Annotated in this window: 61 protein-coding genes and 1 pseudogene (2 of these 62 cut by a window edge); 6 read left to right on the forward strand and 56 right to left on the reverse strand. The window is 41.2% G+C overall.

What is annotated here, in order from left to right; translation table 11 throughout:
* From hflC to FZC88_RS18210, 13 genes are all read right to left on the reverse strand, one after another.
* Window positions 1-778, reverse strand: the 5' portion of a protein-coding gene (gene hflC / locus FZC88_RS18150) for a protease modulator HflC (protein ID WP_148995916.1). Its footprint begins 158 nt before the window's first position; only the first 778 of its 936 coding nucleotides appear in the window; its start codon is at window positions 776-778; the stop codon falls past the left edge of the window.
* A complete protein-coding gene (gene hflK / locus FZC88_RS18155) occupies window positions 771-1,733 on the reverse strand; it encodes an FtsH protease activity modulator HflK (protein WP_148995917.1) in 963 nt (320 codons plus the stop codon). The genes hflC and hflK overlap by 8 nt, the downstream gene beginning before the upstream one ends.
* Window positions 1,734-2,084: 351 nt before the next feature.
* A complete protein-coding gene (pnpS, locus tag FZC88_RS18160) occupies window positions 2,085-3,884 on the reverse strand; it encodes a two-component system histidine kinase PnpS (protein ID WP_148995918.1) in 1,800 nt (599 codons plus the stop codon).
* Window positions 3,881-4,600 (reverse strand): response regulator transcription factor, encoded by a 720-nt coding sequence (locus FZC88_RS18165; protein ID WP_148969899.1) that lies wholly within the window; start codon window positions 4,598-4,600, stop codon window positions 3,881-3,883. The genes pnpS and FZC88_RS18165 overlap by 4 nt, the downstream gene beginning before the upstream one ends.
* 252 nt (window positions 4,601-4,852) lie before the next feature.
* Window positions 4,853-5,329, reverse strand: coding sequence for a MaoC family dehydratase (locus tag FZC88_RS18170; protein ID WP_148995919.1), 477 nt, complete (start codon window positions 5,327-5,329; stop codon window positions 4,853-4,855).
* Between the two features lie 362 nt (window positions 5,330-5,691).
* On the reverse strand, window positions 5,692-5,892 hold the full coding sequence (locus FZC88_RS18175; RefSeq protein WP_148996188.1) for a DUF6440 family protein: 201 nt from the start codon (window positions 5,890-5,892) through the stop codon (window positions 5,692-5,694).
* 99 nt (window positions 5,893-5,991) lie between these two features.
* The gene (locus tag FZC88_RS18180) at window positions 5,992-6,738 is read right to left on the reverse strand and encodes an ABC transporter permease (RefSeq protein WP_148995920.1); all 747 of its coding nucleotides are present in this window, start codon (window positions 6,736-6,738) and stop codon (window positions 5,992-5,994) included.
* Window positions 6,735-7,589 (reverse strand): ABC transporter ATP-binding protein, encoded by an 855-nt coding sequence (locus tag FZC88_RS18185; RefSeq protein ID WP_148995921.1) that lies wholly within the window; start codon window positions 7,587-7,589, stop codon window positions 6,735-6,737. Before FZC88_RS18185 ends, FZC88_RS18180 begins: the two co-directional genes overlap by 4 nt.
* A 211-nt stretch (window positions 7,590-7,800) precedes the next feature.
* Entirely contained in the window at window positions 7,801-8,799 is a 999-nt protein-coding gene (locus FZC88_RS18190; protein ID WP_148995922.1) for a LytTR family transcriptional regulator DNA-binding domain-containing protein, read from the reverse strand.
* 261 nt (window positions 8,800-9,060) lie between these two features.
* Window positions 9,061-9,999, reverse strand: coding sequence for a malate dehydrogenase (gene mdh / locus FZC88_RS18195; protein ID WP_148995923.1), 939 nt, complete (start codon window positions 9,997-9,999; stop codon window positions 9,061-9,063).
* A gap of 81 nt (window positions 10,000-10,080) precedes the next feature.
* Window positions 10,081-11,352 carry an NADP-dependent isocitrate dehydrogenase gene (gene icd, locus FZC88_RS18200; protein ID WP_148969904.1) on the reverse strand — a complete coding sequence of 424 codons (1,272 nt, stop codon included), beginning with the start codon at window positions 11,350-11,352 and terminating at the stop codon, window positions 10,081-10,083.
* 122 nt (window positions 11,353-11,474) lie between these two features.
* Window positions 11,475-12,593, reverse strand: coding sequence for a citrate synthase (gene citZ / locus FZC88_RS18205; RefSeq protein ID WP_148969905.1), 1,119 nt, complete (start codon window positions 12,591-12,593; stop codon window positions 11,475-11,477).
* Window positions 12,594-13,028: 435 nt separating this feature from the next.
* A complete protein-coding gene (locus FZC88_RS18210) occupies window positions 13,029-13,487 on the reverse strand; it encodes a DUF441 domain-containing protein (RefSeq protein ID WP_148995924.1) in 459 nt (152 codons plus the stop codon).
* A gap of 147 nt (window positions 13,488-13,634) precedes the next feature.
* Between FZC88_RS18210 and ytvI the strand changes: the two genes are divergently transcribed.
* Entirely contained in the window at window positions 13,635-14,741 is a 1,107-nt protein-coding gene (gene ytvI / locus FZC88_RS18215) for a sporulation integral membrane protein YtvI (protein ID WP_148995925.1), read from the forward strand.
* Between the two features lie 37 nt (window positions 14,742-14,778).
* Here the strand turns inward: ytvI and FZC88_RS18220 are convergent, their stop codons facing one another.
* From FZC88_RS18220 to dnaE, 8 genes are all read right to left on the reverse strand, one after another.
* The gene (locus tag FZC88_RS18220; protein WP_148995926.1) at window positions 14,779-15,165 is read right to left on the reverse strand and encodes an FxsA family protein; all 387 of its coding nucleotides are present in this window, start codon (window positions 15,163-15,165) and stop codon (window positions 14,779-14,781) included.
* Window positions 15,166-15,304: 139 nt separating this feature from the next.
* The gene (gene pyk, locus FZC88_RS18225; protein ID WP_148969909.1) at window positions 15,305-17,065 is read right to left on the reverse strand and encodes a pyruvate kinase; all 1,761 of its coding nucleotides are present in this window, start codon (window positions 17,063-17,065) and stop codon (window positions 15,305-15,307) included.
* Between the two features lie 30 nt (window positions 17,066-17,095).
* A complete protein-coding gene (gene pfkA / locus FZC88_RS18230) occupies window positions 17,096-18,055 on the reverse strand; it encodes a 6-phosphofructokinase (RefSeq protein WP_148969910.1) in 960 nt (319 codons plus the stop codon).
* A gap of 342 nt (window positions 18,056-18,397) precedes the next feature.
* Window positions 18,398-19,378 (reverse strand): acetyl-CoA carboxylase carboxyl transferase subunit alpha, encoded by a 981-nt coding sequence (accA, locus tag FZC88_RS18235; RefSeq protein WP_148995927.1) that lies wholly within the window; start codon window positions 19,376-19,378, stop codon window positions 18,398-18,400.
* Window positions 19,372-20,241: an acetyl-CoA carboxylase, carboxyltransferase subunit beta gene (accD, locus tag FZC88_RS18240; RefSeq protein ID WP_148995928.1), complete on the reverse strand. Its 870-nt coding sequence runs from the start codon at window positions 20,239-20,241 to the stop codon at window positions 19,372-19,374. The genes accA and accD overlap by 7 nt, the downstream gene beginning before the upstream one ends.
* A gap of 163 nt (window positions 20,242-20,404) precedes the next feature.
* Window positions 20,405-21,061, reverse strand: a complete 657-nt coding sequence (locus FZC88_RS18245; RefSeq protein ID WP_262371963.1) for a FadR/GntR family transcriptional regulator — start codon at window positions 21,059-21,061, stop codon at window positions 20,405-20,407.
* A complete protein-coding gene (gene ystJ, locus FZC88_RS18250; protein ID WP_148969914.1) occupies window positions 21,061-22,299 on the reverse strand; it encodes an NADP-dependent malic enzyme in 1,239 nt (412 codons plus the stop codon). Before ystJ ends, FZC88_RS18245 begins: the two co-directional genes overlap by 1 nt.
* Window positions 22,300-22,463: 164 nt before the next feature.
* Window positions 22,464-25,814: a DNA polymerase III subunit alpha gene (gene dnaE, locus FZC88_RS18255; RefSeq protein WP_148995930.1), complete on the reverse strand. Its 3,351-nt coding sequence runs from the start codon at window positions 25,812-25,814 to the stop codon at window positions 22,464-22,466.
* A 137-nt stretch (window positions 25,815-25,951) separates the two neighbouring features.
* Between dnaE and ytrH the strand changes: the two genes are divergently transcribed.
* Both ytrH and ytrI read left to right on the forward strand, forming a co-directional pair.
* Window positions 25,952-26,287 carry a sporulation membrane protein YtrH gene (ytrH, locus tag FZC88_RS18260; RefSeq protein WP_044339284.1) on the forward strand — a complete coding sequence of 112 codons (336 nt, stop codon included), beginning with the start codon at window positions 25,952-25,954 and terminating at the stop codon, window positions 26,285-26,287.
* Complete coding sequence (ytrI, locus tag FZC88_RS18265) at window positions 26,284-26,787, forward strand: sporulation membrane protein YtrI (RefSeq protein WP_148995931.1); 504 nt, start codon at window positions 26,284-26,286, stop codon at window positions 26,785-26,787. The genes ytrH and ytrI overlap by 4 nt, the downstream gene beginning before the upstream one ends.
* Window positions 26,788-26,980: 193 nt before the next feature.
* On the opposite strand, the gene FZC88_RS24140 is transcribed toward ytrI, so the two are convergent.
* The 10 genes from FZC88_RS24140 to FZC88_RS18310 form a co-directional block, all read right to left on the reverse strand.
* Window positions 26,981-27,148 carry a hypothetical protein gene (locus FZC88_RS24140; RefSeq protein WP_187443692.1) on the reverse strand — a complete coding sequence of 56 codons (168 nt, stop codon included), beginning with the start codon at window positions 27,146-27,148 and terminating at the stop codon, window positions 26,981-26,983.
* A 103-nt stretch (window positions 27,149-27,251) separates the two neighbouring features.
* Window positions 27,252-28,124 (reverse strand): alpha/beta fold hydrolase, encoded by an 873-nt coding sequence (locus FZC88_RS18270; RefSeq protein WP_148996189.1) that lies wholly within the window; start codon window positions 28,122-28,124, stop codon window positions 27,252-27,254.
* A gap of 385 nt (window positions 28,125-28,509) precedes the next feature.
* Window positions 28,510-29,796 (reverse strand): MFS transporter, encoded by a 1,287-nt coding sequence (locus tag FZC88_RS18275; protein WP_187443693.1) that lies wholly within the window; start codon window positions 29,794-29,796, stop codon window positions 28,510-28,512.
* A 59-nt stretch (window positions 29,797-29,855) separates the two neighbouring features.
* Window positions 29,856-30,998, reverse strand: coding sequence for a winged helix-turn-helix domain-containing protein (locus FZC88_RS18280; protein ID WP_148995933.1), 1,143 nt, complete (start codon window positions 30,996-30,998; stop codon window positions 29,856-29,858).
* 8 nt (window positions 30,999-31,006) lie between these two features.
* Entirely contained in the window at window positions 31,007-31,480 is a 474-nt protein-coding gene (locus FZC88_RS18285; RefSeq protein WP_262371964.1) for an HIT family protein, read from the reverse strand.
* A 39-nt stretch (window positions 31,481-31,519) separates the two neighbouring features.
* Window positions 31,520-31,942 (reverse strand): hypothetical protein, encoded by a 423-nt coding sequence (locus tag FZC88_RS18290; RefSeq protein ID WP_148995934.1) that lies wholly within the window; start codon window positions 31,940-31,942, stop codon window positions 31,520-31,522.
* 19 nt (window positions 31,943-31,961) lie between these two features.
* Window positions 31,962-32,780 (reverse strand): lipid II flippase Amj family protein, encoded by an 819-nt coding sequence (locus tag FZC88_RS18295; RefSeq protein ID WP_262371965.1) that lies wholly within the window; start codon window positions 32,778-32,780, stop codon window positions 31,962-31,964.
* A 93-nt stretch (window positions 32,781-32,873) separates the two neighbouring features.
* Window positions 32,874-33,275, reverse strand: coding sequence for a cytidine deaminase (locus tag FZC88_RS18300; protein ID WP_148995936.1), 402 nt, complete (start codon window positions 33,273-33,275; stop codon window positions 32,874-32,876).
* 415 nt (window positions 33,276-33,690) lie between these two features.
* Window positions 33,691-34,650 carry an LLM class oxidoreductase gene (locus tag FZC88_RS18305; protein ID WP_148995937.1) on the reverse strand — a complete coding sequence of 320 codons (960 nt, stop codon included), beginning with the start codon at window positions 34,648-34,650 and terminating at the stop codon, window positions 33,691-33,693.
* A 146-nt stretch (window positions 34,651-34,796) separates the two neighbouring features.
* Window positions 34,797-36,002 carry an MFS transporter gene (locus FZC88_RS18310; RefSeq protein ID WP_148995938.1) on the reverse strand — a complete coding sequence of 402 codons (1,206 nt, stop codon included), beginning with the start codon at window positions 36,000-36,002 and terminating at the stop codon, window positions 34,797-34,799.
* A gap of 379 nt (window positions 36,003-36,381) precedes the next feature.
* Between FZC88_RS18310 and FZC88_RS18315 the strand changes: the two genes are divergently transcribed.
* Window positions 36,382-37,347: a quinone oxidoreductase family protein gene (locus FZC88_RS18315; RefSeq protein WP_148995939.1), complete on the forward strand. Its 966-nt coding sequence runs from the start codon at window positions 36,382-36,384 to the stop codon at window positions 37,345-37,347.
* A gap of 174 nt (window positions 37,348-37,521) precedes the next feature.
* On the opposite strand, the gene FZC88_RS18320 is transcribed toward FZC88_RS18315, so the two are convergent.
* The 17 genes and pseudogenes from FZC88_RS18320 to FZC88_RS18400 all read right to left on the reverse strand — a co-directional run bounded on the left by FZC88_RS18320 (window position 37,522) and on the right by FZC88_RS18400 (window position 49,727).
* Complete coding sequence (locus tag FZC88_RS18320) at window positions 37,522-37,710, reverse strand: hypothetical protein (protein ID WP_148969922.1); 189 nt, start codon at window positions 37,708-37,710, stop codon at window positions 37,522-37,524.
* Between the two features lie 231 nt (window positions 37,711-37,941).
* Window positions 37,942-38,394: a GNAT family N-acetyltransferase gene (locus FZC88_RS18325; RefSeq protein ID WP_148995940.1), complete on the reverse strand. Its 453-nt coding sequence runs from the start codon at window positions 38,392-38,394 to the stop codon at window positions 37,942-37,944.
* 183 nt (window positions 38,395-38,577) lie between these two features.
* Entirely contained in the window at window positions 38,578-39,132 is a 555-nt protein-coding gene (locus tag FZC88_RS18330; RefSeq protein WP_148995941.1) for a nitroreductase family protein, read from the reverse strand.
* A gap of 157 nt (window positions 39,133-39,289) precedes the next feature.
* The gene (locus FZC88_RS18335) at window positions 39,290-40,891 is read right to left on the reverse strand and encodes an ABC transporter permease (protein WP_148995942.1); all 1,602 of its coding nucleotides are present in this window, start codon (window positions 40,889-40,891) and stop codon (window positions 39,290-39,292) included.
* The gene (locus FZC88_RS18340; protein ID WP_148995943.1) at window positions 40,891-41,799 is read right to left on the reverse strand and encodes an ABC transporter ATP-binding protein; all 909 of its coding nucleotides are present in this window, start codon (window positions 41,797-41,799) and stop codon (window positions 40,891-40,893) included. Before FZC88_RS18340 ends, FZC88_RS18335 begins: the two co-directional genes overlap by 1 nt.
* Before the next feature lie 4 nt (window positions 41,800-41,803).
* On the reverse strand, window positions 41,804-42,445 hold the full coding sequence (locus FZC88_RS18345; RefSeq protein ID WP_262371966.1) for a TetR/AcrR family transcriptional regulator: 642 nt from the start codon (window positions 42,443-42,445) through the stop codon (window positions 41,804-41,806).
* A gap of 246 nt (window positions 42,446-42,691) precedes the next feature.
* Window positions 42,692-43,225 (reverse strand): phosphotransferase-like protein, encoded by a 534-nt coding sequence (locus FZC88_RS18350; RefSeq protein WP_148995944.1) that lies wholly within the window; start codon window positions 43,223-43,225, stop codon window positions 42,692-42,694.
* A gap of 30 nt (window positions 43,226-43,255) precedes the next feature.
* Window positions 43,256-43,921, reverse strand: a complete 666-nt coding sequence (locus tag FZC88_RS18355) for an HAD family hydrolase (RefSeq protein ID WP_148995945.1) — start codon at window positions 43,919-43,921, stop codon at window positions 43,256-43,258.
* An 86-nt stretch (window positions 43,922-44,007) separates the two neighbouring features.
* A complete protein-coding gene (locus tag FZC88_RS18360; protein WP_262371967.1) occupies window positions 44,008-44,304 on the reverse strand; it encodes a hypothetical protein in 297 nt (98 codons plus the stop codon).
* A gap of 171 nt (window positions 44,305-44,475) precedes the next feature.
* Window positions 44,476-44,982: a phosphoribosylanthranilate isomerase gene (locus FZC88_RS18365; protein ID WP_148995946.1), complete on the reverse strand. Its 507-nt coding sequence runs from the start codon at window positions 44,980-44,982 to the stop codon at window positions 44,476-44,478.
* Window positions 44,957-45,520 (reverse strand): annotated as a pseudogene (locus FZC88_RS18370) (GNAT family N-acetyltransferase). Before FZC88_RS18370 ends, FZC88_RS18365 begins: the two are co-directional and overlap by 26 nt.
* Before the next feature lie 14 nt (window positions 45,521-45,534).
* Window positions 45,535-46,296: a hypothetical protein gene (locus FZC88_RS18375; protein WP_148995947.1), complete on the reverse strand. Its 762-nt coding sequence runs from the start codon at window positions 46,294-46,296 to the stop codon at window positions 45,535-45,537.
* Entirely contained in the window at window positions 46,293-46,763 is a 471-nt protein-coding gene (locus FZC88_RS18380; protein ID WP_148996193.1) for an NUDIX hydrolase, read from the reverse strand. Before FZC88_RS18380 ends, FZC88_RS18375 begins: the two co-directional genes overlap by 4 nt.
* Before the next feature lie 502 nt (window positions 46,764-47,265).
* Window positions 47,266-47,985 (reverse strand): HAD family hydrolase, encoded by a 720-nt coding sequence (locus tag FZC88_RS18385; protein ID WP_148995948.1) that lies wholly within the window; start codon window positions 47,983-47,985, stop codon window positions 47,266-47,268.
* Window positions 47,986-48,097: 112 nt separating this feature from the next.
* On the reverse strand, window positions 48,098-48,535 hold the full coding sequence (locus FZC88_RS18390) for a GNAT family N-acetyltransferase (RefSeq protein WP_148995949.1): 438 nt from the start codon (window positions 48,533-48,535) through the stop codon (window positions 48,098-48,100).
* A 12-nt stretch (window positions 48,536-48,547) separates the two neighbouring features.
* On the reverse strand, window positions 48,548-49,093 hold the full coding sequence (locus tag FZC88_RS18395) for a GNAT family N-acetyltransferase (RefSeq protein ID WP_148995950.1): 546 nt from the start codon (window positions 49,091-49,093) through the stop codon (window positions 48,548-48,550).
* A gap of 163 nt (window positions 49,094-49,256) precedes the next feature.
* Window positions 49,257-49,727 carry a DinB family protein gene (locus FZC88_RS18400; RefSeq protein WP_148995951.1) on the reverse strand — a complete coding sequence of 157 codons (471 nt, stop codon included), beginning with the start codon at window positions 49,725-49,727 and terminating at the stop codon, window positions 49,257-49,259.
* 188 nt (window positions 49,728-49,915) lie between these two features.
* On the opposite strand from FZC88_RS18400, the gene FZC88_RS18405 reads away from it, so the two are divergent.
* Window positions 49,916-51,157, forward strand: coding sequence for a TolB-like translocation protein (locus FZC88_RS18405; RefSeq protein WP_148995952.1), 1,242 nt, complete (start codon window positions 49,916-49,918; stop codon window positions 51,155-51,157).
* Between the two features lie 320 nt (window positions 51,158-51,477).
* On the opposite strand, the gene FZC88_RS18410 is transcribed toward FZC88_RS18405, so the two are convergent.
* A complete protein-coding gene (locus tag FZC88_RS18410) occupies window positions 51,478-52,491 on the reverse strand; it encodes a helix-turn-helix domain-containing protein (RefSeq protein ID WP_148996194.1) in 1,014 nt (337 codons plus the stop codon).
* On the reverse strand, window positions 52,475-53,029 hold the full coding sequence (locus tag FZC88_RS18415) for a sigma-70 family RNA polymerase sigma factor (RefSeq protein WP_148995953.1): 555 nt from the start codon (window positions 53,027-53,029) through the stop codon (window positions 52,475-52,477). Before FZC88_RS18415 ends, FZC88_RS18410 begins: the two co-directional genes overlap by 17 nt.
* Before the next feature lie 180 nt (window positions 53,030-53,209).
* Here FZC88_RS18415 and FZC88_RS18420 point away from each other — a divergent pair, with 180 nt between their 5' ends.
* Complete coding sequence (locus FZC88_RS18420; protein WP_148995954.1) at window positions 53,210-54,013, forward strand: alpha/beta fold hydrolase; 804 nt, start codon at window positions 53,210-53,212, stop codon at window positions 54,011-54,013.
* 88 nt (window positions 54,014-54,101) lie between these two features.
* Here FZC88_RS18420 and FZC88_RS18425 read toward each other — a convergent pair whose 3' ends face one another.
* The 6 genes from FZC88_RS18425 to FZC88_RS18450 all read right to left on the reverse strand — a co-directional run.
* Window positions 54,102-54,536, reverse strand: a complete 435-nt coding sequence (locus tag FZC88_RS18425) for an SRPBCC family protein (protein WP_148995955.1) — start codon at window positions 54,534-54,536, stop codon at window positions 54,102-54,104.
* A gap of 97 nt (window positions 54,537-54,633) precedes the next feature.
* Window positions 54,634-55,320, reverse strand: a complete 687-nt coding sequence (locus tag FZC88_RS18430; RefSeq protein WP_148995956.1) for a response regulator transcription factor — start codon at window positions 55,318-55,320, stop codon at window positions 54,634-54,636.
* Between the two features lies 1 nt (window position 55,321).
* Entirely contained in the window at window positions 55,322-56,407 is a 1,086-nt protein-coding gene (locus FZC88_RS18435; protein WP_148995957.1) for a sensor histidine kinase, read from the reverse strand.
* Between the two features lie 188 nt (window positions 56,408-56,595).
* Window positions 56,596-56,793 (reverse strand): DUF5957 family protein, encoded by a 198-nt coding sequence (locus FZC88_RS18440; RefSeq protein ID WP_148969948.1) that lies wholly within the window; start codon window positions 56,791-56,793, stop codon window positions 56,596-56,598.
* Window positions 56,790-57,194 (reverse strand): DUF6220 domain-containing protein, encoded by a 405-nt coding sequence (locus tag FZC88_RS18445; protein ID WP_148995958.1) that lies wholly within the window; start codon window positions 57,192-57,194, stop codon window positions 56,790-56,792. The genes FZC88_RS18440 and FZC88_RS18445 overlap by 4 nt, the downstream gene beginning before the upstream one ends.
* A 163-nt stretch (window positions 57,195-57,357) precedes the next feature.
* A protein-coding gene (locus tag FZC88_RS18450; protein WP_148995959.1) for a glycerophosphodiester phosphodiesterase family protein crosses the window boundary here: on the reverse strand, window positions 57,358-57,671 show its 3' portion. It continues 664 nt past the right edge of the window; 314 of the gene's 978 nt are visible here — the last part of the coding sequence; its start codon lies off the right edge, out of view; the stop codon is at window positions 57,358-57,360.

Raw genomic sequence — 57,671 nt, forward strand, 5'->3', positions numbered from 1 at the left:
CTTCGGATTCTCCTTCCGCCCTGATGACATTGGCGTCAGCCCCTGCTTTTGCCAGAAGCTCCTTTACTTCACGATCTGTTTCAGCAGTGATTCGTTGTTTCTCGGCATCTCCCATTGAGAGGTATTCCTGAGCCTTTGATTCACGTTCTGAAATCATACGCGTATAGACAGAGTTTTCATTTGCTTCCGGTAAATCCGTACGCTTCATGCGGACATCCTGAACGACAATTCCGTATCCATCCCGTTCAAGAAGCTCGTTCACTTTGTCCGTCACCCGATCGTTCAAACTTCCCCGGGAAGACTTTTCATCATTGATGATTTCATCATACTCTAATTGTCCGAGCTCCGACCTGACGACTGAGTAGATGAACTCTTCCATTTTTGTCTCTGCGTTAATGACCGTTCTTGCATTTTTGATCATTTTAAGAGGATCTTCGATACGCCACACGGCATAGTTGTCGATGAGCATCCGCTTTTTATCTTTTGTATTGATTTCAGCTTCCGTTACATCATACGTCATTTGATGCTTAGGCAGGGTAGTAACAGACTGAATGAACGGGACCTTATATTTCAAACCGGGTTCTTTGTCTATTCTTACGACTTCCCCGAATTGACGGACGACTTTATACTCTCCTTCTTTGACAATGAAGAGACTGGTAAACAGCAGAAGAATGACGGCAGCGAGAATGACAAGGAAGATTCCTAATTTTGTATAACGCTTCCACTCGATAGGGTCTTTCTTCTTTTGATTGATGTCAAAGACGTTTTGATCACTCATTCTCTTCACTCCCTTCCTGCTTCACCGGGCCGCTTTGATTTTCAAGCTGTCGAATCGGGAAGTATTTCAACGTTTCTCCACTATCCTTCATAATGTAGATTTCCGCATTTGGAAGAACATTTTCCAAGGTTTCTAATACAAGTCGTTTTCTCGTAATCTCAGGATTCGATTTGTATTCGTTGTACAGCTTATCAAATACGGCTACATCTCCACGGGCCTGCTCCACACGCGCAATTTTATCCCCTTTTGCCCTGGACATGATCGCATCTTTTTCACCTTTTGCTTCATTTGATCGCTGGTTCCGATATTTCTTTGCTTCATTGATTTTCGTGTTCATCGTTTCCCTTGCATCCGTTACGGCTGTAAAAGCTGATCGGACCTCTGCATTCGGCAGCTCGACATCCTGCAGTTTCACTGCAAGAATGGAAATACCAATATCATAATCATCAATCAGGGTCGTTAGTAAATCTCTTACTTCCGCCTCGATTTCCGCTTTTCCAGATGTTAACGCATCATCTATCAAGGAGCTCCCTATAATGCTTCTTAAAGAAGATGAAGTTGCATCGTAAAGGATTTCCTTCGGGTTGTCTGAGTTAAATAAGTACGTTTCAGGATCCGTGATCTTCCATTGAACCACAAGATCAGCGAGAACGATGTACTCATCTCCCGTGATCATTTTCGTTTCTTTCGGAAAGTCCTTGATCTTCCCGTCTTTTTCTTCATATCCAAATTGGAGACTGAAGGTTTCTTTAGACAGAACTTCCACTGATTGCATCGGCCATGGCATCTTGAAGTGCAGCCCAGGCTCAACGACCGGCTCTCCCGCTTCTCCAAATGTCAATACAAGCGCTTGTTCTGATTCATCAACGGTATACCAGGAAGTCAATAACACAACAATTAAAATAATGGCCGCTACAACCATCCCTGTCACCATGTAAATTCGTTTTAAACTCATATGCGCCCTCCCTTTTCTATCTCTATATCTTATTAATCACCTACTAAGATATACGGACTTACTACAAAAAGGTTTCAATAATATTAAGAGAAGATGACAAAAGAGGAAGTTGATATTGTGTGCTCGAGATGAATGGGTTCCTACCTGTATGCATGCGCCAGCGGGGAAGTAAAGTGTTGTTCATCAGACTGATAACGCTTTCAAAATAAAAAAGCGAAAAGACGAGAACGGGGTTAGCTCTCGCCTTTTCTTAACACCTTGGATGAAGGGGTTTCACTTAGTATCGTAACACCCTTTTATTAACAGGATTTAAACCTATTGTAAATGCAATGTAAAATAATTGTAAACTTACTAAGATTTGCTCTTCCCTTCACCCAGCGTATAGCTTGAAGACTGCTTGTATAAGGAAACTGTGAACGTCGTACCTTCATTCACTTCACTGTCTACTTCAATTTTTCCTTCATGGGCTTCGATGATATGCTTCACAATGGCTAAACCTAAGCCCGTTCCGCCTGAATTACGGCTTCTTGCTTTGTCCACGCGATAAAACCGTTCAAAAATGCGGGGAAGTTCTTCTTTACTGATTCCCATCCCGTTATCCTTGACGCTCACATGAACCATTTCTTTATCTTCCGTCACTGAAATCAAGACATACCCGCCCTTTGGAGTGTACACGATTGCATTACTGACCAGATTAATGAAAACCTGTTTTAGTCTGTAGGAGTCTACTTCCGCATGGCCCCTTGACTCAAATGACGTTTGAAGGGAAATATCTTTTGATTTCGCTTTTTCTTTCAAAATCGGAATCACATCTTCAATTAAACCGGCAATCTCTACTTCATGCAGGGAAAGCTCGAACCCCTGTTTTTCAATCTTGGACAATTCCAATAAGTCTTGTATAAGGGATTGCAGGCGGTCGCTTTCCATCAGAATGATATCCAGGAAAGACTTTAACGTATCGGGATCATTCATCGCCCCATCCAATAATGTCTCCGAGAAACCTTTAATGGATGTGATCGGTGTTTTCAATTCGTGAGAGACATTCGCTACGAAGTCTTTTCTCATTTGCTCGAGCTTTTTAAGCTCCGTGATGTCATGGAATACTACGACAATCCCTTTCCACTCATCGTTATGACCGATGATAGGCGCCCCATATACTTCATAATGCTTTCTTTCTATTTTGTGAGGAAGAAGGATTTGCTTTCTTAACCGTTCTTCTGTCATGAAGATTTCTTCCACAAGCTTATTCACTTCCTGATAGTGAATGACCTCATGGTATCTGACTTTTTTCAGCTGGCTTTCTTTCAGATTAAAGAAGTCCCTGAACGTCCGGTTCGTCAATACAACAAAACCGCGATGATCAATTAAGAGAAGGGCACTCCCCATGTTTTCAATCAGCGTCGTTAAACGATCCTGCTGCATTTCCTGTGAATTCACCATTTCCTGCAGATTACGGGCGAGAATGTTAATGGAGGTACTTAACATAGTCGTTTCATCCAGGCGGTCTTCGTATGTCCGCGCCCGATAATTCCCCTTGGCGAGCTCCATTGCCACATTCGTTGCCGATTCAATGGGCTTTGTATACCTCACCGTGATTCTCGATCCCAGAATGATAATGAGGATTAATGCAAGACCTAAGGAAATGGATAGCACAAACCAAATTTGCTGTATTCCTTTCTCAAAGGCTTCTACCTCGGTACTCATGATAAGCAATCCATTTAACTGGTTATCACCGCCCTTTAGCGGGTACCAATAATACCTGTACTCCACACCTGATGTCACCAGTTTTCTATGCTTTTGCTTTACATCCCAGTTCTCCTGGATTTCATTTATGATCCTCTTTTGCTGAGGACCAACCAGTGATTCCGAGGTTTCCGTATCATGGACTACACTTCCTGAGTTATCAAGAATCGTAATCCTGACATCCAATATGTCACTCAATTCTTTGATCATCTCGGGATCGATTTCTTTCGGTGTCCCGTTTTCTTCAATGGAATTTGCCAGTAACCTCGCCTCTTTTTGAATCCGGGAATTAAATGTATCCAGATAGAAATTCTTGAAAATTTGACCCAGAAGCAACCCAAGTCCTATCAATACAGCGATGATCAGGGTGATTAGAGCAAAAAGAAGTTTTGTTCTAAACTTGGTCATCGATTTTTAGGCTCCTCCAATTTATATCCAAGCCCTCGGATGGTTTTTATATAAGTTGGTTTTTTCGTGTTGGATTCTATTTTTTCCCGTAAATGACTGATATGAACATCCACTATTCTTGTGTCCCCGGCAAAATCATAATTCCATACCGCACTTAATAGCTGATCTCTCGTTAAGACCCTGCCTTTATTTTCTGTTAGATATAAAAGAAGTTCGAATTCCTTAGGTGTCAACTCCATTAGATCACCTTGGAAATAAGCTTCATACTGTTCCGGATAAACCTTTAATTCTCCCACTTCCTTGTAATCTGTCGGCTCGATGGAAGATGGTTCGGCCGCTTCCTGTATGGCTTGACTGCGTCTTAGAATAGCCTTGACCCTAGCAACCACTTCACGAGGACTGAAGGGCTTTGTCATATAGTCGTCTGCCCCAAGCTCCAGTCCAAGAACTTTATCAAATTCGTCATCCTTAGCCGTTAACATAAGAATGGGGATATTAATCTTCCTTTGTCGCAGTTCTTTACACACTTCGATTCCATCCATGGAAGGAAGCATCAGGTCAAGAATAATTAAGTCCGGGTATTGCTCAATCGCTTTATCCCTTCCTTCTTCACCATCATGTGCCGTAGTAACGGAATAACCGGATTGCTCAAGATTGTACTTTAAGAGTGTTGCAATAGACTGTTCATCATCGACTACCAAGATTTTTTTGCTCATTTGTTGTGCCTCCATACAAAAGAAAATTAACCCCAACATCCAACGTAATTATGTAATTGTACTTTCATTATAATATAAATCTTGAGGGTTACCATCATTTAGAGAGATTTAATACTTTTTAGTTTTCTTGCCGTACGTTACTAAACCGACCCAAACCTTATACTCTTCTTTTATATGATGCACTTCTCCCGCTTTCTTTATCATTTTTTGCATAATAAAAAGAGCTATGGATATCATAGCTCTTTCAGGTGTTTAGAAGTTTTCTAATGCATGGCTATTCATTTTCTCTAATCGGTGTGGGGGGCATACTTTGATGGTACCGTTGATGACCTTCTCCTCTTCTTCATTGGTAGCTGTTACTTCGATAGTTACCAAATGAGTGTGGGGATCCACTTCCATCACTTCAAACAGGAATTGTACTGTTGCATAATGATAGACCGGTTTAGGGAATTCAATGTTTTGCTCTACTATATGAGAACCCGGACCCGGTAAGTATTTAGAAACGGCAGATGTGATGATGCCCGTTAACATGATTGAAGGCACAATCGGTTTTTTGAATGGCGTTTGAGAAGCATAATCATGCTGAATGTATAATGGATTGGCATCATTTGTGAGCCCTAAGTAAAGAAGCAGTTCGTTATCTTCTATTTTTTCTGTAAGGGTCAGCTTTTCACCTATCGTCATTTCTTCAATTTTTCTTCCCAGTTTTCTCTTTTTCCCTAATAACATAAGAAGCACCTCCGCGTATGTAAACGATTACAATTTTAAATAATAAAAATTGTTTTTATTATCTGTCTATTACTATTTTATCATTTATAGGGTTTCCATACAAAGAGTTTTTACGCGTAGGTCAGTGATTTTTAATAGCAAACTATTTGTACGTTATTTCGCAGCTAACTTAGCTGTTACGCCATGTTCAATGAGTTTGATGATTGATAGTAAGAAACGGCTTAACTTCTCTGGAGAGAGCTAAAATCTAAATGAACATTGAATAAAAAAACCAAACTAATTTGCCTCCTGGCATGCAAATTAGTTTGGTTTAACTTAGACAAAACACTTTTGACCCAGCCTCTGTATACGTATAATTATTGTTAATTAGTTTCTTCTACCTGTGACACTACTACTTCACCATTCTTATCTAATAAAGGGGTAAGAGCGCATCCTTGCGCACTCCATGTGTATAAATAATTTACACCTGTTTGACGATCAACCCATATAGATATTAAACTGCCCTGCTGAGAATTTTGCACCAACTTTTCATCAAAACGTTTATCACCTTTTTTTTTGAACATCATTTACCTCTCCTTATAAATAATTTTTGATTCTTAGTCTAAATATTCCTGGGATGATAAAAAAATACTGAATGTCATACAGTAAATTTTCCCCAGCAGTTAACTATCTAATCCATTTTTCTTGTACGCATAAACAAAGATAACTAAACAAATAATGAACCAACCGAAGAGAACGCTAATATCAGTAAGGTTCCACTGATATCCAGTCTCAGAAAATATGCTGTTTGCAAAGTTTGTTAACACACCTGTATAAGTGTAGTCCAGAATTTCCGACAAATCTTCTTTGAAGAGTTTTACTGCAGGCACAGATGTTAAAAGTAATGTAATAGGCATTGTATATAATGAAGTTTGTGTTTGGTTTTTTGTAAGAATTCCAATAATGTATCCAATTAAAAGGCTGATCAAGCTAGCTACTGTTGTCATTAACAAGTAACTTCCAAACTGAACCTCTTCAAAAGAGGATCCACTTACAGGAATCATTAGAATATTCACTAGAATCAGGATAAATAATGGTGGCAGAAGAGTCCCAATCAAGTACTCTAAGCCGTTTACGGAAGATGTCATTAGAACTCTTAAAGTGTTTTTTTCCTTTTCTTCTGCTAAAGGGCTACTGCTCATTGAAATACCAGCTATTGCAATATTAAAGATAATCCCGAAGCTAAGCACAAAAGCATTAGTAGAAAAGCTAATTCCTTCCTTATTTACATCTAAATCTGGCATTATATTTTTTATAGCAAATACAAACCCTAAGGCAAGAATGGGTCCTAACATAACACTGGTATTACTTAGCAATGTCTGAAATTTCATTCCTATGATTGCTTTTATTTTTCTTATTGAAATTCTCACAGTAATTCCCTCCCGGTCAATTCTATGAAGACTCTTTCTAATGTCGGTTCAGTTGAATGAATGGTTACAAGTTCATTATTAGCTATCCACTGATTAATTTTCTTTGCCGTATCATCAGAGTGAGGGAGTGTGAACTCCTTTTCACCCTTTAACACGATCTGATAGCTTTTATCCTTATTGTACTTTAGGCTTAAAGCTTTAGGGGTTCCATGCTCTACAATGATTCCATCATTCAGAAGGGCAACATTATCGCAAAGTTTCGTCGCCTCGTCCATATTATGGGTCGTAAGGAATATTGCTGTCCCATTCCCTTTTAATTCAGAAAGTAGTTCATGAACTGCTAAAGCTGTACTGGGATCTAACCCGCTGGTAGGCTCATCTAAGAAAAGTACCTTCGGCTGATGTAAAAGAGCTCTTGCAAGGACTAATCGTTGGGCCATTCCCTTGGATAATTTACTGGCAATTTTATCTTTGTGTTCAAATAAACCAACTCTGGTTAGAAGGAAATCAATACGTTCTTTCTCAACCTCTAAAATGTTGGCGAAAAATTTCATATTACTGTAAACGGTCATTCTTTCGTATATTCCGCTATTGTCTGTGACAATTCCCACTTGTTCATAAATGCTTTCATTAATTTGTTCAACGGGTTTTCCTAAAACCATTGCCTTTCCCGAAGTTTGCACTAATTGTCCAGTTAATATTTTGATAGTTGTTGTTTTTCCTGAACCAGAAGGTCCAAGAAAACCAAATATTTCTCCCGAATGAACTGAAAAGTTGAGATTTTTTAAAGCAGATTCGTTATTGAACTTTTTTGATAAATGTTCAACACGAATCACTGTGTGTTTTTCCATTTGCTTTTCTCTCCTTTTTTAATAATGAAGAATGTTTAGATAGACTAGAAAAATTTGTATAAATACCGAAGCCCATTTAATATTGCCCAACTGCTTTTAGTTTAGAAAAAAACAATAGAAAAGTCGTAAATATCCGGTGAATAGTACTATAAAATTGCTCGAATGTAACAAAATGAGGTTGAAATGGACTCATTTCAACCTCAAATGTACCTTAAAACTCTATTAATTTTTTCATATCTTCCAACCGATTTCGAGAAAGGGGCAGTTTCACATTGGATTTACCTCTCAAAATTAAGGTATAACTATTCTTTGAATAACTAATCAATTCAGACACTCGCTGCAAATTAACTAAATAAGAACGGTGACACCTGAAGAATCCAAATTTCAACAATCTCTTTTCTAGTTCATTCATCGTTAAGTCTGTTGGGAAATATTCATCATCTATCCGTATATTACTTACGCTGTTAACACTTTCAATAAAATCAATTTCATCAGGACTGAAAAAAATCGTTTTATTCGCCAACTTACAAGCCACTTTGAAGACGTTGTTTGGAATGAATTTTTCGCTATCATTTTTTTCCCCAGAGATTGAATCAGGTTCGTTAGTAAGATCCGTTTTTTCAAGTCCACTTAGTCGGTTATAGCGATAGATATCGTTGCTTAACAGCAATAAATCTTCTATAGAATTGGAAGTGAATAATGTGGCAGTATTAGTTGAACGAAGATGCTCCAATGCTTTTAAATAAAGTTCAATTCCTTCGCCTGTTAGATTATTAAGTGGATTTTCAATTAATAGAACTTCTGGGGAAAATAGAGACATTCGGAGTAAACTCACCCTTTTCTTCTGGTCGTCTGTCAGTTTCTTAATTTTAGTTCGCCAAACATCTAAAAGCGAAAATGTTGCAATGTAGTTTTGTAAAGGGTGAGGAAAACCTGCGATTTTTTTAAAAAAATTCAAGTAGCTTTGAACAGTTAAATTATCGTATAAGCCATCATCTTTATATTCTGATACTATAGATTTTGTTTCTCTCTCAATATTACCACTGGAAGGGGGAATTTCCCCTGATATCAGATCAAATAGCACTGCACTTTCTTCACTGGCCATTTTTATCCCAATCTGTGAAGTCTTTTCAATAACTAAATCTATATTCTTCAATACAATGCGATTCTCTTCTTGTTTCATCACTTTTTCTAATGTAATTAATCTCAATCTATACACACTCTCTTTTACTTATTTATATAAATTATACACTGTCAGATTCAGCAAATGAATTTATAGAGCAGTTCCTCCTTCTGTTAGGTAGTTTTTAAAAAATCACTCTGAGTTACTACCTCCCTTAAATAAATAAGTTTACTGCCCGTTTGTTGAATAAAAAAACTGTTGTGAAGCATACACCAAGATTTATTACGGTCACTTGGAATACAAAAAAACTGGCCCCAATAAAAGAGCCAGTTTTGGATGGAATGTGTATTAAGCCAAAGAAGACATCACGTTTTTTACGGCGTCTGCTGAGTTAGCGAGTGCAGCTTTCTCTTCTTCGGTTAGTTCGAGTTCAATGATTTTTTCCAGTCCATTACCACCAAGGATGGTCGGAACACCCAAGTAGATACCTTCGAAACCGTATTCACCTTCTAAGTATGCAATGGCTGGGATGACGCGGCGTTGGTCCTTAAGGATGGCTTCTACCATTTGAACAAGTGAAGCAGCAGGAGCATAATAAGCACTTCCGTTGCCGAGAAGACCTACAATCTCGCCTCCGCCTTTACGGGTACGTTCGACGATCGCGTCTAAACGGTCTTTAGGAATTAATGTTTCCAGAGGGATGCCTCCAGCGTACGAGTAACGAATAAGAGGAACCATGTCATCCCCATGGCCGCCAAGAACGAATCCTGTAATATCTTTCACAGAGAGGTTTAATTCCTGTGCGACAAATGTGCGGAAACGGGCTGTATCCAGAACGCCTGATTGTCCGATTACGCGCTCTTTAGGGAACCCTGATTCTTTGAATACTGTATAGGTCATAGCATCCACTGGGTTTGTCAGAACGATGATGTAGCAATTTGGCGAATACTTAACGATTTGCTGCGTGACCGATTTCATGACCTTTTGATTGGTTTGAACCAGATCATCACGGCTCATTCCAGGTTTACGGGCAATCCCTGCAGTGATGACAACAATATCGGAATCCTTTGTATCTTCATAATTGGAAGTACCGATAATGTTTGAATCAAATCCTTGTACCGGGCTCGCTTCAAGCATATCCAGCGCTTTCCCTTTCGTCGGGTCTTCATTTTGAGGAATATCAACCAGTACAACATCTCCAAGCTCTTTCTGAGCAAGCATCAGTGCTGTAGTCGCCCCTGTAAAACCTCCACCGATAACAGATACTTTTCTACGTTTAATAGCCATCATAATTCCTCCTATTCGTGTCATTATGTAAAGGAAGGAGTGCTCCAGTTCGAAGCACCCCATCCCTATTTCAAATTAAGATTATCCCATGTTTTCGATTAAAGCAGAACCGAACTCAGAACATTTCACTTCTGTTGCTCCATCCATTAGACGGGCGAAGTCATATGTTACGACTTTAGAAGCGATTGTTTTCTCCATGGATTTTGTGATTAAGTTAGCAGCTTCTGTCCAACCAAGGTGCTCAAGCATAAGCACTCCTGAAAGGATGACAGATGAAGGATTCACTTTATCCATACCTGCATATTTAGGAGCCGTTCCGTGAGTTGCCTCAAAGATCGCATGTCCTGATTCGTAGTTGATGTTTGCTCCAGGAGCAATACCGATTCCACCAACTTGAGCGGCTAATGCATCAGAGATATAATCTCCGTTTAGGTTCATTGTTGCCACTACATCAAACTCAGCCGGACGAGTAAGGATTTGCTGTAGGAAGATATCAGCGATTGAATCCTTCACGATGATCTTACCAGCTGCTTCAGCATCGGATTGTGCTTTATTAGCAGCTTCCAATCCGTCAGCATCTTTGATCTTGTCATATTGAGCCCAAGTGAATACTTTATCCCCGAATTCTTTTTCAGCAAGCTCGTAACCCCAGTTTTTGAAAGCTCCTTCAGTGAACTTCATGATGTTCCCTTTGTGAACCAACGTTACTGATTTACGGCCTTCTGTGATCGCGTAATTGATTGCTGCACGAACAAGACGGTTTGTCCCTTCTTCAGAAACAGGCTTGATCCCGATACCGGATGTTTCTGGGAAACGGATTTTGTTAGCACCCATTTCATCTTGAAGGAAAGTGATTAATTTTTTAACTTCATCAGAACCTTTTGCGTATTCGATACCTGCATAGATATCTTCAGTATTTTCACGGAAGATGACCATGTCAGTGTCTTCAGGACGCTTAACCGGTGATGGAACACCTTCGAAGTAGCGTACAGGACGCAGGCAAGTGAACAGGTCTAATTCCTGACGAAGCGCAACGTTCAATGAACGGATTCCGCCGCCGACAGGAGTTGTAAGTGGACCTTTGATCGCGATGAAGTATTCACGGATTGCTTCAAGTGTATCATTTGGAAGCCATTCGCCCGTTTTGTTGAATGCCTTTTCCCCTGCATATACTTCTTTCCATGAAATCTTGCGCTCACCTTTGTATGCTTTTTCAACAGAAGCATCTAGGACGCGTTGAGCTGCTGCCCAAATATCAGGACCCGTTCCGTCACCTTCAATGAATGGGACGATTGGATTGTTTGGCACATTAAGTTGGCCGTTCTGGTTTGTAATTTTTTCACCTTGTGTCATTATGTAACCTCCATTTATTCATTATCAAAGGGGATGACCCATAATTGCCTTATGCATTTAGAGTCAGTCCCCTTCCCTTATTCATTACACCAATATTTTCACCATTTGTAAATATTGATGTTTTAACCTCTTTGTTCTACAGGCACATATTCCTGTTTGCCAGGACCTACGTAATCAGCACGTGGACGGATCAGGCGGTTGTTTGAATACTGCTCAAGAATATGGGCTAACCAACCGGATACACGGCTTACAGCGAAGATCGGAGTGAATAGGTCATGATCGATGCCTAAGCTGTGGTAAACGGATGCTGAGTAGAAATCAACATTAGGCGGTAAGCCTTTATTAGATGTAAATACATCTTCTACCTTAACGGACATTTCGTAGTATTCACTTTGTCCTGTTAATTCAGTTAATTTTTTAGACATTTCTTTAAGGTGCTTGGCACGAGGGTCTCCTTGACGGTATACACGGTGACCGAAGCCCATGATTTTTTCTTTCTTCTCTAGTTTGTCCAGGATATATGATTCTGCTTTATCTACCGAACCGATTTCAGTAAGCATCTTCATGACCTGCTCGTTTGCTCCACCGTGCAGCGGTCCTTTTAAAGCACCGATCGCAGCAGTGACACCTGAATACACATCAGAAAGAGTAGCGACACATACACGTGCAGTGAATGTAGAAGCGTTTAACTCGTGATCCGCATGAAGAACAAGCGCTTTATTGAACGCCTCGATTTCAACCGGCTCAGGATCTTTCCCGGTTAACATATATAAGAAATTAGCAGCGAATCCTAAATCTTTACGAGGAGCAATCGGCTCTTGTCCATTACGAATTCGTGAAAAGCTCGTAACGATTGTAGGAATTTTCGCTTGAAGTCGAACAGCTTTTAAATAGTTTTCCTTTTCGTCCATTACATCTGCTTTATCATCATATAATCCAAGTAAAGACACGGCAGAACGTAAAGCTGCCATAGGATGGACTTCCTTGATGTTGTACATCTTGAAGTGCTCGATGACCTCTTTAGGCAATTCAGCGTTATCTGCTAATAGTTCTGTAAATTCCTGAAGCTCTGATGAAGTAGGTAATTTCAGATGCCATAATAAGTAGATAACCTCTTCAAAACTGGCATTGTTTGCTAAATCATCAATGTTGTAGCCAACATATGTAAGAGTATCATCAATGATCGAACTAATGGATGATGTTGTTGCTACAACCCCTTCTAACCCGCGAGTTGCTGTCATAATAACCTCTCCTTTTGTTAAGTATTTCTCTTTACCCATTTTCATATGAGCATAAAACCCTACATGACTATCAAATAAGTCAGTAGGCTTGTTTAAAAAGAACATAAATAAAGGTTGAGCGATTGCTCAATTCCTATACAAAAAATGATTCCCGGCTCTTCCTGTGATATGACGAGAGCTTGGGATGCGCTTACATTTCCTATTATAAACAATTATCTGACTTTTGTGAATGAAAACGCATCAATTTCTATAAAAATTATTTTTCTAGAAAAATAAACCATAGCATTGAGGCGTATAAACGGAGTGATTACAGGGGTTTCTCATCCTGTTATAAAATCACTAAATATGTCGAAGATGTATAATCAAAGTCAAATGATATCAGTTACACACTCTCATCAGAAAGATTCCTTAACCAACAAGAACTCCATTGGCATTCTATAATAACAACTCATATAATTTCATCACGAGGTACGCAATACCTGCTCCAATAAGTGGTCCGACAGCTACTGCTTTGAAGAATGCCACAGCTAAGACTGTGCCGAGGACTAAAGCAGTCGTAATATGAGGGTCATCTTCCAACAGAGTTAACCCGCTCTTCGCAATTAACGCCACCGCCATACCAGAAGCCAGGGCAATCCACGCATAAGGTGACTTTAATGAGTCATACAGGTCTTTAAGTCCGATCTCACCTGTAGCGATTGGTACCAATACAGCAATCGTGATGATTGTAACACCCCAGTTAATCCCTTTGGACTGAATGGCCGCAAACACTTTTTCATCGATGCCTGCCAGCTTAAGAATGATTAGAAATGTTACGGCTATAATAATCGACTGGTTTTTTGCAGCGAACCCAATTCCCAATAGGAGCAACAAAAACAGGAATGCCTGTGACATAAGTTACCTCATCCTTTCGTAATCATTATCCTGCCATATCAACTTTTATCATTTGTTGTAAAATTGAGCAACCTCGTTAAATTAAACTTCCTTTCATTTCCTGTCTCCTTTAAAATAGAAGTAGAAGATCGGGTAGGAGGGAAGCCCTTGAATGTAGAATATGTTTATCGAACGATCCGGTTCATAATCGTTTTAGCCATCATCATGCTCTCGTTGATTTCACTCTATTACATATGGAAGCTTGCTTATCCCTTTATCATTGCCATTGCCATCGCGTTACTCATCAATCCTCTTGTGAATTGGCTTGAAAAATGGCTCCCCAGGATATGGGCAGTTGCTTTATCTCTCATATTGATTATTGCGATCTTTGCGGGACTTATCACCTTATTGATCGCTGAGATTGTTTCCGGTGCGAATTATTTAGCAGAAGAGCTTCCTAAGCATGTACAGACCCTGGTCAAATATGCTGAGGATTTCATCGTAGGTCAGGTGATTCCACTATACAACCAGCTATCAGGTTTATTCAAGAACCTTGAAGCCGGGCAACAGGATACCATTTTAGAAAATGTCCAGACCGCCGGAACGAAAATCGCCACATCTGCAGGGGATTTCCTGCAAAACTTTTTCACCAAATTGCCTCAGTTGATTTCTTGGATCCCCAACGCGGCATCCGTCTTGATTTTTGCCGCTTTAGCTACATTTTTCATCAGTAAAGACTGGTATACATTATCTTCTAAAGCAGAGAAAATCATTCCCGGAAAGGCAATGAGCAGCGGGAGAAAAGTATTCATCGATTTGAAAAGGGCCCTATTCGGATTTGTAAGAGCACAGTTCACGCTCATATCCATCACGGCTATCATCGTGTTAATCGGATTAATCATTCTGAGAGTGGATTACGCTATTACCATTGCACTCGTAACGGGTCTCGTTGATATTTTACCGTACCTTGGCACAGGAGCGGTTTTCGTACCATGGATCATTTATGAGTTCATAACAGGGAACGTCGGATTAGGTATCGGTTTATCCGTTCTCTATTTGGTTGTCGTGGTACAGCGCCAAATCATGGAGCCGAAAGTCCTGTCATCCAGCATCGGACTCGATCCACTCGCCACCCTGATCGCTCTCTTTGTCGGCTTTAAGCTAATCGGGTTTCTTGGCTTGATCGTTGGTCCGGTTGTGCTGGTCATTCTATCCACTCTTAAAAGAGCCGGTGTTTTTGAAGATACGTGGAAGTTTATTATGGGTGTAAAATAGGAAAAAGCACTGCTCCCCGCGAGCAGTGCTTTCTATATTATCTGTATATAATTACGTTTCCGTTATTGATCCAGCGCTTGAATAACTTATAAATGAACGGTTTGAACATTTTACGTGTAGGTGGAAGTAATAGCAGGAATCCGATTGCATCGGTGATAAAACCAGGCGTCAACAGAACGACCCCTCCGACCAGAATGCACAATCCATCAATGATGGCATCTCCAGGCAGCTGACCGTACTGCATGTCCTGTTGTGCTTTTCGGAGTGCTTCCATTCCCTGTTTCCTCGCCAAATAAGCTCCCAGAATTCCTGTTGTAATAATCAGTAAAACGGTTGGGATCAAGCCAAACGCTTGTCCGGAAAGAACAAGCAACCCAATTTCCAATGCGGGCACGATAATTAACAATAACAATATATATCTCATGAGGAATTCCTCCATAAAATTTAATACTTATTGCTCTAATTATAACATATTAAGAATTTTAAGGTATTATGTGAGGATTGTTTTAGCTACCGACAAAAAGCCAGAGTCCATTCAAGACTCTGGCTTTTCACATTTCAAATTATAATACGCTTGCGTGTCCGTTATAGATGACACCGCGAGTAGCGTCTACTGTAATTTCCTGACCATTTGTGAATAGAGAAGTGGCATTGTCCACACCAACGACTACAGGAATTCCTAAGTTGATACCTACAACTGCTGCATGACTTGTCAGACCGCCTTCTTCAACGATCAAGGCAGAACATTTCTCAAGAGCAGGCATCATGTCTTTATCAGTCCCAATTGTCACAAGAACTGATCCTGGTGTAGTATTCTTCACTGCTTCATCTGCAGTCATCGCGACTACTGCTTTACCATAAGCAGATCTACGGCCGATTCCTTGACCCTTTGCAACGACGTCGCCTACCACATGGATTTTCATCAGATTGGTTGTTCCAGATTCACCGATCGGAACACCAGCTGTGATGATAATGCGGTCTCCATGCTTTGTCATTCCTGAATTGACGCTTTCTTCTACTGCCATATCAAGCATTTCGTCAGTAGTCGTCACTTTACGTCCAACTGTAGGGTAAACGCCCCAGACAAGTGCCAATCGACGTGATACGGAATCTGTTCCTGTTACTGCTACGATTGGAGCTTTTGGACGGTATTTGGAAATCATGCGTGCTGTGTGCCCGCTTTCCGTTGGAGCCACAATTGCATTAACGTCAAGGTTAAGAGCCGTGTGCGCTACAGATTGCCCGATGGCATCCGTCATATTATGCTCACTGTCTTTGCTGCGTGCCGCCAGGATATCATTGAAGTTAAGGGCTGTTTCCGCTCTTGAAGCAATGTTGTGCATCGTTTGGACCGCTTCAACAGGATACGTACCTGCAGCTGTTTCACCCGATAGCATGATCGCGTCTGTACCATCGAAGATCGCATTGGCTACGTCACTTGCTTCTGCTCTTGTCGGTCTAGGGTTGCGTTGCATGGAATCAAGCATTTGAGTTGCCGTGATGACAGGCTTACCCATTGAGTTGCATTTCTTGATCAACATTTTTTGGACCAATGGTACTTCTTCAGCAGGGATTTCAACACCAAGATCTCCACGAGCGACCATCAATCCGTCTGATACTTCAAGGATTTCATTGATATTGTCTACACCCTCTTGATTCTCGATCTTAGGGATGATTTGAATGTGGGAAGCGTCATGTTCTTCCAATAATTGACGGATTTCCAGTACATCAGAGGCACGGCGAACGAATGATGCCGCAATAAAGTCGACACCTTGCCCAATACCGAATACGATATCCTGAGCATCTTTATCCGTAATCCCTGGAAGGTTTACGGAAACACCAGGAACGTTTACACCTTTTTTGTTCTTTAACACACCGCTATTGGCAACATACGTATGAATCTCGCCATTCGCTTTATCGATTTCCGTTACTTCCAATCCGATCAGACCATCGTCAAGAAGGATTTTGGAACCAACATGAACATCGTCGATTAATCCTTCGTATGTAACGGAGAATTTCTCAGTTGTTCCCAGTACTTCATTCATGGAAACGATGACGTTCGAACCTTGTGTTAATTCAATGGCACCATCTTCCATATTATTCGTACGGATTTCCGGACCTTTTGTATCAAGAAGGATCCCGACTGTTTTACCGGCTTTTTCGGCTGCTTCACGGATATTAACGATTCTCTGTCCATGTTCTTCATGGTCACCATGTGAGAAGTTTAAGCGGGAAACATTCATTCCGGCTTCGATCAGTTGTGATAACTTTTCTACACTCTCACTTGCAGGACCGATCGTACATACTATTTTCGTTTTTCTCATTTTCTTTACCTCCTGAAATCTTACAACAATTTAGATTGAAAGCTCTTTGGAAAGTCTGTACATGTCCAAGTCAATTTGATGTGGCTTGGCAAGTGCTTCAATAATATCGTAATCAACTAGTTGATTTTTCTCAATCCCTACTGCTCTTCCGCCTTTTCCATTAACCAACAGCTCTACTGCACGTGCGCCTAAGCGGCTTGCTAACACGCGATCAGATGCAGTTGGTGTTCCACCACGCTGAATATGGCCGAGGACAGAAACACGTGTATCCATTCCTGTTGCTTCAGTAAAGCGATTAGCAAATTCATTTGCCGACATGACACCTTCTGCCACGATGATGACACTATGTTTTTTCCCGCGCTCCTGACCTTTTTTCAGACGTGTCACCACATCATCAAGATCGAATTTCTCCTCAGGAATCAGGATGGTTTCAGCACCGCCTGCAAGACCGGACCACAGGGCAAGATCTCCTGCATTGCGTCCCATTACTTCGATGATGAATGTTCTTTCATGTGAAGTTGCTGTATCGCGAATCTTATCAATCGCGTCGATGACCGTGTTCAGAGCCGTATCGAAACCGATCGTATATTCAGTTCCCGGAATATCGTTATCGATCGTTCCCGGTACACCCACACATGGATATCCCCATTCAGTTAAGGCTTTTGCACCTTGGTACGATCCATCTCCACCAATGACAACAAGACCTTCGATTCCATGCTTCTCTAACTGCTCTATGCCTTTTTTCTGACCTTCTTTTGTTTTGAATTCTTCACAGCGGGCTGTGTACAGCATCGTTCCGCCACGATGAATGATATCTCCAACAGAACCAAGTTCAAGCTTCTTGATGTTCCCGTTGATCAATCCGTTATATCCTTGATAAATACCGTACACTTCAATATCAAGGAAAATAGCTTTACGCACAACCGCACGAACGGCTGCATTCATACCTGGTGAATCTCCACCACTTGTTAATACACCAATCTTTCTCACTACGATCACCTCATTAAGAAATATGCCTTTATATGTAAATGAATTATACAACTTGTTAATGGTTTCACATATATCTAAGAAAAGGAAAAATGGAACAATCTATCCTGTTGCATTCATTACATTATTATGGACCAATAGACTATGGATTATTTCTAAAATAACACGAAGATACAAGGTTCTCAACAAGTTACTCGAAGGAAATGCTAAAGACGAAATAATCTATTAAATGGAAGCGTTTTAATTGTTAAAACCTTCAAAATACCGTCACAAAACTTTAATTTGATGGAAAATTAATGAAAAAGACTGACAAATGGTATTTCCTATTTGTCAGTCCATAGTTCATTATGATTTTACCCCAATTAAATCATTTAAAACAGAATATTCACCCATCGCTTTAAATTTTTCATAGCGATGCTGTATCAATTCATCTTTCTTCATTGGGATTAATTCTTTCAAGGATGCCTTTAGTACATCATTGATATATTGTGCTTGCTCTTCGACATCTTTATGAGCACCGCCTTTGACTTCCGTAACGATTTCATCAATGATTCCAAGCTCCTTCAAATCCGGTGCTGTGATCTTCATGGATTCAGCCGCACGTTTCGCTTGTGTAGAATCCTTCCACAGGATGGCTGCCGCCCCTTCAGGTGAAATTACGGAGTAAGTGGAGTTTTCAAGCATATGGATATGGTTTCCGACTCCCAGTGCCAGGGCACCCCCACTACCACCTTCACCGATGACCATGCAGATAACGGGAACGGTCAAGCCTGCCATCTCTACAAGATTTCTTGCAATGGCTTCACTTTGCCCTCTTTCCTCTGCCGCTTTACCGGGATATGCCCCCTTTGTATCAATAAAGCAGATGATCGGTCGATTGAACTTGTCCGCTTGCTTCATCAAGCGTAAGGCTTTTCGGTACCCTTCCGGATGAGGCATCCCAAAGTTCCGGCGAATATTTTCTTTTGTATCTTTCCCTCTTTGGTGGCCGATGATGGTCACCGGGACAGCATGAAATTTCCCTACGCCTGAAACAATGGCTTCGTCATCCCCATACAGACGGTCACCATGCATTTCGATGAAGTCCGTAAAGAGATAGCCGATATAATCAAGCGTCGTCGGGCGATTGGGATGTCGAGCTACCTGAACCCTTTCCCAAGGCTTCATGTTTTCATAGATATCATTTTCAAGCTTCGTGAGCCTGCTCTCCAATTTCTCGATTTCATTTGATAAATCGACGTCTGAATTTTGAGTGAACTCCTTCAGCTCGGCTATTTTTTTCTTGAGCTCAAGTACAGGCTTTTCAAATTCCATCTCATTTACCATGGCAGATCACCGTCCCACTGATGTATATCAAGTACTGTCCCGATTTTCTCTTTTAACTCGAGCCTCGAGATGACTCCGTCAAGTTGACCATGCTTCAATAAAAATTCTGATGTTTGGAAGTCTTCCGGTAAGTCTTCCCTGATCGTCTGCTCAATGATCCTTCTGCCTGCGAAGCCAATAAGTGCACCCGGCTCAGCAAAATTATAATCCCCTACGGATGCGAAACTAGCGGATACCCCGCCTGTCGTTGGGTGCGTCATGATCGAGATGAAGAGTCCTCCATTTTCACTCAATCGATTAAGTGCCACACTGGTCTTGGCCATCTGCATCAAGGAAAGGACACCTTCCTGCATTCTCGCGCCTCCAGATGCCGTGAAGATGATGAATGGGACTTTTCGCTTGTCGGCTTCTTCGATGGCTCTCGTAATTTTCTCTCCGACCACAGAGCCCATACTTCCCATTCTGAAGCGTGAATCCATGATGGCCGTCACCACTTCGATTCCGTTTACCTTACCTGAACCAGTTAATACTGCTTCATTCATACCTGTCTTCTTCCGATCCTTTTCCACTTTTCCTTCATAATCAGGAAACCCCAGGGGATTCCCGGAAACAAGATCATGATCAAGCTCTTTAAAGGTACCTTCATCTATAAAACTATCGACTCTCTCTGGTGAGCTCATCCCATGATGGAATCCGCAATGAATGCACACCTTTAAGTTTTTTTGAAGTTCTTTCGTGTACATGATCTTTTTGCAATCAGGACATTTCGTCATGATGCCTTCTGGAACGTCGTGTTTAGCCGCTTCAGAAGGGATCGTTGCATATTTTTTCTTTTTGGATTTATTAAAAAGTTCCTTAAGCAAGGTGAAACCTCCTTAACTAATTACAGTAGCTTATACGTCTTCTGAAGGAAAAAAATGAAGGTGATACAGCTTTAAAATCAATTTCCCAGGGACAGCTTCCGCTTTCATTTCTAGTAGTAAATGCACATATATAACTGCTTGACTATCAGTTTAATGGAAAGGTTTAAAAAAAGATGTTGGAAATTGTCGCATCATTATCGACAATTTCCCTGACCCTTTTATACTTCTCTTGCACAGTCTCTTTATCTTGGTTTTCTATTCCTTGAAGCATTCGGGTAATCTCTTCTCTCATTCGCTCCGTAATCTTGATTTCTCCACAAATCAATGTTTCAAAATCATTTAAGATATTCCAAATCCGTTGAGCCAAATGATTGGCATTCATCATCACGATATCCCTGAACACATCATCCAGGTTTTCCGCTTCTGACACTTTCTCAAAAAGGGCATCCATCTTCTTTTTTTCTGAAAATAGATCTTTCAGCGCTTCTTTTTCAATCATCATTTTCGTATAAAGAATATCTTCCTGGGCTTTATGGTCCTCGAGGATGAACATTCCTAACAAATCGATGAGGTGATGATCCCGAAAGTCCCTTAAAAAGGTACCTTCGCCTCTTTTGGTTTCAATCAGGCCCAACAATTCCAATGCCCGTAATGCTTCCCTTACAGAAGAGCGCCCAACGTTCAATCGTTCGGACAGCTCTCTTTCAGAAGGGATCTTATCACCCGGCTTGAGGCCGTCTTTAGATATCATTTCTCGTAATTGGTGAACAATTCCAATATATACTTTAGCGTGGGAATGGAGAGAGTTCACTTCTGACATCATTCACTCTTCCCGATTACCGCTAAATCTTCTGTCTTTTTGCGAATATCTTCCGGATCCACCTTTAAACGTGCCACTCCCGTCTCCATGGCGGCCTTTGCGACTGCAGCTGCAACAGCAGGTGCTACACGCTTATCAAATGGTGCAGGGATGACGTAATCCTCATTCAACTCGTCTTCTCCGATTAAAGCCGCAATCGCTTCAACAGCAGCTTGTTTCATCTTCTCATTGATATGAGTGGCGCGAACATCCAGTGCCCCACGGAAAATACCAGGGAATGCAAGGACATTATTTACCTGATTAGGAAAATCGGATCGACCGGTTCCAACCACTTTTGCTCCAGCCGCTTTTGCCAACTGAGGCATAATTTCAGGCACAGGATTGGCCATAGCGAAGATAATCGGGTCCTGTTTCATAGAGGCCACCATTTCTTCTGTTAACGCTCCTGCAACAGAAACACCGATGAATACGTCTGCATCTTTTAGTACTTCTGTCAGTCCACCTTTGATCTGATCACGATTCGTAAACTTGGCTACTTCGTCCTTGATTCCATTCATTCCTTCGGGACGACCTTCGTAAATCGCTCCCTTGGAATCACACATAATGATGTCTCTCACACCATAACGGTAAAGAAGCTTAATAATCGCCATGCCCGCGGCACCGGCTCCATTTGCCACTACTTTGATTTCTGACATCTTCTTCCCAACAATCTTGAGCGCGTTCACCAGACCTGCCACAGTTACAATGGCTGTACCATGTTGATCATCATGAAACACAGGGATATTGGTCTCTTTCTTCAAGCGCTCTTCGATTTCAAAGCAATTCGGAGCTGCTATGTCTTCTAAATTCACTCCGCCAAAGGTAGGCTCAAGAAGTTTAACGGTTTCTACAATCTTGTCCACATCCGTTGTGTTCAAACAGATTGGAAACGCATCAACACCGGCAAAGCTCTTGAATAGAACCGCTTTACCTTCCATAACAGGCAAGGAAGCTTCCGGCCCTATATTTCCAAGACCTAAAACTGCCGTACCATCTGAAACAACGGCTACCATATTCCCTTTCATTGTGTAATCGTAAACCGTTTCAGGCTTGTCATAAATGACTTTACACGGTTCTGCCACCCCTGGGGAATAAGCCAGGCTCAGGTCTTCCGCATTCCGGACCTCCACCTTGGATGTTGTTTCTAATTTCCCTTTGTTTACCCGATGCATATGCAGAGCTTCTTCACGCAATGACAATCAACTCACTCCTTCTGTTTCTTTACATGCTATATGTCGATCCATGATTCACATAAATCTTCTAAATGTACATGATATATAGTGAAAAAAATAAAGTTATAGAGGTGGTCTGACCACCTTTTTCTATTAAACAATAATATAAATATTGGTTTTAGTAAAGTATGTTATTGTAATATGACATTTGCCTCACCCAGAACCTGCTGCATTTCCCTAAGAGCCTCTTGAGACGGGGACACACGTAAATGGTCCGGAAGCTGGACACTCTTTTTTTCACGTTCATAATAAACGATGACAGGATTCTCCCCTTTGAATCGGTTAATCGTTTGATGAATACGCTGCGTACACGCCTCTTCATCCTGACCGACGGGAATTTTCAAATAGAGCTTTTGATCCACTGCTTTCACTCTCGCCTGCACTTCTTCCATCGCTTCCACCTGATTCACAATGAACTGAAGCTTATCGTTCCGTTCTTCAACATTTCCACCAAACAGGAGGATATTCCCTTCTTTTAGTCGAGTCATATTATTTCGATAGACATTCGGAAACACCACCGCTTCGATCTCGCCACTTTCATCACCGATTTCAAGGAAGGCCATCACTTCCCCTTTTTTGGTCCGGATGGATTTCACTCCGGTAATATAACCGCCGAATGTGATTTTCGACCCCTTATGAAGATCGGCTATTTGCTGTAAGCCAAGATCATCATACAGGTGACGGTAGGATGAAACGGGATGGTCAGATAAGTAAAGACCCAGCACCTGCTTCTCGAATTGAAGCTTGATATCGATCGTCATATCCTCTACTTCGACATGCTTAGGCTTTAACAGGAACGCTTCTTCCTCATGAAACAGATCGGGATCCCCTTCAGGGTTGACAAGTTCCGCATGCTGGGCCGCTACATCAAGGCTTGCAAGCAGCGTGGCACGGTCCATTCCGAATTCATCGAACGCCCCAGACAATACTAAATTTTCGAGGATTTTCCGGTTAATCGTTTTGGAAGATACCCTCATGCAAACATCAAACAGGTCCTGAAATGGTTTTTCTTTTCTGGCACGGATGATTTCCTTTAAAGCAGCTGCCCCTATTCCTTTGATAGCCCCTAAGCTGTAACGGATTCTGTTCTTACTTTCTACCGTAAATACAAATTGACTCGTATTAATGGATGGGGGCAGGATCTCAATATCATAAAGCTTTGCTTCCCGGATATACTGAGCCACTTTCGTCTCATTTCCCACTACCGATGTCAGGAGGGATGATAAGAAAAAAGCAGGGTAATGTGCCTTTAAATAAGCCAATTGATAGGCGATCATACTATAGGCAACAGCATGGGATCGGTTGAATCCATAATCTGCGAATCTGACAATCAAGTCATAAATGGTGTGCGCGACTTCTTCGGTATATCCTTTCCGTATTGAACCGGAAACAAAATGCTCCCGTTCCTGATCGAGGACATCCTTTTTCTTCTTCGAAACCGCTCTTCTGAGCAAATCTGCTTCCCCTAGGGAGAAACCGGCCATTTTCGAAGCAATTTGCATGATTTGTTCCTGATATACAATGACGCCGTAAGTCATTTCAAGAATCGGCTTTAAGTCAGGCAAAGGATAGTCCACCTTCTCCACGCCGTGCTTCCGTTTAATATACGTCGGGATGTTTTCCATTGGCCCCGGACGGTACAACGCGTTAACGGCCACAATATCTTCAAATGAATTAGGCTTCAGTCTTTTTAATACATTGCGCATTCCTTCTGATTCAAGTTGAAAAATCCCATTGGTCAGTCCTTTACTTAATAATTCAAAGGTTTTAGGATCATTCATGGGTATAGACTCAATGGAGAATGATTTATTGGTTCCCATTTGAACGTTCTTCACAATTCTTTCTAAAATACTTAGATTACGGAGTCCGAGGAAATCCATTTTCAACAAACCGATTTCTTCCAGTATATCCATAGAGAATTGAGTCAGATGGATTCCGGATGAACTTCCCTGGATGGGTACCCACTGCACTAACGGAGCTTCACTCATCACGACTCCCGCCGCATGGGTCGACGTGTGTCTTGGAAGTCCTTCAAGTTTAAGAGCCGTCTGAAATAATTTCTTATAATGATCAGAGCTCGTCACAAATTCGCGGAATCCCTTAGACTTTTCATAGGCTTCCTGCAGTGTGATCCCCAACTGATTCGGGACAAGCTTGGATACTTGTTCCTGCTCCTTCATATTCAAGCCGAATACACGACCTGTATCACGAAGGGCTGCCTTTGCTGCAAAGGTCCCGAACGTAATGATCTGGGCAACGTGAAGACTCCCATACTTCCCTTCCACATACTCGATCACTTCGTCCCGTCGGTGATCGGGAAAATCGATATCAATATCCGGCATGGAAACCCGTTCAGGATTTAAAAATCGTTCAAACAGCAAATGATGTTCGATCGGATCCACATCTGTAATCCTCAATGCGTAAGATACCAGGGAACCCGCTGCAGATCCCCTTCCCGGTCCAGTCAGGATCTTTCTTTCCTTGGCATACTTCATAAAATCCCAGACAATCAGGAAGTAATCGCTGAATCCCATCCTGCCGATGACTTCAAGCTCATAATCCAATCGTTCTATGTACTCATCGGAAACCGACTCTACCCTTTCACTCAGGCCTTTCTCACAAAGGTGGGTCAATTCCTGAAGGGCTGATACTCCCTCAGGCAGAGTATATTTCGGGAGGAGCTGCTGATGGAAAGGGATGGTCAGGTGACACTGATCGGCAATCTTCATCGTGTTTTCAAGCTCCGTTACATGATCAGAAAACAACTCCACCATCTGCTCTTTGGACTTGAAGTAGTACTCCTGTGAACCTAATACGTCCCTGTCATCTTCAGACAGCTTCACACCGTCCCTGATCGCACCCATGCATTCATGGGCGAAATGATCTTCCTGGTCTAAATACTGAACATCATTGGTAGCCACCATATCCGTTCCCGTCTCTTCAGCTACCTGCTGCAGCAAAGGAATAAGTGTATCTTCAGACGGAATCCCATGCTTTTGAAGGCTTAAGTAAAAGGAATTCCTGCCAAAGATCTGTTGATAGGTGTGGATGCATTCCTTTGCTTTTTCACTTTCATCATTCAATAACAGGTTCTCAATCTCACCTTTGATCCCTGGAGTGATGGCAATCAACCCCTCACTATAGGAAGAGAGCCACTTTAACGGGAGACCATCTTTCGACTTTGCCCCGATCGCACTCGAAATCTTTAATAGATTCTGATACCCCGTTTGATTTTTCACGAGGAGAACAAGGGGGTAGGATCCTTCCTCTGACGCAATATCTGCGGTCAACCCGATAATCGGTTTTATGTTTTCTCTTAAACACGCCTTATAAAAAGGGATGGCGGCATACATCATATTTTTATCGGTTAAAGCCAGTGCTTTATACCCTGAATTCTTCGCTTTATGTACAAGTCCATTTATCGATATCGTGCTAGACAAGAGACTATAGGCACTCGCTACTTGTAAATGAACAAATGACATGTTATGCACAACCTTTTTCTCAATATACTTTTATTATAGGAAAGAAACCGCAAAAAAGAAAATATGTTCTCCCTCATATCTTGTCTACTAATCCCATATAGTTATCGTAAAGACACGTAATAGATGGAGATGATGAAATGGCAGAAGCTTTCTTTCCGGAATTATTCAAAAGCTTCTTTATTGCTATGGGGGTATTACTGGGGGGATCACTCCTCGGCGGGCTGGCTTCATTCGCAATGGGACAGCCTTTATTCATTGAAATGAGACGACTATCCGATTTCCTGCGCATCTGGGCCATCATCGCAGCGATCGGCGGAACATTCGATACGGTCTACAGCTTTGAAAAAGGTTTTCTGAACGGGGAGACAAAAGAACTCTTCAAACAATTCCTCTTAATTCTTTCCGCTTTAGGAGGAGCCAACACCGCTGCCATGATCATCTCATGGCTCACACAGGAGCATATGCCGTCATGAGAATCCCACCCTTTTATCGGCTTCCCTCCTGGCAGCGATTCTTCGCAGGGATGGTTGTAGGCGGAATCATCAGCTGGATGATCTTCTTATTCATGTTCGGAACCATGCATGAGAAGCAGGCCCAAAAGATAGAAGAACAGAAAAACGACATCAGCAAACTGAAAAACACCTTGTCCTATCTTCAAGAAGAATACAAACAACTAAACACTGAAAACGAACATGAACTCACCATCCAGGAAGTCAAAGTGAAAATCATCAACAATACGAAAACAAAAGTCGAGTTACTCAGTATTCACGAAACAGAGGATCAGTTGAGCGAGGATTTGCGGAGCCTTTTGACTAAAGACTTAGAAACGGTGTACGGGAATAAGGAACTCATCAAGAAGATTATTGAAAACAAAACGGTCAAATTGAATGATAAGTCCTTTAATCTGAAAGTGCGTGAGATGTACTTTTATACAACTACCCAGATTACGTTGGAGTTGAAGTATGAGGAATGATGTTGGTGGACGAACCTGTTGGAGAGGCGTTAGTGCCTTTTGATGAGAGGTTCGTCTTATTTTGGGCGGCCTCTGCTGCCGGTTAGCGAAGACGGGAGAGCTGCACTCCATGTCGTAATGCATACCTATTTAAAGAAAATTCGACACGGAGGATCAATTATTCAAAAAGAGGATCAATAAATCAAAATCAGGATTAATTAATTCCAAACAGGATTAATAATCTGTAATCAGGATTAAAAAAAGCCCAATCCGGATCAATCTCTTCACAGAAGGCTTCCTCATCAGGAATTTCAATCCGAATCCGGCCACTCAGACCCGTCCAGGATCCTACTCCAGCTGAAAATAGACAATCGAAAGTCATTTCACGTCCAAAAGCAGCTCATCTACTATGCTGAAAGTGCCACTTATCATCAGCATGATCTTTCTTTAATCTGCACCAGGACTTTAACCTCTACACTGTTCTTTCATTCACTCCGTATAAATGCACGCTCACGATTTCCCTTAACAAACAAATCATACTCTTCCGCAAATCGCTCTGCCTCTTCCAGGAATGGATAATGGTTACTTATCTCAAAGATTACTAATTTGGAGTGAGGTATACCTTCAGCCATCTCAATGGAATACAGTAAAGGACATTGGACATCATATCTGCCACACATGACCAAGGTGGGGACTGAAATAAACTCCAGTTTTCTACTTACATCATAAACTTGTAACTCCCGGATAAAAAAGTTCATTCGTGCAGCAGACAACCCTTTATGAATGTCTAGTGAAAAAAGCTCACCATATTTTCCAGGCGAGAACAAAGACAATTTCGTCCTTTCCACCGTTAGTTCTTTTCTTTTTTCCATTGGTAAATCCGACTGTTTTAACGTTTCTATCAGTTCCTGCATCCTGTTGAAATCCTGATGCGCAGAATTATAAATACAATCTTCTGAGAAGGTCATATATTCTCTTGCAGCTGCACCAACGATCACATTAACATGGAGACTTTCTGAAAAGTGGATTCCGTAAAGTATCCCTAACATCCCTCCTGTTGAATGACCGGCGAACCCCCATTGAAGAAACCCTAAAGCTTCACGAATCGCTTCCAAGTCGAATATGGATTCCAGCATACTCAGCTGATAGGGTTCGTTTGCTTTCTCCGATTGACCGGCTTCCCGTAAGTTGATTAAAAAGACTTGGTTTGTCCTTGTAAATGACTCTGCAAAATAGTCACCGGTTTGGTTAAATTCTGAATAATGGTGGGTCACACAAAGCGGCGCTCCCTGACCCTTGATAAATAGCTCAAATACTCCGCGTGTTGTATGTAGTAATTTCCTTTTCCAATTCCCCATCGTCACGTCCCTTTCTGAGCTAAAATATTTGGCAATGATACCAAAACTTAAAACATGATTCACTTAAAATAATCCTAAATAAGAAAATAAAAATATTAACACCACATACTTATAAGCATTGCTTGATGATTTTTTATTGTTTGTTTTCCTTTTTATATCTATGGTTAAAAATCCAAGTAAAACAATGATCAATACATATGTAATAGCTTCCTTTATTGACGACAGTCCACTCATAAGTGTTAACAGTAAAACTAAACTCACGATAAATATGAACGTTATAGGAATGTACTCAAGTTTAAATTTGACGTTTTTCAAGTGTATCACCCCCAATAATTCCCTTCATTTTCATCAGCTTGCTCTCCCATTAGAATGAAAAATCTTAGGTTTAACCTAAATCACGTTCTCTTCTCAGACGCCTTTCAACACCGGCTATAACATCTCCTGCCTCTTGCACATTCTTTTTCCAAATGACTTTCCTCATGATAATACCAACGGTTCCTATAAGGATCAGGACCACGCCAATCCACCTGAACACATGCAGTACGCCAAAGTGATGAATAAGTACACCGCCAAGAAGGGGACCGGCAATGAACAATATACTTAGCGTCGAGTCCACTATACCCGACACTCTTCCTATCGCTTCTGTGGGAGGTTCCTTCTGGATCATGTAATTCACTGCCGTAAATGTTATCCCAGTGCCAATGCCGCCGATAAAGGCAAAACAGATTGCTACTATTAATGTACTTTGATGATCCAGAAAACCTAAACCGCCTGTCATAACACCGATCAGGAGACTACCAGTCCCGAAGAACCATCCATAGCTCTTGATTGTATCCAGCTTAGTAAGAACAAGAATGACCAGAAGAGAGCCGCCCCCGATAGCAGAGATCGTCCACCCTGTCATCTCTGTCTTATTGGGAAACACCTCGCTGAATAATGTTACAAGCTGAGCGTCGATCATTTGAATCGTCAGGGTGATGACCATTCCGTACAGCATACTTGCCAGCAAGATCCTGTTCTTAAAGACGATTTCCCATCCTTCCTTCCACGAGCGAAAGAAATGAGCGTGAACATCCGGGGTTGTTCCTTCGTTGTTCTCATTATTTCGTAAAGCTATCCTTGATAATATGATTCCTGAGAGGATGAAGGCAACCGAATTGATACCTATCGAAATGTCCGGGCTGAAGACTCCCGAAACAGACCCACCCAATAGCGGACCCACCACTTTCACCAATTGAAGCAGGCTACCGTTAATCGTAACAGCCTTCATTAAATTCTCTTCATCTACAATGTTCCTCACTAAACCTTGCTGAGCGGGGGTGCCGACCACTCCAACGGTATTCCTTAACAGAAGAACGAACAGAGCCACCATAGGGGAGGACACAAACACAAGCAATAGCGTTAGACATCCCCTGATCCAGTCTGAATAAATCAGGATTCTCAGCTTGTCTTTCCGGTCCACAAACACCCCTGCCAACTGGCCAAATAACGTACTCGGAATGGCGTACATAACAGGGATCATGGCAATCAACATAGGGTCGGCATTCCATGTATACCTGAATAGAATGAGAACTGCGATGAAATCAAACCAATTCCCAAGATTCGATAGTGCATTAGCTGAAAAAAACTTGATGAAATTTTGATCTTTCCAGATCGATGGATTTTCCCCCATACCTGATCCCTCCACATTCATTCTTTATCAAAGAATAAATGATGAATGTCAGAGGAATATCAGAGATAAGTCTCAAGCTGGTTTCGAATGATAGATTCTAGATTAATTAATTGATACTCTTCCTCATATTTCTTCAATTGAAGGGAATATACCCGGGATAAGTCCAGGTCTGTCTCGTATTCAGCCAAGTAAAACAAAATGGTATTCAGGCTGATGAATAGTCCAGGGACATATCTTGCTTGTGAAAATTGGTCCAACCCTCGATCAAAAAAGTGTTTCGCTTCGATTCTATCTCCTTTATACAGTGAGGCAATCCCTTTAATGATCATAAAACTTGCTCTCTCTCTTAAAAAAGGATAATGTTGGAGCTCTTTCTCAATTTCCATTAGTCTTACTGTTATCCGGTCATCATCTTTTTTTGATAATAGTATGTAGAGCTCAATGAAGGAAAGGAGTGGGATAAACCCATCCACTTTCCTTTCCTGCACCGCATTTTTTGATTGTGCCAAAAGAATTTCCGCATCTTCCAGCTGACCGGTGAATACAAGAAGGGGTAACCGATTTAACATTTCCAGTTCAGTACGGTGATCTACTGGAATGTTCGGGTTGGCCATGGCTTTTGTAAAATACTCCAGACACTTATTCTTGTCCTCTGCTATGTAGGAATATATGTGCAGTAAGTAATAACATCGATCCCAAAATGGAAGATCCCTCGATTCAGCTATCCATTTGAAATTCCCTTTCATGAATTGAAGGTACAAACGGTTCTGTATCTCCAGTTCAAAGCCCAACACTGACTGGTTTTCCTCCAGAAGCTTCAAGGCATCACCTTGACCATATAAGTGATATTTACGAAAAAGCATTGCCATACTCGAAGAAACTTCATCGTCCTGCAGCAGGACATTCTCCCTGACCGTTTCCCTGATCTTCAGTTTATACCCCACTCCCCTTATGGTCTCAATACTCATAATGGAAGAATGGGGTTTCAATTTCTTTCTGACTCTGTAGATATGATCATCGACCGTCCTGTCAGTTGGTTCTTCCCTTGTCCAAACTGCATCCAGCAGCTCATCCCGAGTGAAAATACGGGACGGGCTTCGAAATAAACATTCAAATAACTGAAATTCCTTCCTCAAAAAATGAATTTCTTCTGAATGATATTTTAGTTTATATTCATTGTGTAATAGCTCAATATTATCCATTGATTCACCTACATCGTGTATCCTTTTTCATGAAAACGCTCCATTAGTTTTTCTTTTAAAACCAAATGCTTTTCTTCTGAATATAAGTAAGTACTGTCTATCCAATGTTTTGGAGAATAATTCCACACTGGTTTTGACACATACTCTTCCCTTTCCCATTCGTACCTGGGGAAAATGTGGGCGTGTAAGAAGGCATCTGCGTTTCCGTAAATCGAATAATTGATTCGTTTCGGTTTACACACTTCCGTTATGACATCTCCAATTATGCTCATATCGAGTAAATACTCACTTCTCTGTTTCGTATCCAGGTCGTTCAACGAATTCACTTCAACGTACGGTAGCAAGACACAATATCCAGGTAAAAATTGTGTATCCCCCATTACGGAAAAACCACTTGTCATCTTGGCCAGTACCATAGGATTGCGGCCAGCATGAGCAGACCCGATCCGATCTTTTTTCCATTGGTCATTGTTCATTGACATACAAGGAACCTCCAAAATTCACATTTATTTACCTCTCAATCACGAAAACAATACAATAAAAATTTGATAAAATCGAAACAGCGCCCCTATAAATACAGCACCTACAGCAGCCATCAATAGATACCTGAATTTGAAAAACCACTGGTGTTTATATTCATTAGGATCCTTCCACTCCTGAATATCTTTTTTCAAAGTGTAAAAGAAAAGGAGGAACAGCGGTAAGACAATAAGTATGATAATACCAAAAAAGAAAACCTGCTTGTAATACATCATGGATGATTCCTTCAGAAAAACTTTCAATACTTCACCCAGTGCAACAAAAAGCAAAATCAACAGCATGACATTGGATGTGAAAACGGCAGAGAGTTTTCTCCCTTTCTTTATGTCCCTTATGATTAAATATGGAATCAAAAAAAGGAGGACAAGCACTGCCGATGCGTAAAAATATGTACTTCCAGACATGGGATTCCTCCTCTTTTCCTTAACTAACAAAAAACTGAGACATCCAGGCAATATAGTATGAGCCCGGGATAAAGATCAGTTGAGCGATCACTGTCCCGAACAATCTTGAAATGATCATCATGATGGAAAGACCTTTTAATTCTGTATAATTCCCCTTCCCATTTGCCACATCATCAGCCAACACGGAAATCTTAGGATCAATGAACAGGGTAAGTAAAATGGTTGCGATACCATTGATCAATCCCGAAGCCATCGTCGCACTGTGTCCTCTATCAGGTACGATGATCGCAGCATATAGCGCAGATAGAACCCCAATCGTGTAAACCGCTGTAATCATCATATTGATGAAAAACAACCTCTTGGGGATTGCCCTGAAATTGATTCCCGTCAAATATCTTCTACCCGGTTTGGCGATATGATTGATCCCTCTTTTATAAAGGTCATTTTTAAACCCAAGCTTGATCAATCGGGGAACAGAACCTCCCTGCTCTGAAAGGTGGATAATTCCCCTGGAGAACAAAGCAACGAATGTAGGCAATAATATAATTCCCAGGATTGTCCCTAAAGTAGAGGCACCAATCAACACCCTGAATTGCCCATCTATCACTTCTAATTCTCTGCCATCTGGTGCAGCATCGATGAGACCGCCTGTAAAAGGCTGCTGCATCATATTCGACATCCTTGAAACAATGACCATCATATTAAACAAAGATAGACCCGAAGCGATTAGCTTCACCCTTGCCCCGGATAACCGGACAGCATAAGCAAGGGTTTCAATGCTATGTATAATCAGAATAAATAGTGCAATTGATATAACTGGTAAAGAAACAAACTCCACGACGACAGCTCCCTTTTTTATCCAAAACATATTATAGCATTAAAAAAAGGAACATTCCGTATTTTTGAAATATTCCTTGAATTCGGCTCTCCATTATTTTCTATACGCCTCATACCAATGAAAAGGTTGAAGTTCTTTTAAAGTCTTAAATAGTAGATCACCTTCAGGATGAAAAATTCCAACCTTCACGCTCGCCCCCCAATAGAAAAGCCTCTCCTGACAAATACCACAAGGTGTTAGAACTTTGTACTCGGAATTTTCATCATCACGCACGACACAAATGGAATGAGTCACTTCAGTATCCAGTTTATGCGCTTCCAGTATGGCTCCCGTTTCGATACATAACTCTGTGGAAGCATTGATGATTTCAGGGGAAACGCTAGTAAGGACCTCTCCTCTTTTTGTATACATAGCAGCAGCACCGCCCCAACCTGGCGGGTATCTTTTTTCGATTAAGGCTACCGCTTCTTCGAATAGTGTTTTTTCAATGTTCATCTATTAGCCCCCTCTAAAATGCAAATTGCAAACTTCCTATTTACTCTATACTACGTTGGTCATTTTCATTTTACCAGGCGAATGAAGGGCTGAAATCTTCCTATTCTAACTAGAAATCTATTGAAATGTTCGTATTTACTGCTTGAATAAGGGCTCTGTCGGAGTAAAACCTACGATCAGTACTCTCTCCAGCGATTTATGATCCGGTTTGGACTCTTTATGATCCTCTTTTTGAAAATATGATCCGGTTTTGGGAACTTATGATCCTGATTTTCGATATATGATCCTGATTATCATTTTATGACCCGTTTGTCGAATAATCCTCATTCAAGGGCTACCGTCGTCTTCCCTACAAAAAAGAAAAGCTCCCAGGCATTTGATCAAATACCTGGGAGCTTTGGTGCAGTCAATCCTTCTACTTCTGAATCGCTGGAAAGTGTGGTACCACATACTCCCCCAGCTCCTGAATAACTTCATCAGCCGGACGCTCACTGTCAAACAGTGCAAAGAAGAGATGATTCACTCCAGCCGCCTTATAGATGTTCAGCAATTCAATGAGATAGTTCCGGCCGATCCGGAAGCCAAGGCGGATCGGTGTTGGGATTTCATTTGGATCGTCGGCAAGATCCAGGTGCATCGGTTGGCTGAATGGCTTGAAGAGACCTGGATGGTACTCTTCTACAAGGCTTCTCCAACGACGGATGGTCAGCTCTTGATCATGAGGACTGCGTGGATAGTACATCCATCCATCTCCATGTTCAGCGAACCACTTCATGTCCTGCTGGGCATAGCCGGTAATGAAAGTCGGCATGCGTGTGGTCGGTTTTGGAACCAGATTCGCCCCTCGGATATTCCCTCTCGTTGACTCAATATGAGGAAATTCACTGTACAGGACGTCCTGGAGATAATGATAGGCTTCCACGAACGTCTGCCTCCGGTCCGGATGGGATACACCGAGTGCAGCAAAGTCCGCCCGTCGGTCACCCGATGATACACCGAGCAGAACCCTGCCTGGGAACAATTGATCAATAGTGGCGATTTCCTTCGCGACACGCAATGGATGGCGAAGCGGCAATACCGCCGCAGCCGTTCCAAGTGCAATATCATTGGTCTTCCCGGCGAGATAGGTTAAATAAATCAGCATGTCATAAATCTGCCCAACTGCAGGATCTCCAAAGTTCGGATCCTCGAGTAGAACATCCCTGAACCAAAGGCTTGTGAAACCAAGTTTCTCTGACAATTGTGCCAGTTCTACCTGCTTTTCCATCGTCGGGGTGTCGAAACGGTAATTTTCAAGAGGAATATGAAGGCCTAACGTCAATTCTCCCTCTTTATACATGCGGTTATAAGCTTTGTGATGTGAGAATGGATTCATCTTTTCCTCTCCCTTTTTTCACTTGACAGGAGGCGGCGTATAGGGCCGCCCCTGTCCAACTGGTCATGACAATATCCTTTTCGCTCTAATGATGTTTCTTCTGTTGATCCGCTCGTTCTTTCCATACTTGAGCCATTCTAACGTCCTTAGGCTGATTTTCGTTCAATGCCGCGGAGCCATGCTGTTAATACAACGGCTCCTGCCACCATGATGGCACCGATCCACGGGGTATGGATCAAGCCGATTCCATCGACGATCATCCCACCAACAAAGGAACCGATCGCGATCCCGACGTTAAATGCAGCGATATTCAAGGCTGACGCCACATTGACTGCTGACGGTACATACTTTTCAGCCAGGTTGACAACAAGGACCTGCAGCCCCGGCACGTTCATGAAAGCGAATAATCCCATTAGGAAGATCGCGATCAGACCTGCCACTTTAAATGGTGCTGCGAATGTAAGAACTAATAGAATGATGGCTTGCATCACAAACATCCAGAATAACGCTTTTAAAGGACTCTTGTCCGATGCTTTCCCTCCGACGACATTTCCGATGGCCACGGCAATTCCGTATACAAGAAGAATGATACTCACCCATTTTGCGCTGAATCCCGTCACGTCCTGCAATAAAGGTGTTAAATAAGTGAAGGCGACGAACGTCCCGCCATACCCAAGTGCTGTGATGGCAAAGGCTAATAATAACCGACCATTCGTTAAAATCTTCAATTGTTCACTGAACTTAGCTGGTGGTGCTTCTTTCAAGTTCTTCGGTACAAGGATGGAACTGGCGATGATGCCTACTACACCGAGAAGCGCTACTCCCCAGAATGTGGCTCTCCAGCCGAATGCCTGACCGATGAATGTCCCGAGTGGTACTCCTGTAACCGTCGCGACCGTCAATCCTGTGAACATAAAGGCGATCGCACTGGCCCGCTTATGGGCAGGTACTAAATCGGCGGCAATTGTCGATCCGATCGAGAAGAAAATCCCGTGTGAGAATGCGGTGATAAATCTGGCAACGAGCAATAACCCGAAACTGGTGGAAAGTGCTGCAACCGAGTTCCCAACAATGAATATAAGCATCAACGACATAAGAAGGGATTTCCTGTTCATCTTACTGGTCAATGCAGTCAATACGGGAGCTCCAATGGCCACTCCGATTGCGTAGCCTGAAATCAATAGTCCTGCAAGTGTAATCGATATCGATAAATCATCTGCAATCGATGATAATAATCCAACTGGTACAAATTCTGTCGTTCCAATTCCAAAGGCACTGATGGCAAGGGCAAGTAACGCCGGTGTGCCACCTTTCGTTTTTGACTGATCTATTGTAGCTGAGGCTGAACTCATAACGTTTATTCCTCCTTAAAATGATAGTTCGTTTATTGATATGAGAATCGAAGGCGCCTTTCGTTTCTCTGTACACATCATGATAACGGGTACAAATAATGAATGTAAGTACGCACTTTAAAGTCATGTAGGTACTTTTTTGTAACCTAAGAACCTTTTTGTGCCTATATGTTTTTCAAACCTCTTCTGCTAAATCCAAAAGGTACTGTTTGAAAAGCTAAATTGAATTATGAGGGATAGCTAACTTTTTGGGAAGAACGTACTTTGAAGTGGCATAGGCACCTGGAAGTACCCATAAGAAGAAGGAAGCTCATTGCTAGTCAAAAGGATAGGAACTGGTTACACTAAAAATGAATGTTTCTATAGAGGAGAGTAAATGATGAAAGCACTCATATTTGAAAAATTCGGTGGACCGGATGTCCTCCATTATCAGGAGATCGATTCTCCCCAAATGGGACGGGATGACATTTTAGTTGAAATGAAGGCAATCGGCCTGAATTTCGCCGATGTATATAGAAGAAAAGGAAACTATCACTTAGCAGGAAACCCTCCGTACATATGTGGATATGAAGGGGCAGGGATCGTCAATCGTGTTGGAAACAACGTGACAGGAATTGAGGTCGGGGATCGCATAGCATTTGCAGATGTACCCTATGCGAACGCTGAACTTGTGGCCGTACCAAAGGAAAAAGCCATTCCACTGCCTGACGATATATCGTACGAAACAGCTGCCTCCCTTTTATTACAAGGGCTCACTGCCCATTACTTAACGAAAGACAGCTATAGTATCAAAAATGGGGATACTGCTTTAATCCATGCGGCAGCAGGCGGTGTGGGACAGCTCCTTGTACAAATCATCAAGATTCTAGGTGGCACAGTCATCGGTTTAACGTCCTCGGAAGAAAAGAGACAAGCGGCGTTGTCCACTGGAGCCGACCACATGTTTTTATACAGCGATGACTGGAAAAAGCATGTTGAGGATGTTACTGAAGGTAAAGGGGTGGACGTTGTATATGAATCCGTAGGTTCCACGTTAATGGACAGTTTTGAGGTCACCCGCATCGGAGGGACGGTCGTATTCTTCGGTATGGCTGGAGGAGATCCTGTTTCCGTTGATCCCCGAATGCTGATGGACACCTCGAAAACCCTGACAGGCGGAGACCTATGGAATGTATTGACGTCTCACGAAGAACGGGTGACCCGCTCTCACGAATTATTCGGATGGATCCAAGAAGGAAAGTTGAAGGTTTCTGAACCAACGGTCTTTCCATTAAGCGAAGGCGCAAAAGCCCATGAATACCTGGAAAGCAGAAAAAGTACAGGAAAGGTTTTATTGATTCCGTAAAAAGGACAGCCATAATGAAATAGACCCAATCCCTTGTAGGGTAAGTACTGATTTAATGTAGAGTGATAAATAGGATTACGAATTCAGCTGTGAAATTAACATAAGAAAAGCCATAACGAATTTAGCTATTCGTTATGGCTTTAACATTAAATTCAATTTTGCATTTTCTTCATACTAGGATACAACCTCAAATTTCAAAGTGTTTCGATGGACTTGGATATACTCACCGGTTGACTTATTCATTACTTGAGATACTTCCTTGGTGTGCGTTACCTCAAACCAATCATTTTGTATATCCACCATTAATTTTATTTCCACATCACTTTCTCCATATTTTAATCCACTATAAGATAATTTCGTCATCGTTATCATCCCTTTCTTATGAAGAATATGGGTCGACACTTCATCAGTTTCTTAACTTAATTATAAGGTATTTTTAAAAATAATGGTTTAATTACTCTTGTGAAAAATATTGCTTTATCATTTTCACATATGAAATAGTAGTTTGATTCTGTGTGCAGAATTAAATGTTGGAACTACTTACTTGTAGGGACGGGGTCTTTTTTCAAGTTTCATCCTCTTTCCCCTTGCCGTCTATAAATCCTGAGCTAACCGAATCATATCCCGGCACTGAATTCCATTCTCAAATATTTCATCTGAATAGTGTCTGATGAAAAAGTCCATATCCACACCAACGATTCTAAATCCACATTTCTGATAAAGAGCCAATTGGCCTATTCCAGAATTCCCGGTACCCACTTCAATGGTCTTGTAACCTTTGGAGCTTGCTACCTTAACAGCATCCATCACCAGCTGCTTTCCAATCCCTCTGCCATGCATCTCTTCCGCAACCGCCACATTCACTAACTCGATGGTCTCAGGTCTTGTTGGAAGTAATACATACACTCCAACAATTTCCTGTCCAAGTTCAGCTACAAAGCACTCTCCCCGAGTAACATATTCTTTTACGATTTCTTCTGAAGGATCGGCCAATAGCAGTAATTCCATTGGGAGATCTTCATCTGTCTTTCGCTTTCTAATGATCATTTTTTACCTCGCTTAAAAAATTGGGATTTCTTTTATAAGTTATTATACTACCCGTTTGCTGAAAAGATAAAAGGCAACGATTTGCTTATGAGCGGCGGTAACACCGATACCATAAAAAAAGACCCAACCGTTATGGCGAGTCAAGAGTCGTTTGCTTTTTTATAATAGGACTTTCCCCAAGAATTAGTTCTTGTAAACCGTCAACTTCTCTTCTGCTGATGTTCGATCCCTCACCTGAGGTACTTTATCAAAGTATCCCATATGCAAGAATCCTACAATCTTCTCGCCAGGCTTCACGTCTAATAAGTCACGCACTTTTGGATCATAAATATGTGGATTCGTTTTCCATACAACTCCAAGCTTTTGTTCCCAAGCCAGCAACTGAAAGTTTTGAATCAGCGAGCTGACCGCACCAAAATTCTCTTCCCATTGCTTTTGTCTGGGATCTTCCTCCATGACCACAATAAGGAAAGCAGCGGGTTGGCTGAAATAATTCCTTCTATTCTCCTGCATGTCTGTAGAAAATGTCTTCACTAGATTTTCTACAAAGCCTTCCTTCTCTTTGGTAGACACAAAGATAAAACGCCAAGGCTCTCTTAATCCATGGTTCGGTGCCCAGATCGCATCGTCCAATATCTCAAGCACAGTTTCCTCTGTCACTTCTTTATCTATATATCCACTTTTAATCGAACGGCGTTCCCGAATGATTTTTGCTAAATTTGATTTTGCATTTTCCATTGTACAATCTCCTCACATAATAGATACCATATAAATGATAACAATTATCATTCTCATTTGTAAACATATATTTCTGTTAATCTCTGATATAGTATCCTGGATCAAAAGTAATCAAAGACCTCCAGTGAGGCTCACTGGAGGTCCAACTCTTCAACGATTACGTTTCAATATCACGTTTATTAAATCCAATAAACCCTGCCACAGTAAGTACAAAGGAAATCAAGCATAAAAGTAGAAGTGGCATGAAAGAAAAGTCTTCAATCGGTGTTTGCGGCACGTGACCATAAGGTGAAATGTTGCCAATCCAGTCCGAAAATTGGAATAATCCTCCCAGATACAACACGATAAAAGAATAAAAAACATAAAGCCATGTCATGCTCGTAAGCTTTGGCAAATACCCCATAAGAAATACAGCTATACTGATCATGACGAGCATGGCTGGATAGTAGGACAGTGCTGCGCCAAAGATCATTTCAAAGGATAATCCTCCTTCCACCACTGCATTCCCCGCCGACCATAGTCCGAGCGCTGCAAGGCAAATCATGACAAAACCATTGACTATAGAAATGATGAAGTAACTGCCCAATAGTTTTGTTCGTGAAACGGTTCTACTTAACAGGTGGAAAACTCGTTCCTTCCTCTCCTCCCCGCGCAGTTTATTCATGGACATAACGGGAGGGACGGTTGCCAGCAATGACATGACGATCATCAACATGGGGATGAATTGTTCTATCAACGTGACCCCTTCCGCTGGTTGTAGCAGCTGTTTCATTGCTTCACTTTCAGAAAAAAAGGATTCGAGATCTCCTAAAACAGAGCCATAAGAGGCACCTAACACATACATACCGATGGCCCATGATATGATTCCGGTTCGTTGCAATCTTAATGCAAGACCTACTGGACTTTGTAAAAAGCGAGAGGCATGTTTTTTACCGGGCTTAGATGGTAAAAAGCCACGATCCAAGTCACGAATGGCGTTCAAATAATTCGCTGCGGCATAAAGAACGATTGAAGCAGCAATCATTAAAATAATCGGCCACCAATTATTCGTATCGTACACTTCTGCTTTTGTTACCCATGCCAGTGGTGAAATCCACGATAGCGCTTCGTTGCTTACGTCCGTGATGGCCCGAAGTAGATAGGAAAGAAGAAGTACGGCCATTGAATATCCGATGGTACCTCGTGAACTGTCCGACAGCTGGGCAAATATGGCTGTTACCCCGGCGAAGAATAAACCAGTCGCCCCTAATGCCGTACCATACAGTAAGGACCCTTCCAGATCAATGGTTTCAATCCCAAGGGCAAAGAGGCCAATACCATTGATCAATGCGATTCCAACACACGTAGCCGTTACGACAAGTAAGACTGCATTTAAATAGGAAAGGCGCCCAGTCGGTAACGAACGAAGCATTTCCAAACGTCCATCCTCTTCTGCAGCCCGCGTGTGGCGAGTGACAAGCAGGATGGACATTAATCCCACTACTGCAGCGGTCATGAGTAACATCTGATGCGCGGTCATGACACCAATCGTATAATTGCTTAAATCAGCTGGACCCGTCATGGCAGTCATCGCGGGGTTGGCCATTGTTTGGGCCATCGCATCTCTTTCCTGTTGAGAGCTGTACAAATCCTTAAATGCTGTCGGGACAACTAATGTAAAAAACGTAAGGGACATGATCCAGATTGGGATCCGGATACGATCAAGACGGAAAATGAATGTAGAAAGGGTAGCCGTTTTAGCCATTACACTGGCTGCCATCAGTGCACACCTCCCACTCCTGTATCCTTTGCTCCTTCATAATGACTCATAAATAAATCTTCCAATGTTGGTGGGGCACTTTCCAGCTTAACAATACCAAATGGACTAATATGCTTGATAACGGCATCCATTTGCTCAGTATCAACCTGAAACGAAATACCATGTTCGCTTTCCTCGATTTCATGGATGCCTTCCAGCTCATGTAAACCTGTAATAGGCATCTTGGTATCGACCAGCATTTGTGTTCGTGTTAAATGACGAAGCTCGCTTAAGGACCCAGACTCAATAATCTTACCCTGGCGAATGATACTGACTCGGTCGCACAGCTTCTCTACCTCTGATAAAATGTGACTGGAAAGCAGGACACTTTTTCCTTGTCTTTTTACATCCATCACACATTCCTGAAAGACCTTTTCCATTAATGGGTCGAGTCCGGAGGTGGGTTCATCCAGAATAAAGAGATCAGCATCAGATGAAAAGGCCGCGACTAAAGCTACCTTTTGCCGATTCCCTTTGGAATATGTTCTACACTTCTTGGAAGGATCTAAATCAAATTTTTTTATCAATTCTTCCCGTCTTGCCCTATTCGTTGTACCATTGAGTTTCACGAATAAGTCAATGACCTCTCCTCCTGTCAGATTTGGCCATAAATTCACATCCCCAGGAACATAAGCAATGTTCTTATGGATGTCTACAGCATCCTGCCAGGCGTCTTTGTTGAAAATTTTCACCTCTCCATCTGATGCCTTTAAGATTCCTAATAAAACGCGGATTGTGGTTGATTTACCTGCACCATTTGGACCGATGAACCCCACAACCTCTCCTTTATTCACCTCTAGATCGATCTTGTCCAATGCAGTAAACTTGCCAAACTTCTTCGATAAGTTGGTTACTTTCAATAAGCTCATTTGTTCATTCCTCCCCATCTTTATAGAAACAACGTCTCAGAATTTCAGAATAGCTGTTCCATTCATTGAATATCTCCATTCCAACCTGATTAAAAGAGTCTAACTTCGCCATTTGTAATTCTGCAAAACCAAGCATTGTCCAATTAAGGATATGCACTGCTTTTTCCGGATCAACACCCTCTCGGAATTTTGACCAATCTATATTTTGGTAGATCCTATTCAACCCATCATCCAGAATGCTCCCCCTTATCCGCTCAATATCAGATTTCACTTCCGGTGCTTTCTCGTCACCAAGCGATTTAAGGAAATCAAATACTAAGGGATATTTTTGCTGAATATTTAATTTAACCAATCCCACCTGATAGATCCTTCTGAAGAGATCCCTTTCATTCATGTCTATTTTCTCAAAAATTTGCTCGATGATTTTCATTGAATTTTCAATTAAAAACAGGTACAGATCCTTTTTATTTTTAAAATAGTTGAATAAGGATCCTTTAGATATCTGTGCTTCCTTAACTATTTTATTCGTTGATGCCTTATCATAACCACTGTTCACAAACTCTTTCATTGCAGCATTGATAATTCGTTCTTGTTTCTCGATTTTCAAATTTTTAAATTTAGTAATATTTATGCTGCCTCCCTTCACAAAATGACCACTTTGGTCATTTTCAATATATCAATAAATGACCATTGTGGTCAATATTTAACTTTTTGGGGATATAGAGAGCCACAAGAACAAGGTGAACAGTAATAAGAAAGGGCCATTCATTTGAATGGCCTTTTTTAGCGTTTAAAGTAAATCTAGCAAAGATAAACTCCCTCTATAAAGATAGAACATGAAATTTCTTAGCTGCCAGTTCACATTGTTTGTTAAGTAACAACTCAATAGCTCTCAAACTTTGATTTTCCGTTCGATCATTCTTGCACATTCTTCTGGCGATGTCTTAGATGTATCAACTGAAATATCATATTGCATGCCTTCGTGCACCGCTGCAGCCTGCGAAACGGCCATACCTTCAATGCGGTCCTCTCGTTCCCTCTCCCGGACTGCCGCTACAGTGGGATCACACATGACTCCGACCCACAGCACCTGCAACCCATCCAAGGAAATTTCCCATCGTTTACGAGCTTCTATTCCACTCAGGAAGACATCGTCAATAATGATCCTGGCCCCTCTTCGTGCCATCTCTCCCAAACCGTGCCTCCATGCAGATTCCAGGGCACGAAATTCCGTACCCGGCCTGACCGACCCATCTTCATCCAGCTTAATTCCGCTATCTTTCTTAAGCATGGCATCGGGCATAGCCTCAATCAAATCGTCAATACTGAACCTTAGCCATGACGCTGTCGATGTATTCTGAAGACATTTCGCGATTGTCGTTTTTCCGGAGCTGGATCCACCGTTTAGGATGATTATGTCTGTCATGTGTATAACCTCACTTTAAGAACGATTTGTTCATTTTACCCGACTTCCTACCAGCACATCTTTTATCCCGACGACATTTTTGACAATATAAATGGGATCAGACTCGCTTATCTCTTCAAACGAACCATATCCATACGTCACTCCAATAGAGTCGATTCCGGTATTATGTGCCCCGATAATATCGTGCTTCCTGTCTCCTATCATAATAAAGTTACCTGGTTCATATTCATTATAGATATCCAGGATGTATTGAATGATCTCAGTTTTTGACGTTCTCGTACCATCAAGGCTGCTTCCTGCAATCAGGGAAAAGAACTGGTCTATATTGAAATGCTTTACTATTTGTTCAGCAAATACAGTTGGCTTTGAAGTTGCAACAACTAACGTAAATCCTTTTTCTTTTAACGTTTCCAATAGTGATGGAATATTTGAATACAGCTTGTTTTCAAACATCCCCTTCTCCTTGAATCGCTCTCTATAAAAGTCAATTGCTCTTTTTGTTTTTCCCTCATCAAAATCGTAATACTCAGCAAATGAAACTTGTAGTGGTGGCCCGATAAAACATTCGAGGTCATGAACATCAGGCACCGCAACATCCAAATTCTCTAATGCATATTGAACCGATTTAGTGATTCCTTCTTTTGGGTCGGAAAGTGTTCCATCTAAATCGAATAAGATGATTTTATAGTTATTCATATAAGCTCCTTTCAATTGATTTCGGGAACCTTTGAAAACGGATGTTCCTTTTCAGTTGAACAGAAAATTTAATAAAGGTTCGTTTACTATCTTTCAATCTTCAATACATCCTCTGAGGGAGACAGATACTCTTTTTCCCCAATCGAAAAGTCCGTTTTTTGACGAGTTATTTCTGCATACTGAACAACGTTCCCCTCGTTAAGAAAAACGATTAAGTAGATATCGTCTCTACTCCTGATGTTGCTCGGATCTTCAAATTCAACCCCCATCTGCTTTTCAATATGCTCTTGAGGTGTATATGGTTGGAACAAGTAAGCTTTATCCCACTTGAAGTCCGTTAAGGGTGTGACCTTTATAACCTTATTATCTTGATCTTTAACCATTGAATAAATGGCCTTCTCAAAATCCTTATTATGCAGACCATCACTTTGGCTACAGCCAACCATCATTAATACTATAAGTAGGAAGGAAACCGTTATTACTCTCAAGGCAGATAGCTCACTTTCCTTAATATGATTTGCCGCAGGTGGAGTCTCCCCCCTGATACATGCACATTAATTATTTATTAGATTCTTCAAATACTCTATCTTCCCCATATCCTTATGATTATTTTGATCTGCCCGATAGCTGTCCTTGGATGAAGCCTCGTAAACACGTAAATATTGCTCGGGACTCAGCAGATAATATTTCACTTCTCCCTTTTGATGCATTTCCAGATCTTCCAATCGTACCCCCGCGAAGTCCGGCAACGTGTCGATTATTCCAAACTCAACGGATAATCCATCTTTCGAGAACTCATGTTCATGCAAATCAATCAGGGTATAACCCTTTGAATTCATTACCTTCACAATATCATTCCAGTTATGTATGGATGTTTCAGGGGGTACTTCCCATCCTCTTTTATCACCGAGCACATGTATGTCCAGATCCTGTGCGTCCCAGCTCTTTTCTGTGACCACTTCCAATCCCACAGAGCCCATCAGCAATGGAGTGATTCCAATACCATTTAGCTTCCTGGCAACTTCAATAAACTCATTAAACTTTTGATGATACGTCTTCACTACTGAAAAACTCCTCCCTGAGAATACTCATCCGCAACCTGTCCACGAATTCCCCGTTTCTCAACCGGTCCTGCCTTAATAGACCTTCATCCACATAACCCATTCTTCTATAAGACTTGATTGCTTTTTCATTATCGACCTCGACTCTTAGCCAAATCTTGTTCAGCCCGAGTTCCTCAAACCCCCATTGAAGCATCACTCGCATCGCAGCTAATCCGAATCCTCTCCCCCAATAGGTTTTATCTCCGATGGCCACTCCCAGTTCCGCATGTTTGTTTAATCGATCGATGTTTTATAAATCGATCCAGCCGATGTGTTTGCCTTCTTTCGTCATAATCGCCTTTTGTTCATATCCATTCGTCCTCTTGATGCACATGTCAATCCAGGCAAGGGTTTCTTCCTGGCTGAATGGAGGATATTTCTCCGGCATGTTCAAGTGCTTCGTTACTTCTCTATCCAGACACCACTGGTATCGGTCTTCTGCATCATCCAGCGTCAATTCTCTTAAAGTTACGTTTGGCCATTTAGTGGGTTTCATGGTAGTTTTCCTTTTCATAGTTGAGTGCTTTTGTAATGCTTTAATATTTCGATTAGAACCGCTTTGTTGTATTTCGTTTTCCCATGAATTCTTTCAGCCCATTCTTCCACCGTTTCCAGCTTTGGATCCTTCATCAGCCCTTCTGTCGTACTTAGAAAGCTCTCCCAGTTATAAAACTCCCAATGAGCGATTTCTGATTTGTACGGGATTCTGCATTCCAATAATGGATGGTTCTTTATCATATGTTGAGAATGCTCAGCAGCCTTCAGAAAGGTATCCATATCAATTCGTTCAGTCTGGAAAACTTGTTTCGATACTTTTCCATTCGGTCGATGATAGTGGATTTCGGTACCTGATGAATGACCCTGAACATGCACCCTTGCAGCGGGAAAGAAACCACTTAATTTTTCGTTGGTGAAATTTGTGCTCTTCGTATCTATTAAAATCGGATTCAACCATTGATCACCTAGGTCACAAAGAAATCGTTCCCCTTTTTCATTTAGAGCAATGACGGCCGCATGAGCCTCTTCCGAACCCAAGTTATGACCAACTGGATACGCTTCGACACCATTCCTTTTAAATTCATCCAGTAACCAGAGTGCAAGATCAAAACAATTCCCGGACATCCCGAATTGTTCCCGATGCTCCCGCATAAGAGAAACATCCCGCTGTTTCTTCGCGCTTCCCCCGTTATAAAACCAAACTTTCGTTAACGTTTCCATTGGAAAATCGTTAAATTTATTCCACGTCTTTAAAATGCTTTCTGAAGCTATCATTCTTGCACCTCGAATTCTTTCTTTAATTGATCTATGTATGACTTGATATAGCTTTTATATTCGTCCGTTAAACCATCTGGCAGATTATTGAGTTTATAAAATTTGATATCAACAGATTCTGTTTTATCGACCTCCAATTTTCCTCTTATGTCCTTTGTGGCATAAACGGCTGTGACGGAATACAATTCATCCCCATTCGATACTTTAAAATAATAGTCCGGCCCGGAGAACACATTTACCAGAGTCAGTTCCCCTATCTCAAGACCGGTTTCTTCCATCACTTCTCGCTTTGCTGTCTCCTCTAAACTTTCACCCAATTCCATCAATCCTCCCGGCAGTCCCCAGCCACCGTCCGTCCGATGCTGCAGAAGCAGTTCATGATGGTCGTTTAAGATAATGACGACAGATCCGGGTAGGATTAAGGGGCTGGTGCCAACCAGTTTTCGCAGATCTTGGACGTAGTTCATCATTTCCCCTCCCTTATTTGTTCAGTTTTACACGCTCCCACCACATTTTCATATCCTATGACAAGAATAGACTACTCTTCACTTGAAATAACATGGTTAATCATAGCCGTATACACTTTTTAATCCATTAGGAGACACTATTCATCCTGATTTGAGATTTTTAATCCTATTACAGATTAAATAATCCGAAATCCCAATAATTAATCCTGATTCGAAATAATTTTACATCCTTGTCGAATTTTATTTTTAGTTACGGCTATCTGGAGCATCCTTATATGACTTAGCCTTCAAATTTTTACATACAACAGCTTTATTACTGACAATTCCAATTATTCCAGTTTACTGACAGTAACTCAATCATTAGTTATAAAAAAGAAGCTTATCATTAGAGATTGATAAGCTTCTCTCCTCAAACTTGATGAATGATTCTTGTTTCTTCAATTTGTTCAAGGTGCCCTTTAGCTAACTCGAGTCAATGCTCTCCCTTAAATCATCAAAATTATTATTCATTGCTGCTACTTAGTAATATATCTTTGATTTCTTTAATAGAAGACACAATTGAATATGGAATATGATCCGTTGGTTTTTCTCCCCCTCTGAAATTGACCCATATTGCATCCATTCCTGCTTCCATGGGGCCAAGAACATCATGTGTCCACGAATCGCCTATGAATATTGTCTCTTCAGGTTTCTTATTAAAAGCTTCTAAAGCAATAGTATAGATTCTGGAATCAGGCTTTCTAATACCTATTTGTTCTGCATGAAATATTTTATTGTGGCTGAATATATGTCCTAGTCCCATATTGACTATCTTCTGTTGAGGGTCATAAAGTCCGTTTGTTACAATTCCTACCTCATAATGCTTATTCAGTTCATTCATTAAATTTAATACATATTCGTTAACAATAATCCATTTCATACTTGTGTTAGTAAAAAGAGCTTCAAGCTGTTCAATTGCTTCAATGTTCACCTTCACGTCAAAGTAATCAAAAGCGTTCTTCCATCTTTCTCTCTTAAATTCAAATGTGTTTATTTCCCCACTTACAAGTTTGTCAATTAAGGATTTTGGAGGTTGTTTTATTTTCTTCAGAAATAGTTGTTTATCCATCTCCCTTGTCAGTGGATGTTCTGTAAGAGATTGAACCAGTCCGTCATCAAACCAAGACGAATTTTCAAGTAGCGTGTCATCCAAGTCAAATAAAAGAAGGCTATACTTTTCCACTGACGTATCAACCCTTTTAATAGTTTTTTATAAATGAAAAATCAAATTGCATATTCATAATGAGCCATTGCTAGAGAAATAAGGATTAATGACAACGCTGATACCCTGAATACTACAGTTGTCTCTTCAACACAACTTCCCCCCACATAATTTCACCCGTCTTCTCAAACCCCAGACTTTCATATAATCTGATGGCATTCACATTCTCAGGTTCCGCGCTTGTGAATAATTCTATATTTGCAAATGTATGTGTCAGTTTTTCTATAAGTAATTGCGTTGCCTTCTTTCCGTAGCCTCTCCCTTGATATTTCTGATCGATCATTAACCGGCTCATTTCCATCCGGCTCGTTTCAGGATCTATCCCATACATGATGAAACCCACCATGCTATCTTGATGATAAATGCCCAATGGATATTGATCTTCTACATATTTTGACTGCAGCAATGAATAAGCGTTATCTGCGACAAACTCCTTCTGATGTTCAGAAACAGATAAGGTTACACATTCCTCCCAATTGTCAGCATTGATTTCCTTTAATCCCAGATTCATATAAACCACTCCTTACGGATGCAACCGTCCCATCACCACGGTATCGTAATAACGTCCATCCGATAATAATTTATCTTTCTTCAATACTCCTTCTACTTCAAAACCGTTGTTTTTATAGAGCTTGATGGCATTTTCATTGGTTTCAAGGACATTCAATGTGATCTTCTTAATGTCGTTTGCATCAGTCCAGCGGATTGACTCTTTTAATAAATTTTTCCCAATGCCGAATCCCCAGAATTCCTGTAATACACATACACCAAACTCCACCTTATGAGCGACACGCTTTAATGATTTCCCCTCACACCTGGAGAAACCTGCAATCCTGTCGTTCACTTCACAAACCAAAAAGAGATTCTGGGCACTCTCCGTATCTTCTTTAATGAGGTATATAAAGCCCACCTCATCTATGTATGCTTCACCCTTTTCCCTATCCATGTTTTCTGTCTCTCCGTCTGCCTCCAATCGCACTTCTGAGAGACTTTTTGCATCATCTTTCCTTGCTGACCTTATGGTATAGGTTAGATTACGAATATGAAATTCTATTGGATTAATGATTATTTCGATCCACTCCTCGCATTGGGATCACTCCCACCTTCAAACTATCATACAAAATATTATCCATTAATTTCTAATTTCTAACCACACTTATTATCCAGACCCAGTATTGAAGATGCAAAAATTAGCTGAAGATTATTATAGTGACCTCCAGCTATTTCTCCAATCAACGATGTGACGGCCAAGAACCTTGCATTTTCCTCATTTGAATAATTTGACCCGTATGGTATGCCTCATGAAGCATGATGTCTAAGAGCTTTTCTTCCAGAGCATTCTGTTCAAGTTCTTCAGTCGTAGTTCTACCAAGTGCTTCTCTTAAAAGACGGTGAGCGGACTCAACACGTTCAACAACTGCACTCCAGGCCTTGTCATCATTTAGTTGTTCCGTAAGATAGAAGGTTTCATTTCCATCGAGAGTTTGATTCCATTCACGGCCTTCTAATTGTGCGGTTAGTCTTTCTTTATAATAAGTAAGATGATTTACATTCTCCCATATGGTTTTGGTCGCCTCTCCATCCGGTCTCCAACTAGCCTGTTCTGCTGTGAGTCCTTCTATTGCAGGTTTGAATGGAGCATACCAACTTTCCTGGTCGTATGTAGTATCGAGCATTCTTAAGAGCAAGTCAGTTCGTTTCATGAGTATTTTCCTCCTTGGAATTGAAGTTTCATATTGATAGTACTTCAGCATAAAGTAGAAAACTCCTTCTATAATAGGGTCGGTACAAAAATCCACCCAGACCTCTTCTTTCATTCACACACTCTTTTTCACATAATGTAAGCCGTCCTGGAAAATAGTAAGAGCATATTCGAAAAGGAGAATTCACAATGAAAAAAGCTATCCTCTTTACCATCATCCTTGCTCTTGTTTTTCCATCAACACCCTCCGCATCCATAAACAATCAAGTTAAAGCTGCTTTTATAAGGGAGGGGAATTTGTGGACCTTGATAAATAACCAAGAAACACAAATAACGCATTCCGGTAACGTCCGCTCTCAACCCAAATGGTCAACCGATGGCACCTGGCTTGCCTATCAAGTAGAGACCACTTCTGAATTTGATAAAGGGAAAACGCAGTCAGAGCTATGGACTTATAATCTTAAAACCGGGGAAAAAAAGAGAATTTCTTATAACGGTCATTCTCCAGAATGGGCTCCCCATAAAAGCCATGTTGCTTATAATAATAGAGGAATTTTAGATATCTCAGACCTCAAGCGTTTCTACAACATTGCAACCGGGGTCAGTGACTTCACGTGGCTTCCGGATGGAAGTGGATTCCTTCTTTCTTCATCAGGAACTCTCAATCCGGATGGATGGTCAAGCGCCTCTTTGTACATAAAAAAAGTCGGCGATAACTATGAAGACATTGTTCTTTTTGGAGGGGTTGAGCCATTCTTCACCCTCCCAAGGGAAATTGGGACAAGTGATCAAAACAAACTGATTGCGGTCTATGCCGAGCAGCTGACCTACTCACCGAGCGGCAAGTGGATTTCATTTGTGGTGTCTCCAACCGCTTCCTGGTCCATGGACAGCAATATGGTGTGTGTCATCGATAAGGAAGGAAAAAATTTCGAAGTACTGGACGAGATGATTTTGGATGTAGGTCAGCCCAAATGGTCACCGTCAACAGATACGCTAGCCTATATCGCAGGCGGAGGGAGAATCGTATTCGGCTTCAAAAATAAAGATCTAAAAGTAAAAGAAATGCCTGTTTCAGGAACTTACACCCCTGCCCAATTCGCTGACCTGGATTTTGACTGGATGACTGACAAATCACTGGTGGTTTCAAGAATCAAAGAGCACGAGTGGACCAATGACTTCAGTAAGCATCCGCTGCCTGCCCTTTATACTCTGAATATCGATTCGAATCAACAAATGAAAATCACGAGTCCTCCTAAAGGATATGGAGACTATGCCCCTCAGTTCATCCAATCCATTGAAAAACTCGTTTGGTTAAGAGGGACATCTATAACAGATACGAAAAGGGACCTGTGGATAGGGAACAAGGATGGTACTGATGCTAAGCAATGGTTGGGGGATATTGAAGAAATTGTATTTTTTAAAAGGTAAGGTTGAATCTTGCAGCGTTGCAGCCAGATGGCCAAAATTATTCGACAAACGGATCACAAATGATTAATGTTGGATCAAATATAAAAATTCAGGATCATAAATCTGAATTCAGGATCAATTATCCTGAAAGCGGATCATAAATCCAAAATCCGGATCATAAGTAACGCAAACCGGATCATATCTCAATGTAGCCTGAATTTGTTCAAGCTTTTTAGGTTCCAAATGGATCTTATAATTACGACTCGCAAAATCCCCCCCCTCCATTTCCTAGTAAAAAGAAGAAAAAAACCAAAAAGCCGGGCATACCCCCGGCTTAACAATCATTTTTCAATCTCTAACACAACCACATCAAACAACTTCCCATCCGCATAAAGCACGAACGCCCACTCGCCACGTTCGGGAATGGTAACAGCCGATGGAGCATGAACATCAGCCCCATTATTCTCTCCACCCAGAGGAATGGTCCAGCCTTCACCATTATTCAATACGGGGTGGATGGTTCTCGTCTCCCGGTGATAACCAACCACTGTTAGTTCTGCAGCGTGGGTATTCCACAAATGCCACATCCATTTTTGTGCTTTCAAGCTTGGCATATCCGCTCCAATGATGCCTGATTGATGTTCATTTCCGATTATATTACGTCCAAATGTGCTTGCTTTTCGATCCCAGTTGATTTTGTCAAAATCACTTTTCTTAACGTATTCCGGGATATCTTTCGGTAAAACGACAGGCCTCTCTTCTTCCTTTTCAGCCACACTCACGACAACATAACCGTAAGCCTCGCCGTCAAGGTAGACTTCATACCTCCATAATCCGCTATTAGGTACCTGAAAGCTGGTGGTGAAGCGCTGTAAACTTGAGTACCCTGGTGATGGCTCGGTTATTTTTTGAGGAGATAATACTTCAATACGTTGCCCCGTCTCCTTGTGAACCGCCAAAATGGAGAGTTCTTTTTCTTTAAAGATATCAAAGGGCTCCTTGAAACTGAAAATATAGCCATTAGGCTTTCCCGCATGAAGTTCAGGGTCAGGAAAGATGCTGAATACGACTTTCTGCTTCTCCTTATAATCGTGTATTACTTGCCATGTGTTTGGGCTGCCGTTGATGGTTTCATTCTGTTTGATCAAAAAACCAGTTGAAACGAAGAAGCCTATTAAACAAATGGCGACAGTGGTCATGATGAAAATAACGAATTTATTAGGGCTTTTTGTCTTGACCGTACTACTTGTATGAACTGCATTTCTAATCTTATTTTTTTGAAATTCCCTAAAGTGAAGACCTTTGTGAGTAGTCGAATCCATCGCGTCCTTTAATTCTTTAAGCTTGCTCTCCATCATCCCCCCACCTTTCCATCATATTTTTCAGGTTTGCCCTGCCTCTATTCAATCTCGTTTTGATCGTATTCTGGTTCAGACCTAATATCCCTTTAATCTCTTCAATCGAGCATTCTTCATAATAATAAAGCGTGATCACTTCACGATACTTTACAGGCAAGGACAATACACACCTGGAAAGAAACTCTTCCTCACTTCGCTTTAGCAGACTCATCTCAGGTAACAAATCCCTTGATGTGAAAAGTGAAAAAAGACTTGAATTCATCACCACTTTCTTAAATGAAGAACTCTTCAATACATCCTTTGATTTATTAATGACCAGGCGATAAATCCACGCTTTGAAAGATTTAATCTCATCTATTTTTTCTTGATTCTTGTAGCATGTGATAAATACGTCTTGAACAATGTCTTCGGCCTGCTTCCAATCCTTCACATAGTTATAGGCTAACTTGGTGAGCCGTTCGCCATACTCATCCATTATCGCTTCAAGCCAGGCATCCCGAGCTTCAAAGTGCTCTTCATCCTTAACATTTCTCACAAGATCCTCACCTCATTCCCCTTTAATGCTAAGACGAATCAATCAGGGTTTGGTTTCATTTTATTTAGTAAACTACATAAACAGCATTCAACACACATATAGGTGTATCCTTTGATTAATCCAGAAAATAACATATACTTTTAATAGATTGGAAGTTTTTGAGACAGGAGGAGAAGATACTTGGCTATTTACCATAAAGTAATAGGAGAAGGCTTTCCCGTTGTAATGGTGCATGGGTGGACGCTTGACCATCAGGCGATGGTGCATGCAATGGAACCGAATTTCGAGAACAGAAGCGGTTGGAAAAGGATATACATAGATTTGCCGGGAATGGGGCTATCCGAACCCCAATCGTCCATTAAGAACTCGGACGATATGTTAGAAGCCGTGGTAGGGCTATTGGATGAGCTCATTCCTGATCAACCATTCATCGTGTGCGGATATTCATATGGGGGATATATGGCTAGGGGAATCGTTCAGGTCCGACATGACAGAGTTCATGGCTTAATGCTTCTGGCACCAATGGTCATAGATGAAACTGACAAAAGAGTACTTCCTCAGAAGACCGTTTTCAAAAGAGACCACAATTTGCTATCAGGACTTTCTTCAGAAGAAGCGGATGCATTTGCCTCCATGGGGGTCGTTCTAGGTAAGGCTGAATGGGAAAGGTTCCGGGATGATATACTGCTTCCTTCGAGCCAAACGAATGATGAATTCGTAAACAGGATCCGTGAAAATGGGTATGGTTTCACCTTCGAGCTCTCACAGAAACTTGACTATCCAGCGTTAATAATAACTGGTCGGCAAGACCATGTAGTAGGCTATCAGGACGCCTGGCAATTAATAGAGTATTATCCAAGGGCAACGTTTGCTGTCGTTGATATGGCTGGTCATAATGTCCAGATCGAGCAAGTCGATGTATTTAACACCTTGGTCCAAAGCTGGTTGGACAAACTTGAAACAGAGATTTTGCCGCCTTTGTAAGACAAGAGGGACGGACCTATGCTTACCTAAAAACTAAAGGTCCTTCCCTCAGATTAATGTCTTACCAAAATATGATATTAACTTTCACTTACTCTAATTCTCCCTTAACCAGCGCCGCTCTAAGATTGACACCATACTCCATGTATCCCTTCAAGCATGTCAGCATGTATACCCAGCCCTCTTTATTGTCTAGTAATTGGCTGATAAGGTTTTCGTTGGTCTCATCGAATCCTTCTTCTTTGACTACTACAATTGTGCTGCCTTTTTCTTCTTGCACAAATGTTATGGTCACTTTATGGTTTCCTGCCCACTCGAAGACAATCTTTTTATGTTCTTGAATTTCTTTTATGGTGATATCACCTTGTGCATCATATTCTTCATATCTTAAAGTAACAGTCTTTCCTTCCTCCCACCTTTCAGAACTTGAAGAAAACCAGAAGTTACCTATTTTTTCAGGATCAACAAATGCCTCGAAAATTTCATGTGCCGGCTTTTGAATTCTCATTTGAGAGAGATTATTCATACTCTTCCACTCGCTTTCATATATTTTTGCGTTATTTTATTTATATACTGTCTACTATTTCTTGTCCATTTATTATACCATTCCGTTTTCAATAATCTTATTTCTTGAAGCGGTACCCAACGCCCCAAATGGTTTCAATAAATTCAGGGGTTGAAGGATCATTCTCAATCTTCTCTCTGATTTTCCTGATATGAACGGTAACCGTCGTGATGTCTCCCATAGAATCAAATCCCCAAATCCTTTCGAATAGGTGTTCTTTACTGAAAACCCTGTTTGGATGAGTCGCCAGGAAAACCAATAAGTCGAATTCCTTGGCGGTAAATGTTGTTTCATCCTCATCGACGAATACTCTGCGTGAATCCAAATCGACCATAAGATTTTTAATCTCAATTTCTTTTTTCTTTTCTTCCCGGTTGATTAATCGGTTATACCTTGCAATATGAGCTTTTACCCTTGCAACGAGTTCATTGGGAGTAAAAGGCTTCACGATATAATCATCTGCTCCCCGATCAAATCCCCGGATTTTGTCAATGTCTTCTTTTCTTGCGGTAACCATTAAAATCGGAATATCCAGAAACTCCCTCAGTTTCTTGCATAACTGAAACCCATCGATTCCCGGCAGCATTAAATCTAACAAAATAAGGCTGTATGAATGGGTCCTTGCCAGGTTCAACCCTTCCTCTCCAGTCGATGCGATATCACTATCAAACCCATTCACCTCTAAATAATCCCTCTCTAATTCAGCAATATCTGCCTCGTCTTCTATTATCAGTATTTTCTGCACGTTATTTCACCTTTTTCAATGAAAAATAAATACTCGTCCCCACACCAGGCTCACTATCCGCCCAAATCTTCCCTTTGTGTTTTTCGATGATTTTTTTGGCTATTGATAAGCCAAGCCCGGTACCTCCCGTGGCTGAGTTTCTCGATGTATCTGTCCGATAGAAGCTGTCAAAGATATAAGGTAAATCGCTTTTCGCGATTCCGCTTCCATTATCTTTGATTTCCACCTGGGCTTCATACTGATCCTCACTCAGAATGACTTGAATTTCCTTATAAGTTTTATCCATATATTTCAAACTGTTTTGTGTAATATTCATGACAACCCTATTTAATTTTTCCCTATCTGCCTCAACGATATAAGAACCATGCCTATCATGATAAAGCACAGCTATACCATGCTCTTTTTCAAGCTTTATAGAAAGTTCTTCAATATAATCCTCAAAGTAATCGTTCAGTTTTACCTTCTCAAACGTAAACGGCAATTGTTCCAGGTCAAGCTTCGAATATAGAAATAATTCATCGATGAGGCCGTCCATATCATTAGCGTTTTTCTCAATTTTAGACATATAGCGATTCAGTTTCTCAGGAGTACACGCAACTCCATCTTGAATCCCGCTCACATATCCTTTGATTGATGTTAATGGCGTTTTTAAATCATGAGAAATACTGGCAATAAGCTCCTGACGATTCAGATCGTATTGTTCTTGAATAGCTGCAGCCTCCTTCAGTTTAAGCCGCATTTCTTCAAATGTATTGGACAATCGTCCTAACTCATCCCTCAAATCTGTAGCACAACTATAATCGAGATCACCTTCACTGATTTTTTTTGCTGCCAAGGACAGTCTATTTATTGGCTCTATAATACTCCTGGAAATATAATAGGTCAGTAAGCCATTAGTGATTACTAAAATCATTACGATAGCCCCGAAACGAAGGGTAAGGAAAAATTGTAAATCCTCCCCTTCCGGTTTCCTATTTAACACATAAAAAAACAAATATCCCGCAACCACTTCCAGAATCAATAAGCTGACAATAGGAATGACAATCATCCCTATATTCGATAATATCAATCTTTTCTTTATGGACATGCCATCACCTACCTCCGACTCAGATTCTCCCATATAAGGAGAGCTTTGGCTGTCAGGAAGACCTGACAGCCTCTTCATTACTTTTCCATTATTCGTCCATCTTCTATATATAATACCCGGTCACATAGATGGAGGACTCTTTCACCAGCAATGCAGTCTAAATTCTTGCCTTAAAAGAAACACTCCAATCACTCCTTCTTTAAACTTCTTACATCCATCATTGGAACTAAAAAGGCACATACAACTGCTGTAATGTAAGGTAGATATTTAATTCCAAATGGCTGATTGAAGAGTCCCAAGCTTATAATTCCTATTACACTTGATAAAGCTATCCCTAATACAAAACCACCTATTAAACCTAGAATTATTGCCGCAAATGTTCTCATTTCGTTAGCTCCCCTCTCTTATTCTTCCTTATCAGGTTCCAGGCATTTGTAAAGATTACAATCGACTGCCCTCCTATAACAACAGCGATTACTGGATGCAGAGCTCCCGCCCAAGGCAATGTCCTTGTAATATTAGCCGTGAAATACATGAGAAAAATGGTTAACATCACTCCCATTACCTGAATCAAGCTTCTACTAGGCAATCTCCCGATGAATGCAAAAATTAGCATCAAAAGCGGGATAGTAAAACCGAATAGATGAACAAACTCTATATGTTTAGCCCAGTTTGTCGGGTTTACCAACGTTGCAGCACCTGCGATATAAACTTGAGCTAAGACAGATGCAGCAAAAAGTACTGATAGTATAAAGAATCCCACTCTTCCCGTCCTATGATCTTTCACGTATTTTCCTCCTTTTTTTCAAACTATATTGGTATCTTACAAAGGAGTTCTAAACGAATTATTAGCTAATTATTAAATAATTCTTAAATGTAAAAGAACAGACAAAATAAAAAAGACAGTTCGTGATATGAACTGCCTAAGTATGACATCATCCCCGCAGGAATTAATTGTTTATAATAGGGGCTATCCGGTCTATCCTATTTGTCCAAATACCACCATTATAACTCTCTGGAACACGCTCAAGGTCTGCCTTCTCATCAAATCCTTCTGACCAGTCACCATCACCGGCAACAAGAATAACCCTCGTATTGACATCTTCCATTCTATTTATGAACTTATCGGGGAACCCCCAAAGGTAAGAAGCATACTTCTCGGGTATATGAATTTGCGTATTTTTACAAGAGTCAGGTATATAGCCCGTCCAACTTAACGCTTCATAAGAAAGTAGACAGCTTTTTAGCGTCTCTTTTGACATGA

The sequence above is a fragment of the Rossellomorea aquimaris genome (assembly GCF_008180865.1).
In the GTDB taxonomy this organism is placed as follows: domain Bacteria; phylum Bacillota; class Bacilli; order Bacillales; family Bacillaceae_B; genus Rossellomorea; species Rossellomorea yichunensis.

Excerpts from the sequence above, each read along its gene's own strand:
- hflK (WP_148995917.1), bottom strand. The coding sequence starts at position 1,733 with ATGAGTTTAAAACGAATTTACATGGTGACAGGGATGGTTGTAGCGGCC.
- pnpS (WP_148995918.1), bottom strand. The coding sequence starts at position 3,884 with ATGACCAAGTTTAGAACAAAACTTCTTTTTGCTCTAATCACCCTGATC.
- FZC88_RS18165 (WP_148969899.1), bottom strand. The coding sequence starts at position 4,600 with ATGAGCAAAAAAATCTTGGTAGTCGATGATGAACAGTCTATTGCAACA.
- FZC88_RS18170 (WP_148995919.1), bottom strand. The coding sequence starts at position 5,329 with ATGTTATTAGGGAAAAAGAGAAAACTGGGAAGAAAAATTGAAGAAATG.
- FZC88_RS18175 (WP_148996188.1), bottom strand. The coding sequence starts at position 5,892 with ATGTTCAAAAAAAAAGGTGATAAACGTTTTGATGAAAAGTTGGTGCAA.
- FZC88_RS18185 (WP_148995921.1), bottom strand. The coding sequence starts at position 7,589 with ATGGAAAAACACACAGTGATTCGTGTTGAACATTTATCAAAAAAGTTC.
- mdh (WP_148995923.1), bottom strand. The coding sequence starts at position 9,999 with ATGGCTATTAAACGTAGAAAAGTATCTGTTATCGGTGGAGGTTTTACA.
- icd (WP_148969904.1), bottom strand. The coding sequence starts at position 11,352 with ATGACACAAGGTGAAAAAATTACAAACCAGAACGGCCAACTTAATGTG.
- citZ (WP_148969905.1), bottom strand. The coding sequence starts at position 12,593 with ATGACAGCAACTCGCGGGTTAGAAGGGGTTGTAGCAACAACATCATCC.
- FZC88_RS18210 (WP_148995924.1), bottom strand. The coding sequence starts at position 13,487 with ATGTCACAGGCATTCCTGTTTTTGTTGCTCCTATTGGGAATTGGGTTC.
- FZC88_RS18220 (WP_148995926.1), bottom strand. The coding sequence starts at position 15,165 with ATGAGATATATATTGTTATTGTTAATTATCGTGCCCGCATTGGAAATT.
- pyk (WP_148969909.1), bottom strand. The coding sequence starts at position 17,065 with ATGAGAAAAACGAAAATAGTATGTACGATCGGTCCTGCAAGTGAGAGT.
- accA (WP_148995927.1), bottom strand. The coding sequence starts at position 19,378 with ATGGTAAATGAGATGGAATTTGAAAAGCCTGTACTTGAGCTCAAGAAA.
- FZC88_RS18245 (WP_262371963.1), bottom strand. The coding sequence starts at position 21,061 with ATGTCAGAAGTGAACTCTCTCCATTCCCACGCTAAAGTATATATTGGA.
- dnaE (WP_148995930.1), bottom strand. The coding sequence starts at position 25,814 with ATGTCATTTGTTCATTTACAAGTAGCGAGTGCCTATAGTCTCTTGTCT.
- ytrH (WP_044339284.1), top strand. The coding sequence starts at position 25,952 with ATGGCAGAAGCTTTCTTTCCGGAATTATTCAAAAGCTTCTTTATTGCT.
- ytrI (WP_148995931.1), top strand. The coding sequence starts at position 26,284 with ATGAGAATCCCACCCTTTTATCGGCTTCCCTCCTGGCAGCGATTCTTC.
- FZC88_RS24140 (WP_187443692.1), bottom strand. The coding sequence starts at position 27,148 with ATGACTTTCGATTGTCTATTTTCAGCTGGAGTAGGATCCTGGACGGGT.
- FZC88_RS18270 (WP_148996189.1), bottom strand. The coding sequence starts at position 28,124 with ATGGGGAATTGGAAAAGGAAATTACTACATACAACACGCGGAGTATTT.
- FZC88_RS18275 (WP_187443693.1), bottom strand. The coding sequence starts at position 29,796 with ATGGGGGAAAATCCATCGATCTGGAAAGATCAAAATTTCATCAAGTTT.
- FZC88_RS18280 (WP_148995933.1), bottom strand. The coding sequence starts at position 30,998 with ATGGATAATATTGAGCTATTACACAATGAATATAAACTAAAATATCAT.
- FZC88_RS18285 (WP_262371964.1), bottom strand. The coding sequence starts at position 31,480 with ATGTCAATGAACAATGACCAATGGAAAAAAGATCGGATCGGGTCTGCT.
- FZC88_RS18290 (WP_148995934.1), bottom strand. The coding sequence starts at position 31,942 with ATGTCTGGAAGTACATATTTTTACGCATCGGCAGTGCTTGTCCTCCTT.
- FZC88_RS18300 (WP_148995936.1), bottom strand. The coding sequence starts at position 33,275 with ATGAACATTGAAAAAACACTATTCGAAGAAGCGGTAGCCTTAATCGAA.
- FZC88_RS18305 (WP_148995937.1), bottom strand. The coding sequence starts at position 34,650 with ATGAATCCATTCTCACATCACAAAGCTTATAACCGCATGTATAAAGAG.
- FZC88_RS18310 (WP_148995938.1), bottom strand. The coding sequence starts at position 36,002 with ATGAGTTCAGCCTCAGCTACAATAGATCAGTCAAAAACGAAAGGTGGC.
- FZC88_RS18315 (WP_148995939.1), top strand. The coding sequence starts at position 36,382 with ATGAAAGCACTCATATTTGAAAAATTCGGTGGACCGGATGTCCTCCAT.
- FZC88_RS18320 (WP_148969922.1), bottom strand. The coding sequence starts at position 37,710 with ATGACGAAATTATCTTATAGTGGATTAAAATATGGAGAAAGTGATGTG.
- FZC88_RS18325 (WP_148995940.1), bottom strand. The coding sequence starts at position 38,394 with ATGATCATTAGAAAGCGAAAGACAGATGAAGATCTCCCAATGGAATTA.
- FZC88_RS18330 (WP_148995941.1), bottom strand. The coding sequence starts at position 39,132 with ATGGAAAATGCAAAATCAAATTTAGCAAAAATCATTCGGGAACGCCGT.
- FZC88_RS18335 (WP_148995942.1), bottom strand. The coding sequence starts at position 40,891 with ATGGCAGCCAGTGTAATGGCTAAAACGGCTACCCTTTCTACATTCATT.
- FZC88_RS18340 (WP_148995943.1), bottom strand. The coding sequence starts at position 41,799 with ATGAGCTTATTGAAAGTAACCAACTTATCGAAGAAGTTTGGCAAGTTT.
- FZC88_RS18350 (WP_148995944.1), bottom strand. The coding sequence starts at position 43,225 with ATGACAGACATAATCATCCTAAACGGTGGATCCAGCTCCGGAAAAACG.
- FZC88_RS18355 (WP_148995945.1), bottom strand. The coding sequence starts at position 43,921 with ATGAATAACTATAAAATCATCTTATTCGATTTAGATGGAACACTTTCC.
- FZC88_RS18360 (WP_262371967.1), bottom strand. The coding sequence starts at position 44,304 with ATGGTTAAAGATCAAGATAATAAGGTTATAAAGGTCACACCCTTAACG.
- FZC88_RS18375 (WP_148995947.1), bottom strand. The coding sequence starts at position 46,296 with ATGATAGCTTCAGAAAGCATTTTAAAGACGTGGAATAAATTTAACGAT.
- FZC88_RS18380 (WP_148996193.1), bottom strand. The coding sequence starts at position 46,763 with ATGAACTACGTCCAAGATCTGCGAAAACTGGTTGGCACCAGCCCCTTA.
- FZC88_RS18390 (WP_148995949.1), bottom strand. The coding sequence starts at position 48,535 with ATGAATCTGGGATTAAAGGAAATCAATGCTGACAATTGGGAGGAATGT.
- FZC88_RS18400 (WP_148995951.1), bottom strand. The coding sequence starts at position 49,727 with ATGAAACGAACTGACTTGCTCTTAAGAATGCTCGATACTACATACGAC.
- FZC88_RS18405 (WP_148995952.1), top strand. The coding sequence starts at position 49,916 with ATGAAAAAAGCTATCCTCTTTACCATCATCCTTGCTCTTGTTTTTCCA.
- FZC88_RS18410 (WP_148996194.1), bottom strand. The coding sequence starts at position 52,491 with ATGGAGAGCAAGCTTAAAGAATTAAAGGACGCGATGGATTCGACTACT.
- FZC88_RS18425 (WP_148995955.1), bottom strand. The coding sequence starts at position 54,536 with ATGAATAATCTCTCTCAAATGAGAATTCAAAAGCCGGCACATGAAATT.
- FZC88_RS18435 (WP_148995957.1), bottom strand. The coding sequence starts at position 56,407 with ATGTCCATAAAGAAAAGATTGATATTATCGAATATAGGGATGATTGTC.
- FZC88_RS18440 (WP_148969948.1), bottom strand. The coding sequence starts at position 56,793 with ATGAGAACATTTGCGGCAATAATTCTAGGTTTAATAGGTGGTTTTGTA.